Raw genomic sequence first — 57,671 nt, 5'->3', positions numbered from 1 at the left:
CCAGCTTTTATCAAACTGGGTCAATTTCTTGCAACACGTCCTGACATTGTTGGTCAAGAATTTTCGCAAGAGTTACAAAAACTACAAGATCAAATGCCTGCTTTTGATATATCTCAATCAAAAGAGGCATTGCGAAAAGAGTTGGGTGAAGAAAAATACCAACAGATCACTTACTTAAGCAAACCAATTGCTGCCGCTTCTATTGCTCAAGTTCATTTTGCGAAAATTATTAATAACGAGAAAAAAGAAATAAATGTTGCCATTAAAATATTAAGGCCCAATATAGAAAAAATTTTTCATAAAGAACTTGATGCTCTACGGTTTTTGGCATCGATTATTGAATTCAGTGTTAAAAAAAGTCGAAGATTGAAATTAGTAAAAATAATTGACCTTCTCAAAGAGATCACTAACATTGAAATGGATTTAAGGTATGAAGCAGCAGCTGCAAGCGAATTAAAAAAAAATACTAATCAAGATGAAGGTTTTAAAGTTCCTTCTATATTTTGGGATTTTACTGGACAAAGAGTTTTAACTATTGAAAAAGTGGATGGAATTTCAATTAAAGATAAAGAATTACTAATCAAAAATAAAATTGATCTTAAAAAAGTATCAAGATTATTAATACAAAATTTTTTACGCCAGGCTGTGGGTGATGGTTTTTTTCATGGTGATATGCACCAAGGCAATCTTTTTGTTGATAAAGACCAAAACATTGTGCCTGTTGACTTTGGAATTATGGGCAGGCTAGATCTTGCAAATAGAAAATATCTAGCAGAAATATTGTATGGTTTTATTAACCGAGACTATGAAAAAGTTGCAAAAGTGCACTTTATTGCTGGTTTGGTTCCAAATACGGAGTCTATAGATAACTTCACTCAAGCTCTAAGAACAATTGGGGAGCCGATTTTTGGCCAATCTGCAAAAAATATCTCTGCGGGTAAGTTATTAGCCAGACTTTTTGAAGTAACTGAAAAATTCAATATGACAACTCAACCTCAGCTTTTATTGTTACAAAAAACGATGGTTGTTGTCGAAGGAGTTGCGCGATCATTAGATGAAGATGCAAATATTTGGGAAATTTCCAAACCAGTACTTCAGGGTTGGTTAAATAATGAAATTGGTCCTAAAAATAGAATAGATAAAATATTAAAAACGACTACAGAGCTCTTAGATAAACTTCCAGAATTGCCTGAAATGATAAACCGAGCTAACAAAGCGATGGAACTTTTAAATTCATATGAATTTATAAAAAATCAAAACCAAAATAACGAATATCAAATTAATAAAGAATTTTTAAAATTTAAAAAGACTTATCTAATTATAGGTTTATTAATTATTGTAATTATATTGCTAATAGTATTCAAATAGCGCAATGCTAAATTCAATTGCGGATAAAAAAATTCTTATCATCATTGGTGGTGGAATAGCTGCTTATAAAGTTCTAGATGTTATTAGAGAACTTAGAAAAAATAACTGTGAAGTTAAAACTATTATAACCAATTCTGGAAAAGAATTTGTAACTCCGTTATCGATTTCTGCTCTTTCTAAAAATAAAGTTTTTGAGAATTTATTTGATCCAAATAATGAAACTGAAATGGACCATATTACACTTTCAAGATGGTGTGATTTAATACTGGTTGCGCCGACCACTGCTAATCTAATGGCTAATTTTGCACGCGGCGAAGCAAAAGACTTTGCGACAACAGTGATTATGGCCTCTAATAAACCTATTTTTCTTGCTCCAGCCATGAATGTTGAGATGTGGAATAATCCAGCAAACCAAGAAAATTATCAAAAACTTCTACAGTTTAAATATAAATTTATTGGTCCAGTTATTGGTGAAATGGCATGCGGTGAAGTCGGAGTTGGTAAAATGTCATCTCCTGAAGAAATTATATTAACAATTAAAAACTATTTTCTCTCAAAAAATTTATTTAATAGCAAAAATTTGAAAGCTTTAGTAACTGCTGGAGGCACTCGTGAATATATTGATCCGGTAAGATTTTTATCTAACGAATCTTCTGGAAAACAAGGTTTTGAAATTGCGATGTCACTTAATGAATTAGGTTTTAAAACAAAACTTGTGATTGGTCCAAATTCTTTAAATATTAAAAATCAAGATAATCTTGAGGTAATTAACGTTACAACTTCAAAACAAATGTTTGAAGCTTGCAAGGATAATTTGCCAGTAGATGTTGCTGTTTGCGCTGCTGCAGTGGCTGATTTTAAAGTTAAAAATTATAGTGAAGAAAAAATAAAAAAAGAAGGGTTAGAAGATTTTAATTTAGAGCTTGAAAAAAATATTGATATTTTGTCTTTCATTTCAAGCCAAAATATTAACAGACCACGACTAGTTGTTGGTTTTGCAGCAGAGACACAAAATATAATTGAAAATGCACAAAAGAAAATTCAAAATAAACGCTGTGATTGGATTGTAGCTAATAATGTAGCTGATAAATCGATTGGTTTTAATTCAGATTATAATGAGGTTTTTTTAATTTCTAAAAACAAAGAAGTCGAAAAATTTAATAAATCAACAAAATCAGAAATTGCTAAAAAACTATCTAATAAAATTCTTCATGCCCTTATTCAGTAATGGTTAAAATTTTAGTAAAAAAAATAAATTACAAACATAAAGATCTGCCTAAATATGAAACCTTGGGCTCTTCAGGTCTAGATTTAATTGCTAATATCGACAAAGAAATAATTATAAAGCCCAATGAAAGAGTTTTAATACCAACAGGGTTAGCTGTGGCTATCCCTGAAAGTTATGAAATACAAGTAAGGCCAAGATCTGGTCTTGCTGCAAAAAATGGTATTAGCGTTCTAAACACGCCCGGAACAATAGACGCTGATTATCGAGGTGAAATCAAGGTTATATTAATAAATTTAAGTTTAGAAAATTTTAAAATTGAACCAGGACAAAGAATTGCGCAGATGGTGCTATGTCCAGTTATAAAAGCTGAACTCCATGAAGTTGACGAACTTCCTGGGTCGGTTCGTGGAAGTGGTGGATTTGGTTCAACAGGCCGATAAATATTCATGAAACTTAGCTATGATGATGTCAAAAGGCACATTGCTCATATCAATTTAAAAAAAATTGGCAGCTTTGGTCAAAAAAAAATAATTGATACAAAAATTCTCATCGTTGGTATCGGCGGATTAGGCTCACCAGTTGCAACTTATCTTGCCTCATCTGGGGTTAGTAATATTGGAATTGTTGATCATGACAAAATAGATATTTCAAATTTACAAAGACAAATTTTATTCAATGAAGAGGATGTTAATAAATTTAAAGTTGATATCGCTGAAAAAAAGTTAAAAAAAATTAATTCTAAAATAAAAATTAAAAAATTTAAAACTAAAATTGATGACAATAATATAAATAAAATTGCAAAACAGTATGATCTCATCATTGATGGAACTGACAGTTTTAAAACAAAATTATTAATTAATGATTATTGCTATAAAAATAAAAAAATCTTAATTTGTGGTGCAATTAGTAAGTTTGATGGTCATGTCTTTGTTTTTAATTTTAAAAAGAAAAATTCTCCTTGTCTTCGATGTTTTATGCCAAATATTCCAAGTACTGATATGTTGGACTGTCAAAGCGAGGGTGTTTTGTCTACACTTGCAGGAATGGTAGGAGTAATTATGACTAATGAGACAATCCGCGAAATATTAAATTTTGAAAACTCTTTATGTGGAAATATCCTAATTATTAATGCTGAAAACTTTTTAATTAAAAAAATTAAATTAAAAAAAAATAAAGATTGTATTAAAAAAATAAAATGAAGTTTAAAGTAATAATTATTATTTTATTTTTTACCATTTTCATAAGTGCAGATCTGTTGGCGCAAAAAACTATCGCCAAAAAATATCTAAGTATTAGAACTAGTGTTGCTAATCTTAGGATTGGTCCTTCCTCAGCTCATCCTATAGCATTTGTATATGAGAAAAAAAATATGCCCGTTGAGGTAATTGATGAGTTTGAGGTTTGGAGAAAAGTTAAAGATTATCAAGGAGACATTGGTTGGATTCATTTAAGTCAGTTATCTAGAAAAAGAACTTTATTAACGACCAAGGATGGAATTGTTCTTTTTAAAGACTCAACCATCTATTCAAAGCCAATTATAAAAATTGGAAATTTAGAAGCAGCTGCTATTAAAAAATGTATTCCAAATTGGTGTTTAATTGAAATTCAGAAATATAAAGGATGGATACAAACAGATCACGTGTGGGGCTTAGAAAATAAAGAAATTATCAATTAAATTTGTCAAAACCTCTATTAAACTGTAAATTAATATCTAATAATCATTATTTTAAATTCTCTAATTTTTTCATGAAACAGAAAGACAAGTATACCTACCAAGATTTAATTGATTGTTCAGAGGGAAAATTATTTGGACCTGGAAATGCTAAATTACCTGCTCCACCCATGTTAATGTTTGATAGAATTACATCCATCACTTCTGAGGGTGGGTTATTTAATAAAGGTGAGATCCTAGCAGAATTAGATATCAAAGATAATTTGTGGTTTTTTGACTGTCATTTTAAAGGCGACCCTGTGATGCCTGGATGTCTGGGATTGGATGCCATGTGGCAACTATTAGGATTTTACCTTGGTTGGTTAGGTAACCCCGGTCATGGACGAGCGCTTGGAGTTAATGAAGTAAAATTTACTGGTGAGGTCATAAAACAAGTAAAACTTGTAAAATATTCAATTAATATCAAAAGATTATTAAGAAAAGGCGAAACTTGTGTTGGTTTAGCCGATGGTTTAGTCTTTGCGGATAATAAAGAAATATACAACGCTAAAAATCTTAAAGTTGGTTTATTTAAAAGTTAAGGAGAATTGATGCGAAGAGTTGTAGTCACAGGTTCTGGAATAGTATCTTGTATTGGTAACAATAAAAAAGAAGTCTTAGACTCTCTTCTTAATACTAAATCTGGAATAACTTTTTCTGAAGAATACAAAAAATATAATTTTAAAAGTCAAATCTGCGGCGTTCCAAATATTAAATACGAGGAATTAATTGATAGAAAAGTTTTAAGATTTATGGGTGATGGGTCTGCCTACGCTTATCTTTCAATGAAGGAGGCAATTGAAGAATCGGGGCTTACCGAAAAAGAAATTAGTAATGAAAAAACTGGAATTATTATTGGATCGGGTGGTCCTTCAATTAAAAATGTAATGTTTGCAATCGACTCAACTAGATCAGCAGGTCCTAAAAAAATGGGCCCATTTATTGTACCAAGAACGATGGCAAGTACATGTTCTGCAACTTTAGCAACTCCATTTAAAATTAAAGGAGTTAATTATTCAATTAGTTCTGCTTGCGCAACGAGTGCACATTGTATTGGTAATGCTATGGAACTTATTCAATTTGGAAAACAAGATATTGTTTTTGCTGGGGGTGGCGAAGAAATAGATTGGAGTCTTTCTGCAATGTTTGATGCAATGACGGCATTATCTTCAAAATATAATGATACGCCACAAACAGCTTCTAGACCTTACGACTCAAGCAGAGATGGTTTTGTAATCGCTGGAGGAGGCGGTGTTATCGTCTTAGAAGAATATGAGCACGCAAAAGCGAGAGGTGCTAAAATTCTTGCCGAAATAACCGGTTATGGAGCTACGTCTGATGGTTATGATATGGTTGCACCTTCTGGCGAAGGAGCTGTTAGATGTATGAAAATGTCCATGCAAAATTTAAGAAATTCAAAGGTAGATTATGTTAATACTCACGGAACTTCCACTCCTGTGGGCGATACAAAAGAAATTGAAGCTATGAAAGAGGTTTTTAAAGATAAAGTTCCTCCTTTTAGTTCAACAAAATCTATTACAGGACATTCACTTGGCGCAACATCAGTTCAAGAAGCTATTTACTGTCTATTAATGATGAAAAATAAATTTATAGCAGCATCAGCAAATGTGAAGAATTTAGATGAAAAAATAAAAGGATTACCAATTGTAACCGAAGTTAAAAAAAATATAGATTTAAATTGTGTAATGTCTAATAGCTTTGGTTTTGGTGGAACGAATGCAACTCTAGTATTTGAGAGTATCTAATATGAAATTAATGCAAGGTAAAAAAGGATTAATCATGGGTGTAGCGAATGATCGCTCAATTGCCTGGGGTATTGCAAAAAAATTAAATGAACATGGGGCTGAGCTTGCATTTACGTATGTAGGGGATGCTTTAAAGAAAAGAGTTATTCCTCTTGCAGAGTCTTTAGGCTCTAAATTTACATTAGATTGTAATGTAGAAAAAAAAGATGAAATTATTAAAACATTTTCTGAGATTAAAGATAAATGGAGTAATTTAGATTTTGTAGTTCACGCAATAGCCTTTTCGGATAAGTCAGAATTATCAGGTCAATACTTAAATACCTCTAGAGAGAATTTTTCAAACAGTATGCTAATTTCGTGTTTTTCTTTTACAGAGGTTTGTAGAGAAGCTTCTAAAATAATGAAACCAGGTTCAAGCTTTATCACTTTAACCTATTGTGCTGATAAAGTTATTCCAAATTATAATGTAATGGGAGTTTGTAAAGCTGCCCTTGAAACGAGTGTTAAATATTTATCCGTTGATCTTGGAGGAAACGGAATTAGAGTAAATGCAATTAGCGCAGGTCCGATTAAGACTTTAGCAGCTTCTGCGATAGGGGACGCTAAATTTTTATATAAATGGAATGAAAACCATTCTCCGCTAAAGAGAAATGTCGATATTAATGATGTAGGTGGCGCTGCAGTTTATTTATTAAGCGATCTTGCGGCTGGTGTTACGGGTGAAATTCACTATGTAGATGCTGGTTATAATATCGTTGGAATGCCTAATCCTAAAAATATGCAGGCTTAACTATCTAAGGCTTGTTTAATTGAAAGTTTAACTTTTCCCTTATCAAATCCTAAAACTTTAACTTTAACTTCATCACCCTCTTTTACAACGTCACTTACTTTTTCTACTCTTTTTGCTGCAAGTTCAGATATATGAACTAGACCGTCTTGTTTGCCTAAGAAGTTTACAAAAGCTCCAAATTCCATAATTTTAACAACTTTTCCTGTATAAATTTTTCCAACTTCTGCTTTTGCGATAATACTTTTTACCATTTCTAAAGCTTTGTTTCTTGAAATTTCATCAGGTGCAGCAATAGTTACAATTCCATCATCACTAATATCAACTTTAGCTCCTGATAACTCAACGATCTCTCTTATTGTCACTCCGCCTTTTCCAATAATGGCTGCGATATCTTTTTTATCAACGGTTACTTTTTCCATTTTTGGAGTATGTTTCGACAAGTCTTTTCTTGAAACTTTAAGGGCTTTGTTCATTTCACCTAAAATATGAATTCTACCATCTTTTGCTTGTGACAACGCTTTCTCCATAATCTCAAATGTAATTCCTGTAATTTTAATATCCATTTGTAATGAGGTAATTCCATCTTCTGTTCCCGCAACTTTAAAATCCATGTCTCCTAAATGATCTTCATCTCCCAAGATATCTGATAGCACTGAATAATCAGCTCCTTCTTTAATTAAACCCATTGCAATTCCTGCAACCGGCTTTTTAATTGGAACTCCAGCATCCATTAAAGCAAGCGACGATCCGCAAACAGTCGCCATTGATGATGAACCATTTGACTCAGTAATTTCAGAAACTAATCTAAAGGTATAAGGAAATTCCTCTTTTTTTGGTAAAATCGAATTAACTGCTCGCCAAGCTAATTTACCATGACCAATTTCACGTCTTCCTGTTCCAATTCTACCAACTTCCCCAACTGAAAATGGGGGAAAGTTATAGTGCAACATAAATCTAGATCTTTGTAATCCATCTAAACTTTCAATTCTTTGTTCATCCTCTGAAGTTCCAAGTGTTGTAACAACAATTGCTTGTGTTTCACCTCTTGTAAATAAAGCTGAACCATGGGCTCTTGGCAAAATACCTACCTCGCACTTAATTGGTCTAATATCTGCCAGTCCTCTCCCATCAATTCTTTTCTTTTCTTTTAAAATTTTAGTTCTAACAATTTCTTTTTCAATATTTTTAAACTGAGACTCAACATCCATTTCGGTAAATTGTTCTGAGTCTTTATAAAGAGCTAATGATTTTTCTTTTGCTAGATTAATTAGTTCGCCTCTTTTCTTTTTATCGGCTTCTGAAAACGCTGCTATTAAATCATTTTTAACATTTTTTAATAAATTGCTCTTAACTTCACTTAAATTTTTTTCTTCTACAATCCATTTCTCTTTTGAACATTCTGAAGAAAACTCATTAATCATTTTGATCACTACACCAAAATGTTCATGACCAAATTTAACTGCATCTAACATTATTTTTTCAGTTAAGCCTGAAGCTTCTGACTCGACCATTAAAACTGCATCTTTAGTTCCTGCAACAATAAGTTCCAATTGAGAGTCTTTTAATTGTTCTTTGGTTGGATTTAGAACAAAACTGCCATTAATGTAACCAACTTTAGAAGCTGCAACGGGCCCCATAAATGGAATACCTGAAATAGATAATGCCGCTGAAGCTGCAATCAAAGATAATATCTCTGGATCATTATCTTTCTCATATGACAACACAGTTGGTAGAACTTGAACTTCATTTCTAAAACCCTCTGGAAACAAAGGTCTAATGGGTCTATCAATTAATCGTGATATTAAAGTTTCGCTCTCTGTTGGTCTTGCCTCTCTTTTAAAATACCCACCTGGTATTTTTCCTGAAGCATAATATTTTTCTTGATAATTGACTGTAAGTGGAAAAAAATCTGTTTCAGGATTTGCTTTTTTTGCACCAACGACGGTTGCTAAAATAACCGTATCTCCTGAGGTTAGTATAACAGCTCCATCCGCTTGACGGGCAATTTTTCCAGTTTCAATAGATAGTTTTTTACCACCCCAAATAATCTCTTTCTTTACGATTTTAAACATTAAAATTTATTTTCTGATATTCAGCTTCTCTAAGATCTTTTTATAATTGGTTGAGTTTGTTTTGCTGAGATAATCTAATAGTTTTTTTCTTCTATTCACCAATGTCGTAAGTCCTGTGTATGAATGTTTATCTTTTTTATTTTTTGTAAAATGTTCTGTTAAATATCTAATTCTCTCGGTCAAAATTGCAATTTGAACTTCTGACGATCCAACATCTTTAGCATGTTGTTTTAAATCTTTATAAACGTTTTCTTTATTTAAAATTTTTTTTGTCATTTTTTAATTAAATACTCTTTTTGGATAAAAAAAACCGGACTTTAGGTATCCAAGAGCAAGCGGTTTATCTAAAGCCTCTGTGTAAATATTGTCTAAACTAACCTTTCCAAATTCATTAACCAAACTAACTTTCATTCCATTCTTTATTAAATTAATTCTTTCATCTTTTAATTTAATGCTAGGTATATGTATTAAAGCACTCTGAATATCAAGCACATATTTCAAAAAATGATCAGTACTTTCTTTTTCTATTAATTTTTCAAGGCTATTTGAGTTTTTAATTCTAAAACTTCCGTATCGAGTTCTAATTAATTGAGTAACATGAGAAAATCCATCTAAGGATCGCGCAATATCTCTTGCTAAGCTTCGAATATAAGTTCCAGTTCCACATTTTATATAAAAAAGACTTTTATTACTTTCATGTTTTAATAATCTAATATTTTTAATTAAAACTTTTCTTTCTTCCATTTCAAATTCTAAATTATTTCTTGCAAGTTCATAAGATCTTTTTCCATTAATTTTTACTGCAGAAAATTTTGGTGGTATTTGCATCTGCCAACCTATGAATTTTTTTAAGATATTTTGGACTTGATTTTTTTCTGGATAGATTTCGTTTTGATTTATAACTTTACCCTCTAAATCTAAGGTATCCGTCTCAGATCCCCACTTTATTTCAAATAAATAACTTTTTAATTGTAAGTGTATTAATGAAACAGTTTTGGTTGCTTCGCCTAGTGCGATTGGCAAAACACCCTCTGCTAATGGATCTAAAGTTCCAGCGTGTCCTATTTTTATTTTTTTAAATTTATTTTTTATAACATTTAAACAGTATGCAGAGCTGAAACCTTTGGGTTTATTTAAATTTATCCAACCATTAATCATTTTCGTGTGTCTTAATAATTAATTTTTCAATTTTTTCTGCATAGTCAAAAGACTCATCTAATACAAAATGAAGGTTCGGAAGAAATTTATTTTTCCAACTGCGTGACATTTGTTTTTTAATTAAGCCACTGTTATTAATTAAGGATTGTAAAACAAATTCAGAATTTTTACCTCCAAGGGGCATTACAAACACTTTAGCATGTTTTAAATCTGGACTCATTCTAACTTCTGAAACAGTAATTACTCTAGTGTTAATACTTGGAAGAGCTACTTCTTCTTTTAAAAATAAATTTCCAAGTAACTGTTTTAAAAGTTCGCCCACTCTTAATTGCCTTTGCGTAAAAGGCTGATCACTTAAATGAATGCTCATGATTAATTGATTGTTCTTGCGCTTTCAACGACTGAGAATACTTCTATGATATCTTTTTCTTTAAAGTCTAAGAAATCTTTAAATGCAACTCCACCTTCAATTCCTGCTTTAATTTCTTTTACTTCATTTTTTTCTCTATAGAGCGATGCAATTTTTCCTGTGTAAACAACGCTTCCGTCTCTCACAATTCTAACATCAGAATTGTTAATAATAGTTCCCTCAGTTACTTTGATACCTGCAACTTTTCCAGCCTTAGAAGATTTAAATACCTGCAAGATTTCGCATTGACCTAATACTTGTTCATTAATTTCTGGCGCTAATAGACCTGAGAGAGCTTTAGTAATATGCTCGATCGCTTCATAGATAATATTAAAGTATAAAACATTAACCCCTAATTTTGTTGCAAGATCTTTTGCTTCTTTATTAGGTTTAATATTAAAACCTATTAAAACTGCATTAGAGGCTTTTGCTAAAGAAACATCTGTTTCAGTGATAGCTCCAACGGATGATAAGACAATAACTGGTTTTACTTCATCGTGTTGAATTTTTAATATTGCATTAGACAATGCTTCTGCAGAGCCATGTACATCGCTTTTAATAATAATTGATAATTCTTTTTGTTTATTTACATCACCAAAAACATCATTTTTCTTAACCAGAGCACTGGTTTTTTTAGATTTTCCTTGTTCAATTCTATATTCATTTATTTCTTTTGCTTTTGACTCACTTTCTAAAACTAAAAAATCATCTCCCGCTTCAGACACGCCCGTTAAACCAATAATCTCTACTGGCATTGAAGGAGTTGCCTCGTTAACTAATTCTCCTCTAAAATTATTCATGGCTCTAATTTTTCCCCACTGCAAACCGCTTACAAAAAAATCTCCTCTTTTTAAAGTTCCTCTGGTGATTAAAATTGTAGATACCGGTCCTTTACCTTTGTCTAATTTTGACTCAACTACTATTCCTTGCGCTGGAGCATTTGGATTTGTTTTATGATTTAAAATTTCTGCTTGTAGAATAATTGCTTCTTTTAATTTATCTAAATTTGTTTTCTTTAAAGCAGATATTTCAACACATTGAATATCTCCGCCTAATTCTTCAACAACAAGCTCATGTTCTAATAATTGATTCCTAACTTTTTGTTTATCAACACCATGAATATCGCATTTATTAATTGCAACTATAATTGGCACTTTTGCAGCTTTAGCATGTTGGATGGCTTCAATAGTTTGTGGTTTAATTCCATCATTTGCAGCAACAACCAAAACAACGATATCCGTAATTTTAGATCCTCTTGCTCTCATTTCTGTAAAGGCTGCATGACCTGGGGTATCAATAAATGTCATCCATTTATTATTATCTGTAAAAACTTGATAAGCACCAATGTGTTGAGTAATTCCACCGTGCTCTGTTGCAACTACATTTGTTTCTCGCAGAGCATCTAGTAGTGAAGTTTTTCCATGATCGACGTGACCCATGACAGTTACTACTGGAGGTCTAGAATAAGTATCTTCATCCTCTTTAGCTTTTTTTAATTTTGATAATTCATCATCAATTTGATTATCTTTAACAACTTTATGTCCAAATGAACCAACAATGTACTCTGCAGTGTCTCTATCGATTGTATGATTAATTGTAACTTTTACATTTTTTTCAAATAAGAATTTAATAATAGAACTTGCTTTTTCTGCCATCCTATTTGCAAGCTCTTGAATAGTTATTAAATTAGGAACTGATATTTCTCTTGAAACCTTTTTAACCTCAGTTGATTCATTACTTTCTTGAACTAATTTTTTTTCTTTTTCTCTTGCTCTTCTGAAAGAAGCCAAACTTCTTTGCTTTTCATCTTCATCGGCATCCGTAAGGGCTTTTGATAAAGTAAGTTTATATTCTCTTTTTTTACCGTGAGTTTTTTTAATTAATTTTTTACTATTATCGATCTCAAGTTCTTCTTGAATTTTTTTTCTTGCCCATTCTTGTGCTGACTTTTGTGCTTTTGCAGTATCTTCTTTCGTTAAAATCTTTGGTTTTATAATGTCTTGGGGTGCCACAGAGGCTTTTGCCTTGTCTACTGAATAAGTTGCATCAATCGATCTATTTTTTTTCTTTTCAACTAAAACAGATTTATTACCAGTACCTTTTGCATAGCTTGAAACAGCTGCTGGTCCACCACTAAAATTTTTTAATGTGAGTTTTTTCTTTTTGTCTTTAACGTCCATGTTTTTTCTAAAAGCGAGTTTATTATTTATTAAAAACTTTTTCTCTAGCGCTCATTATTAAACGCTCAGCCTCAGCTCTTACGATATCAAAATTTTGTAGGATTCCCTCAAATTCTACTCTTTTTCCCTTTACCTCATCATAGCCGCCTAGAATTTCATCCGCAGATAAATCTGCAAAATCAGCTAGTGTTTTAATATTTTTCTCACCTAAAGTAAGTAGCATTCCAAGGGATAATCCTGGATGATTCATAAGATCTTCTTGGATGCCTAATTCTTTAACTCTATTAGATATTTCTTTAGACTCGGTTTCTAAATATTCTTTTGCTCTTTCTTTAAGTTCATTGGCTGTTTCCGCATCAAAGCCGTCAATTTTAGTTATTTCTTCCAAAGGAGCACCGTCTATTTCTTTTATAGAAGAAAATCCCTCTAATACTAATAACTGAGCCATCATTTCATCAATTTCTAAACTTTCAATAAATCGTTTTGTTTTAATTTTAAATTCGGATTGTCTTTTTTCAGTTTCTTCTTGATCTGTTAAAATATCAATTTCATAATTCATTAGTTTGGAAGCAAGTCGTACATTTTGTCCTCTTCTTCCAATTGCTTTGCTTAAATTATTTTCATCAATGACAACTTCTATTCTTTTGGAAGCTTCATCTAAAACTACTTTTTGTACTTCCGCAGGAGCTAAAGCATTTATCACCAGTGTTGCTGGATCCTCTGACCAATGAATAATATCAATTTTTTCTCCCTGTAATTCATTTACTACAGCTTGCACTCTGCTTCCTCTCATACCTACACAAGCGCCAACTGGATCTATGGATTTATCTTTTGAAGTAACACAAATTTTTGCTCTACTTCCAGGATCTCTTGCTACTGATTTAATTTCAATTGTTCCCTCATAAATTTCTGGCACTTCAAGCTTAAATAGCTTTGCCATAAATTGTGGATGAGCTCTTGATAAAAATATTTGCGGTCCTTTACTCTCTCTTTTAACGTCATAACAATAAGCTTTGACTCGATCACCAACTTTTATATTCTCTCTTGGAATTAATTCATCTCTTTTGATAATTGACTCAGCTTTTTGTAAATCAACAATAATATTTCCAAATTCAATTCTTTTTACAATTCCACTTAAAACTTCACCAATTTTATCTTTAAACTCATTATATTGTTTATCACGTTCCGCATCTCTTACTTTTTGAGTGATTACTTGTTTTGCAGCTTGGGCAGCAATTCTACCAAAATCGATGGGTGGTAATGGTTCTAAAATTTCTTGATCTAAAGCAATATCGCTTTTAATTTTTTTAGCATCTTTCAAGCTTATTTCGTTTTGACTATTAGCTGGATTTTCTACAACTTTTAATTTTCGACCTAATTCAATTTGTCCATTGGCTCTGTTAATAGAAACATAGATATTATTTTCTTGCCCATAGCGTGTTCGTGCAGCTTTCTCAATAGCTTCCTCCATAGAAGTAATGACAAGCTCTTTATCAATTGATTTCTCATTTGCTACAGCGTCAACTATCCTAATCAGTTCTACTGTATCAACTCTGTTATTTAACATTAATTTTGTTTCCTGTAAAAAAAAATGGGCCTAAGCCCATTCTGTACATTCAATAATTTCTTTCATTCTATGCTACATTTTTTTACTTATCAAGATTTAAAAAATAAATGTCTTTTTTTAATTTATTGGCTTTATTAGAGTATTTTGTATCCGCTATAGGATGTTTGTTACCCAAACTATATTTAAAAGTGTCTATTTTTTTTCTTAATAAAGAAACCTCCTTCATCACAAAATTAAAATAATCCTGATCATCTGTTGCAAATATTAGTGTCGATTTAGTTCTCATTTTTTTTAAAATTTTTTCTAAAAAAAAATGATTTAATAATCTTCTTTTTTTTTGCTTATTCTTCATCCATGGATCTGGGAATAAAACAAAAACTTTTGAAAAAAGATTATCTGAAAAGTTGTCTAAAACTTTTTGTACTGGTATATCTAAAATAGAAATATTGTTTAAGTTCAATTCTTTAGCTTTTTGAACTACGTTAGCAACCCCATTGATAAAAGGATCAATCCCAATAAAATAATTTTCTGGATGTTTAGTTGCTTGAAATAATAAATTTTCTCCTAAACCGAATCCTATTTCTAAGATAAAATTTTTGTCTTTGACTAATTTAATTTGTTCAAAATTTACTAAAAAATCATTTTTATGATTTAAATAAAAAAACTTTTTACTTTTGGATAAGGCTCTTGATTTTGATCTCCCAAAAAAAATCTTTCTCTTTTCTTCGATCAAATTATACTTTTGATTGAAAATATTTTATTAAATCTGTTTTTTCCCAACTAAATGAACCATCGTCTTCAGATTGTCTGCCAAAATGGCCATATGCTGCAGTTTTTTTATAGATTGGTTTATTAAGTTTTAATAACTCGCGAATACCTCTTGGACTTAAATTAAAATTTTTAGAAATAATTTCTTCAATTTTTTTTGACTTTTTATCCTGACCATCAAATAAATCGATGTAAATTGAAAGTGGTTGCGAAACTCCAATTGCATAAGATAATTGAATTAAACACTTCTCTGAGACGCCTGCGGCTACAATATTTTTTGCTAAATATCTTGCAACGTAAGCTGCTGATCTGTCTACCTTTGTTGGATCTTTACCTGAAAATGCTCCACCACCGTGTGGTGCTGCTCCGCCGTAAGTATCAACTATAATTTTTCGACCTGTTAATCCTGTATCCCCATCTGGTCCGCCAATAACAAATCTACCAGTTGGATTAACATAAAAATTGCTTTCATCGCACATCCAGCCTTTTGGGATGACTGACAAAACATAAGGACGCACAATTTCTTTAACTTTTTCTTGATCAACGCTTTCATCGTGTTGTGTCGAAACAACTATTGAGGAAATTCCCTTTGGTTTTCCCTTTTCATAAATAACTGAAAATTGACTTTTTGAGTCAGGTCTTAATAATTTTTCTTTTCCAGATTTTCTTGCCTCTGACATTAGTTGCAAAACTTTATGAGAATAACTTATGGGCGCTGGCATTAAATCTTTTGTTTCTGTACAAGCAAAACCAAACATAATTCCTTGATCACCAGCTCCTTCATCTTTATTGCCGGATGAGTCAACACCAACCGCTATGTCTTGTGATTGACTATGGAGATAATTTGTGAACTTTAAATTTTTCCAATGAAAACCCTCTTGTTCATAGCCAATATCTTTAACTCTATTTCTAATTAATTTTTCAATTTCATCGCTTTTTATTTCAGGCCCTCTTACTTCTCCAGCAATTACGACTGTGTTGGTAGTTACTAAGGTTTCGCAAGCAACCCTACTTTCAGGAAATTTGGATAAATATAAATCCAGGACTGAGTCTGATATAATATCACACACTTTATCAGGGTGCCCTTCTGATACTGACTCACTGGTAAATATATAATCTTGTTTAACCATTCTTATTTATCTTTCTAAGAGCAATAACGAATATAATACTTAAGAAGATTGTGAAATAAAAAATATAGTTTTCGAATGCAGAAAATAAGGTTTTTCCTTTTAAAAAAGACAATTTTAAATCAATAAATCCAGATTTGTTTAATTCTAAAGAATTTATAATTTTTCCATTAGGCGAAATAAAAGCAGAAACACCTGTATTAGTTGATCTTACAATTAGAACACCTTGCTCAACGGCCCTAAAAACTGCTTGCGCTAGATGTTGGTAGGGGCCAATTGAATCTCCAAACCAACCATCTTCCGAAATATTAATTATAAAATTATAATCTTTAGAATTGCGTTTAAGTTCTCCAGAATAAATTATTTCATAACAGAGTAAGGGCAAGAAAGATAAATTATTAAATACTTTAATCTCTTTTCTATCATTTCCAGAAGAGAAAGAACTATATCCAAAAGTAATTTTTTTTAATCCCCACTTTGTTAATAAATTCTCAAACGGAATAAATTCTCCAAATGGAACAAGTTTAATTTTATTATAAATACTAACAACTTCAGCATTATTGTTCAGCACAACTAAGGAATTATAAAAATTAATTTTATTACCTGTAATACTTGGATTAGTTACTCCAACAATAATCAAATGATTTTTAGAAAAATTTTTATTAAAATATTCTTTATATTTGTAGAGATCTTTAGGATTGGTTTGCTGAATCATACCTTCAGGCCATACAATTAAAGTTTTTTCATCTTTACTAACTTTACTGAGACTTAGTAATAAATTTAAATTTCTTTTTTCATTTTCAATTCCCCAGGTTTTGGCAATATTAATATTAGGCTGAACTATTTTAATTTTAACATCGTTATACTGAATGAACTCTGTGTTATTTATAATAATTTTTCCAAAAAAATAATTAAAAATCAGAATAAAAAATAAAAAAAAAGAATTTATTAATATTTTCTTAAACCGAACAGGCCAGAAAGAATTAAAATAAATTGAAAATATAAGAATGCTAAAAAAATTAAAAGTGTATGTACCAATAAATTTTAATATTTGAATATTCTCAAGTGAAAAACTCCATGAATAAGATATTAAATTCCAAGAAAAGCCTGTAAATAATATACCTCGTAAATATTCAAATACTGACAAAGAAATAGAAAATATTAATAAAAAAATATAACTTCTTTTTATAAAAGAATAAATAACAAGCACTGCAAGTCCATAAAAAACTGCAAGTAAAATAGGCAGGCCCAATATTGCGATTGGAATTAAAAAAGTTAACTGTCTATCAAAAGTTAATGAGTGTGAAACCCAATAAAGACTACTTGCAAAATATCCATATCCAAAAGTAAAACCTAAAAAAAAAAAATTAAATATTTTTAATTTTTTTTCTTTAAATAAAATTATTGAATACAAAAATAAAGAGTAAGTAATAAAATTTATAAAGATAAAGTTATAAGGCGGTAAAGAAAAGCTAGATAAAGAACCTAATAATAATAAAAAAATATAAATAAAAAAAATATTTTTTTTTGACATCTTTAGTTTTAAATATTTCTAATGATTTTTTTTTCTAGCAAACTCATTTTTTTATAATTTTTAAATGAATTATGTTCATAGCCAATTAAATGTAAAAGCCCATGGACTAACATCTTTTTAAAATAATCATCAAAACTTGTTTTCTGTTTTTTAGTAATAGCCTCAATGTATTGATAACTTAAAGCTATATCTCCAAGATATACTTTTTTTTTTGACTTAAGGTCCCTATCAAAAAAATCTTTTTCTTCAGCTGGGAATGACAAAATATCAGTATCTTTATTAATTTTTCTAAATTTTTTATTGAGATTCTTCATATTTTTTGATCCTGTTAGAAGGATGGATATTTCAAAATTAGTTTTATGAGATGAAAAAATAGATAATAAAATTTTTTTAATAATTTTTGTAAGAAATAAATTTAATTTAAGATATCTAAATTTCCATTTTTTATGATCAACAACTAAATTAACTTTTACCATTTGGCTCTTTTTTTTTATAATCATCGTAAGCCTTAACGATTTTAGAAACTAACGGATGTCGCATTACATCGTTATGATCAAAGTTTATAGTTTTAATTTCTTTAATGTCTTTAAGAATTTTAGTTGTCTCATAAAGCCCGGACTCTTTTGATTTTGCCAAATCTACTTGCGATGGATCTCCATTGATTACCATTGTTGAATTGTTTCCAAGTCGCGTTAAAAACATTTTTATTTGTGTGAAAGTTGCATTCTGAGCTTCATCTAATATTACAAATGAGTCTTTAAGTGTTCTTCCTCTCATGAAGGCCAAGGGGGCAATTTCTATTATACCCTCTTCTATTTTTCTTTGAATTTTTTCATAACCCAAAAGTTCATAAAGAGAATCATAAAGAGGAATAAGATAAGGATCAATTTTATCTTTCATATCACCTGGTAAAAAACCTAAATTTTCTCCAGCTTCTACCGCGGGCCTTGATAATATTATTTTTTTAACTTTATCTTCTAATAAAAAAGTAACCGCTACTGCAACCGCTAAGAATGTTTTTCCAGTTCCAGCGGGTCCTAAAGCCATTACAATTTTATGATTTTTTAATGCATCTACATAAATTTTTTGTTTTTCTGATCTTGGTAGAATAATTTTTTTAGCAGTCTTAATAGCATCATTATCTCCATAGATTGAATTAGGATTTTCCTCAGCTCTATTCATCTTGGTTACATCAAAGATAGTTTTTATATCTTCTTTTTCGATGCTATTAGTGTTTACAAATTTTGCTATAAGATTGTCCATAATTTGAACAACTGATTGTCTATTATTTAGATCACCTCTTACGATCATTAAATTTCCTCTTAAATTTATTTTTGTATTTGTAATATTTTCAATTTCTTTGAGATTGGAATCAAATTCACCAATAATTTTACTTAGAACTAAATTATTTTTTATATAAAAACTTAGATAATCATTATTTTTTTCAATAATCTCTATTTGTGAACTTGAGACTTTAGATATATTCATTAAACAAGCACTTCTTCTTTTTGTAAGATTCCAAATAGATTTTTACTATTGTAGGAAGTAATTTCGATATCAACTAAATCTCCTGGGTTAGAATTTTCAGAATTAAAGAAAATAGAATGCATAAATTTACTTCTACCAAAAAATTGACCTACAGTTTTAGTTTTATTTTCAACTAATACCTCAACTTTTTTTCCAATTAACTTTTTGCTATTGTTTATCTGAATATCCCCTAATAAAGTCTGCAACTTCATCAATCGATCTTTACATATATCTAGTAATATTTGATCTCGATCAACAGCTGGGGTGCCTGGTCTTTGACTATAAATAAATGAATAGGAGTTAATAAAGTTTACCTTGTTAATAATATCAAGCGTATCTTGAAAATCCTGTTCTTCCTCTCCTGGAAAACCAATTATAAAGTCACTGGAAAATTTAATTTCTGAATTTGCTTCTTTAAATCTAGCAATTAAATCCAAATAATATTCTCTAGTATGTTTTCTATTCATTAATTTTAAAATTTTATTTGAACCTGATTGAATAGGCAGATGTAATTGCGGCATTAATTTTTTTTGATATTTAAAGGCCTCGATCAATTCTTGATCCATGTCATTTGGATGAGAAGTGGTAAAACGAATTCGATAAATTGAATTAATTTTAGAAATTTCATCTATAAGATTTGCAAGTTTATAAGTTTTATTTCCATCAATAAATTTATAAGCACTAACATTTTGTCCGAGCAAAACAATTTCTCTAACTCCGTTATCGGATAATTTTTTTGCCTCATTAATAATGCTATTAAAAGACCTAGAAAATTCAGCGCCTCTTGTGTAAGGAACCACACAGAAAGAACAAAATTTATCACAACCTTCTTGAATTGTTAAAAATTCAGACGTTTTAGATTTTCTTGAAGATTTTAAATTATCTAACGTGTCAAATTTTTCTATTAACTCAAAATTAGTATCAGAAAAATTTTCTTTTCTTTCTGCAAAATTTTTAATCTGCTCTGGTAATCGGTGATAAGATTGTGGACCTACAACAATATCAACATAATTAGTTCTCTTAAAAATTTCCTCTCCCTGTGCTTGCGCTATACATCCTGCTAATACAAAAATAGGTTTTTTTTTGGAGCGATTTAGTTTTTTAATTTTTCCAATATCGGAATAAACTTTTTCTGTTGCTTTTTCTCTTATGTGGCAAGTATTAAATATTATACAATCAACATCCTCTAATGTTTCAGATCTTACAAAATTAACAGACTGCATTAAGTCAGATATTTTGTCAGAATCATATTCATTCATCTGACAACCAAAAGTTTTTATATAAAATTTTTTTAACAATTATTGTAATCTCAAAATATTAGATCTCTTAAGGGTATAAAAAAAAACAAAGAAATGAAATATATTTGTTAAATATTTTCATAAATTGGGAATATTTTACTATCAATAAAAAGTTTATTATCCAAAATATATTGAAGATTCTTTGATGTATATTTGGGCAATTTTGAAAATTTGACAATATTAGAACTGTTTTCCTCTAAAGAGTTTTGCACTGTAAAATTTGAATAAAATTCATCGCAATTTTTTAAATCTTTAATATAAAATCTATTATTTACCTCTAAGGCAATTTTTTCATAAGTTAAATTAATTATTGTAGTTTTTAAAATTTGAAAATTATTAAATCCTAATACTTTGGTTTTGTTAATTAAAGAAATACTTTTAATTGAAGCTAAAATATTTCTAAGCCCGACAAAACCACCAGGGCCTAAATTAACCATAAAAAAATTTAAATTTTCTAGTTTTAAATTGTTCTTTTTAAAAAAATCTAAAAAAGTAGTTATAAAATTTTCACTATTTGAGAATTTATCCTTAACTAAAACAAAGTCAGAATTGTTTTCCTTTACAATTAGTATTAAACTTCCGAGTGTAAAATCGATTGAACAAAAACTTGAATTTATGGTTTCATTCATAAAAAAAATTACTTTAATTACTTTTTTAATAATTGCTAATCTTTCTCAAATAAGTGCTCAAGAATATCAAAATGAAAAAGGAATTATTGGATTAATGTATCATCGTTTCGAGGAAAATAAATATCCATCAACTAACGTCAGAATGAAAGAGTTTAATTTGCAGCTCGAAATCATTAAACAAAATAATCTCGAATTTATCTCCATTGATGAATTAAGAAAAATTCTTATAGAGAATAAAAATTATGAAAATAAGAAAATTTTAATTACTGTTGATGATGCCTATAGATCTTTTTATGAAAATGGGTGGAAAGTATTAAAAGAAAAAAAAATACCATTCATTCTTTTTTTTAATACTAGAGAGGTTAATGCTAATAATCCAAACTACATGACATGGGACCAAATTAGGGAAATACATAATTCTAAAATTGGTGTCATAGGAGGCCATAGTTTTTCCCATGAATATTTAATAAACAAATCTGAAAGTGAAATAAAAGAGGATTTAGAAAAATCACATAAAGATTATCTTAGAGAATTAAATTTTAGACCAAAGTATTTCTCTTATCCCTTTGGAGAATATAGTTCTGCTTTTAAAAAAATTGTAAAAGAATTTAATTATGAATTAGCCTTTGGACAACACTCTGGCGTAATTGACAAATCAAAAGATTTGTTTGAACTTCCACGTTATCCAGTTAATGAAAGCTATGGAAAAGCAGAGAGATTTTTAACGTTATTAAATACAAAACCTTTTCCATTTAAATCCTTTAAACCTGAAAATAAATTCATTAGCAAATCAGATAATCCTCCAAAAATTGAAATAGAATTTTTTAAAGAGATGATTAACTTAGAAAAAATTAATTGTTTTGCTAATGATGGTGGTGAATGGAGTAAGAAAAAAATAACCTTTATTGAAAAAAATTGGCTTCGAATTAATTTAGATAAAAAATTTAAAGAAAGAACAGGTAGAATTAATTGCTCTCTACTAGATAATGATAAACAATTTAGATGGTTAGGATTTCAATTTGTGATTGATGGTAATTAAATTGATCCTGATTTTTTAACTAATAAATTTGCTTTATCAAAATCTTGTAGTGCATTTTGTTCAATAATTTTTTTTAAGCCAAGAACGTAATCATTTCCCCTTATGGAATATTTATGAACGTGTTCAATTAATTTCATTCCAGATATTGATCCACTTAATCGACCTGCTCTTTGCCTTGCTCTTTCTTTTCGAAATTCCTCATAAAAAGGGTGGGTATTTAAATTATTTTTATAAGCGCTAACTGCATATCTAATTTGATTAAATTTTGAGATTTCATGTTTTTCATCCTCGCCCCTATCTTCCGGAATCATCCCATTATTTTCCTTCCAACTCCATTGTCCAAATAAAGCATTCCCCTCTATTGCAAAACGTGAAGTGCCCCAACCACTTTCATAAGCTGCTTGCGCTATGGCAAGTGAAGGGGGAATTATATCCATTTTAAGTAATAATTCCTTAGGGTTATTATTTTTAACTTTATATTGCTGAAACTTTTCATTTAACCAGTCAGCGTCTTTTTTAAAACTTTTTCTATTAATAATCGTAACTAATTTTCTTCTATCTGTAATAATCTTTTCATTTTCAGATAGGACGATTGGTAATAATATTTGTATAAAAATTCTTTTCCTTTGTTCAATGCTATCTAATTCACTTATCCCCTGTGGAAATTTTGCTAAGAAAAAATTAGCGACAGGCTCTCCCTCTCTAACCTTTTCTAGATTATAGCCACTTTTTTCAAACAAATTAATAATGCTTATAACCTGCTGAAAATCTAAACCTAATTTTTTTGAGTCATTTGTTAAAAAACTTTTCTTTAACATCTGATCAATCGATGGATCGTTAGTAGAATACATGTCGGTTTGACTATTAATAATTTTTTTCTTTCCTGCTGACGATTTAAATATTTCCGGAACAAATGCTGTGAAAATAACCAAAGAAACAATAATAGTATAAGGCAATAATTTTTTTAGATTAATTTTTTCAATCATGAAAAAATAAATTTTATTTAGATTTTTTAAAATAAAAGATAAAAATTTAAAAGTGGGTGCAATTGTCTCTATAATGTATCTTGAAACACCATTTTCTAAAATTGCTTCTTTTATTTTTTTATAAAAATTAATAATTTTTTTATTTAAAATAATATTAATCATATTAATTTAGATTATAGACTTACAGCTCTTACGCTTTTTACCTCAGGCACATAATGAACAAGCATGCGTTCAACGCCTTGTTTTAATGTTAATGTAGATGAGGGGCAGCCAGCACAACTTCCTTGCAATTCTACCTCGGCCACACCATCAACAAAAGATCTTAAACTGATATTCCCTCCGTCCATGGCAACCGCTGGTCTTATTTTAAGCTCCAGCACCTCTTCAATTCTTTTAAAAATTTCATCTTTGTTATTACTTGTTTCTTTTTTTACTATGATAGCTTTAAAATCTTTTGGAAAATCATTTTTTATAATATCTTGAATCTTTTCTGAAATTTCATTCCACTGAGTTCCGCTATTTTTTTTAACAGATATAAAATTATTGCCAAAAAAGACTAATTCTGCCCCAAGTTGAAATATTTTTTGAACAAATGGATACTCATTAGCTTCTGCGGAGTTTTTAAACTCCATAGAACCATTTTGTACCAACTCTAAACTAAGCACAAACTTTATTGTGTCCGGATTTGGGGTCTGCTGCACATCAATATTCATAGTGTATATTTAGTTAGTATGATTTGTTGTTAAAGTAATTACTATTTAAAAAAAGATATAAAATTCAATAACTTATATTAAATTATCAAGTTCTTTTTCGGAGATAAGACCTGGAATTATCACTAAAGGCACGGGTAAATCATTCATCTTTTTTGATAAAGATTTAATAATAGGACCCGGGTTATCATTTTCAATAGAAGAGGCTAACACAAGGGATCGAATAGTCTTATCCTCTTTGAGGAATTTAATTATTTCATCCACTTTATCTCCCATTTTAATAATAATCTTCGGTTTAATCTTAAATTTTTCCTCAACCACAGCAGACCAAAGTCTACTAATTTTCTTTCCCTCACTTGTTTCTTCTTGTTCAATAAGATTGCCAACAGATGCCCATTCAGTATTAACAGCAGGTCTAACAACATAAAGCATTATAAGATCAGCATTATTAACTGCTGATCTTTTTGCCGCAAAATAAATTGCATTCTTTAACTCATCACTCTCGTCAATAATAACTAAGTAATTTTTTCTCATTAACTTAAAGATAATCCAATAATTTTATGTACTTCTTTTATAGTTTTTTGAGACTCAATGTTTGCTTTCTCGCTACCAATTTTTAATATTCTTTTTATTGCTTCTGTATCTTTTTTAAATTCTTTTATCTTTTTTCCAATTGGAACAATTTCTTTAATTAAAACATCACTAAGTTTATTTTTTAATTCAGAAAAATTTTTACCACTTAATTCCTTTAATGTTTTTTCAATTGTACTACCATTCAAGATTGAAAAGATATTAATTAAATTTCTAGCCTCTGGTCGGTCTACTAATTTAAATTCTGTGTCAGGAATTAAATCATTATCAGTTTTTGCTTTTTTAATTTTTTGCACAATATCATCTGCAGAATCTGTTAAATTAATTCTTGAAGCCTCTGCCTCATCAGATTTGCTCATTTTTTTAGTTCCATCTTTTAAACTCATAATTCTTGCAACTTCTTTTGTAATAATTGGCTCCGGTAATGTAAAAAAATCTTTACAATTAAAATCGTTATTAAATTTCATTGCAATATCTCTACACAATTCAAGATGTTGCTTTTGATCTTCACCCACGGGCACATGAGTTGCTTTATAAAGTAAAATATCTGCTGCCATTAAAGTTGGATAAGAATAAAGACCAACGCTTGCTTTTTCTTTATTCGACCCTGCTTTTTCCTTAAATTGAGTCATTCGGTTCAGCCAACCAATTCGTGCAACACAATTAAATATCCAGGCTAATTCTGAATGCCCAGTGACACTCGACTGACAAAAAATAACATTTTTTTTTGGATCTAATCCGCAGGCAAGAAAAACAGCTGCAGTTTCGATTATGTTTTCCCTTAATTGTTTTGGGTCTTGAAATACAGTAATTGAGTGAAGATCAGCCAACATAAAATAACACTCGTAATCCCTTTGTAATTTTACAAAATTTTTAATAGCTCCTAAATAGTTACCAAGATGGAGGTTTCCTGTTGGCTGGACTCCTGACAAAATTCTATTTTTAATCATTTAAAATTTAAACTTTTAAATCTTTAATACGAAATGCTTTTAAAAAATAGGCAGTTAAAAAGTACACAAAAGCCGAGAATAAAACTACAGATATTAAAATAATAGCTTTTATTGCTGACTTTGATTCTAATTCAATTGAAAAAAAATTTAATAAGAATGAAAGAATTAGCCCCATAAGTGCGGTACAGAGAATTGATTTTATAAATCTTATTATAAATAATTTATCAAAGGAATGGTTTCCAGATTTGATAAGATTAAATTGATAAACTAAAACCGTTAGCCAAGCTGAAATACTTGTTGCTAATGGAATAATTAAAAAACCATAATTTTTAAATAATGTAAGACTAATTGAAACGTTAAGAATTACTGAAAATAAAGACAAGTAAAATGGAAACTTGGTATTACCACGTGCAAAATAAAAGCTAGAATATATTTTAATTAAAGCAAATGCAGGTAGTCCAATTCCAAATAATAATAAAGCCGATGAGGTATTAACAACGCTTTCACTGTCAAAAAAACCATAGCCATATAAAGCAGATATAATTTGTTTTGCAGCAAGGAAAATTCCAATTGTCGCGGGTAGTGACAAAAATAAACATAATTCTAAAGAACGATTTTGTATAAAATTTACCTTTGTTAACTTAGATCTGAAAACTTCTTTTGATAAACTTGGTAAAATAACTGTTGCAATCGCAATACCGGTTAAAGCTAAGGGAAGCTGATAAATTCTATCTGCATAATATAAATAAGAGACTGCTCCGCTTTCAAATGAAGCAATAATAGTTCCTATTAATATGTTTATTTGGTTTACCCCTGAGGCAAAAACACTGGGTAATAGTTTACAAAAAAAAGATTTAACTTGTTTATTAATATTAATAATAAAACTAAAGTTAAGTTTGAAATATTTTTTTGCAAAAAAAAATAAAAAAATAACCTGAATAATTCCGGCAAGAGTTAAGGCATAGGATGAAGCGTAGGCTATTTCTATGTGAGAATCATGAAAAAGAACTAAGGATAATATTAATAAAATATTTAATATAATAGGTGCTGCAGCAGTGATTAAAAATTTTCCATTAGAATTTAAAATCGCAGATAAAAAAGATGAAATAGATATAAACAGTAAAAAAGGAAATGTAATTCTACTAAGGTCTACTGCAAGATCAAATTTTCCATCAATATCTTTAAAGCCAGGTGAAATTAGAAATAAAAATTCTACTGCAAAAATTTCGATAATAAAAATTATAAAAAGAATAAAAATTACTAATAAATTTAATATTTGGTTTGCAAAATAATTTTTTTTACCTCCCTTTTTCTTTGCATAAGCTGGAATAAATGCAGAATTAAAAGATCCCTCTGCAAATAAAGATCTAAACGTGTTTGGTATTCTAAAAGCAACAAAGAGGGCATCTGCAACAGCAGAGGTTCCAAGAAAGACTGCAATTAACGTATCTCTCAAATAACCAAGAATTCTACTTAAAAAAGTCGAAAAACCAAAATAAGAGATATTCTTTAAAATATTCATTTGATATTTAGTTTCAACTTTGTTTTAATTTAAAATCTAAGAACTTATATAAGAAAAATAACTTCTTCTTACAGTTTTATTTTTGTTAAAAACAATATTATGGAAAAGTTTACAGAAAAAGAAGCCCTAGATTATCATAGTCAGGGCAAGCCTGGAAAAATTGAAATTATCGCAAGTAAACCAATGTCTACCCAAAGAGACTTAGCACTTGCCTATTCTCCAGGTGTTGCCGTGCCCGTTGAGGCAATCGCAAAAGATCCATCTAAAGCTTACGACTACACCAGTAAAGGAAATACTGTTGCAGTAATATCAAATGGATCTGCAATTCTAGGGCTTGGAAATTTAGGTGCCCTTGCTTCAAAACCAGTAATGGAGGGAAAAGCTGTTTTATTTAAAAGATTTGCTGATATTGATTCAATTGATATCGAAGTTGATTCACAAAATGCAGATGAAATTATTAACTGTATTGCAAAAATTGGAAATAGTTTTGGAGGTATTAACTTAGAAGACATTGCATCTCCAGACTGTTTTATTATTGAACAAGAATTAAAAAATAAATTAAAAATTCCAGTATTTCACGATGACCAGCATGGAACTGCGATTATTACAGTAGCTGGAATTTTAAATGCATTAGAAATTGTAAAAAAATCAATAAAAAAAGTAAGAATTGTTGCAAATGGTGCAGGCGCTGCAGGCATTTCATGTATTTCATTGTTAAAGGCAATGGGCCTACCTGATGAAAATGTGGTCATGCTAGATAGAGATGGAGTTATCTACAAAGGCCGACCTAAAGTAGATCAATTTAAATCAACCCATGCCGTAGATACAAAACTTAGAACTTTAGAAGAGGCTATGAAAGGAGCGGATATATTTTTAGGTTTATCTGCAAAAAATGTAGTAACTCCAGCTATGGTAAAATCCATGGCAAAAGATCCAATTATTTTTGCCTGCGCAAATCCAGATCCTGAAATTCTTCCTGAATTAATCGAACAAACAAGAAGTGATGCAATTATTGCAACCGGAAGATCTGATTATCCAAACCAAGTAAATAATGTTTTAGGTTTTCCTTACATCTTTAGAGGAGCCCTAGATTGTAGAGCAAAAACAATTAATGAAGAGATGAAAATTGCAGCTGCAAAAGCCATAGCAGATCTTGCAAAAGAGGATGTTCCGGATGAAGTGGTTGCGGCATATGGTGGTGAACGACCAAAATTTGGAAAAAATTATATTATTCCATCTCCCTTTGATCCAAGATTAATTAGAAATGTCTCTGCAGCAGTTGCTGAAGCTGCTATGAAGAGTGGCGTTGCTCAAAAAAAGATTGAAGATTTCTCAGCTTATAAGGATAGTCTTGCTGCAAGATTAGATCCTTCCGTTGGTTTTTTACAAAATATCTATGCCCAAGTTAGAAAAAAACAAAAAAGAGTTATTTTTGCTGAAGGTGAAGAAGAGTCTATGTTAAGAGCTGCAATTGATTTTAAAAATAATGGTTTAGGTACACCAGTTTTAATTGGTAGTTCAGAAAAAATTGCACAACAACTTAAGGATCTTGGATTAACCTTAGATAAATCCATTGAAATTCACAATTCTAAAGATGAAAAACAAAGAGAAAGATATACCAATCATATTTATAAAAGATTACAAAGAAAAGGTTTTTTAAAAAGAGATTGCGACCGACTAATTAGAACTAATAGGATTGTTTTTGGATCTTGCATGGTTGATCTTGGTGATGCAGATGCAATGGTCACGGGTGTGACAAGAACTTTTAGCGATACTTTAGAAAATATTAAATATGTGGTTGATGAAAGACCTGGTGAAATTATTTTTGGTCTCACCATTGCTGTTACAAAAAAAGGAACTGTTTTTATTGCAGACACCAATGTTCATGAATATCCAACTGCAGAAAATTTAGCAGATATAGCAATCTCATCTGCTCGAGTTGCAAAAATTTTAGGCTTTACACCAAGAATTGCATTTTTGGCCCATTCAACATTTGGAAAACCCATGTCTGAAAGAAGCATTCACTTAAGAGAAGCAAGAGATATATTAGAAAATAGAAAAGTTGATTTTGAGTTTGAAGGTGAAATGCAACCAGATGTAGCTTTAAATCAAAAATTTAAAACTATTTATCCATTTTCAAAATTATCAGCTCCAGCAAACATTCTAATTATGCCAGCAATTCATAGTGCTGCAATTTCTACAAAGTTACTTAAAGAGCTTGGCGGCTGCACATTGATTGGTCCATTATTGATTGGGTTAAATAAACCAATTGAGATTGCAACGTTAAGATCAAAAGTTTCTGATATTTTCAATATGGCAGCCATCGCTGCTTTTTCATCGGACGTTATTAATTATAAGAAAAATTAAAGATAATTTTTTCTAGATAAATTATCAGCAAGAATAATGCTTGGAACAACTTCTACAACATCCGGAATTAATTTAGCTTCTTTAATAACCTCTTCCATTTCAGCTGTAGTTCTCGCCATTCCATAAATATAAATTTTTCCATTAATTGTCTCTAAATTATAATTTCGAGAATTAATTTTTTTATTAATTAGTAAAGCAGCACTAAGTTGTGATGATATTAAAATATCTTTTGCTCTTTGTTTAAAAGAAGTCTCATCTGCGATCACAATATCGTTTCTCACTGCTTTAATTCCTGCAGTTTCCCAAGCAAATTTTGTAAGTTTTAATTTATCTTCAGCATTTTCAACTCGACCACTTAATAAAGCTGTCCCATCAATAACTTTTACGTTTAGGAAAATTTGTTTGTAGTTATTTTGAATTATTTTTTTCATAATTAAAGTCTCTGCTAACTTGTCATCTAAATATAATCCGGGTGAACGTGGATCTAAATTTATATTAACGCCAATTCCAAAAACAGTTGATGTTAAATTTCCAATACAAGAAGTTAAAAATAGAGATATAAAAATGACTTTTAAAAATTTCATTATTTTTTATTGAAAATTAAAATTTTTTGATAAATTTCTTTTTTAGAAAATTTAAATTTTTTAGCTAAATATTTAGCAAGATCTGCAGTTTTCATTTTTTTTGATAAATCTAAAATTTCTTTATTAATATCAATATTTTGATCTTTATTTTTATTCGCCTCAGATGACAATACTATTGTCACCTCACCTTTTAGAACAACAGTTTTAATTTTATCTAAAATATTATCCAAGTTTCCTTTTATAATATTTTCATGAATTTTTGTAATTTCTTTAGCAATTGTAATCTGCCTATCCCCAAGAAATTCTTTCATTTCTTTAATAATTGAAACTAAATCTCTGGCTGGCAAGAAAATAATTATAGAACTTTCTAAATTTGAAAATTGTTCATAGACTTTTTTTCTCTCTCCCAATTTTTTAGGTAAGAATCCATAAAAATAATAATCATCACTATAACCTGCCAAACTAAAAGCGGCAGTGACAGCGGATGGTCCAGGAATTGAAATAATTTTTATATTATTTTTTTCAATCTCGTTAATTAATATTTTTCCAGGATCAGATATTAAAGGAGTGCCTGCATCACTAATAAGTGATACTATTTTATTTTTTTTAAAAATTTCTAATATTTTTTCAACAGACTCTTTTTCATTAAATTTATGATATGAAAATAATTGAACTTTAATATCATAATAATCTAATAATTTTTTTGAAACTCTTTTGTCTTCACATAAAATAATGTCTGATTTTTTTAAAATATTTAACGCACGAATGGTAATATCAGCTAAATTTCCAATAGGCGTTGAGACCAAGTAAAGACCCTTTTCTAAATTCTGATCAATAAACTTAATATTTTCCATAATTAATATTTAAAATATTTTTTTATTTTACTAAATGCTTTATAACGATGACTGATTTTATCTTTAAAATCAGCCTTCATCTCCCCAAAAGTTTTTTTATATCCCTTTGGAATAAATATAGGATCATAACCAAATCCGTTATTTCCCCTAGGTCTAGTTGAAATTTTGCCACTAACAGTCCCACTAAAAGTTTTATAATTTCCATTTGGAAAAGCGATAGCTAGGGAACAATAAAACCGAGCAGCGTTTAATTTCTTTAAATTGTTTTTTTTCTTTATTTTTATATAAACTTTTTTAATAGCTATTTTAAAATTTTTATTTTTGCCTGCCCAACGGGCTGAGTACACTCCAGGTTCTCCACTTAAACTTGAGATTTCAAGTCCAGAATCATCAGATAAAGATACTAATTTAGATTTTTGTGCACAATATTTTGCTTTTATTACTGCATTTCCTTCAAATGTTTTTGCATTCTCAATTGGTTCCAAAAGATTAAAATCTTTGGGACTATAAAAAGTAATATGCTTTGGTAATAATTTTTTTATTTCTAAGAGTTTTCCTTTGTTGTTGGTTGCTATCAACAAAGATTTAATATTTTTTAAACTACTTAACTTATTTTCCAAAACAAGACTTTTGCTGTTGTATTATTTCTTTAATTCCATTTTTTGAAATTCTCAGCATTTCATTTAAATCTTCATCTGAAAATGTTTTTCTCTCTCCTGTTGCCTGAATTTCAACAAGCTGCATATTTTCTGTTATAACAAAATTTGCATCAATTTCTGCCTTACTATCCTCTTCATAATTTAAATCTAATAGAATTTTACTATCTACTATTCCGCAGCTTATAGCTGCAATATATTGCTGTATTGGATTTGTTTTAATGTCCTTTTGTCTAAGCAAGTGATCAATACATAATTTTAATGCAACAAAACCACCCGTGATAGCAGCTGTTCTTGTTCCACCATCTGCAGTTAAAACATCACAATCAATGGTAATTAATTTTTCATTTAACAATCCTAAATTAACAACTGCTCTTAACGACCGTCCAATTAATCTTTGAATTTCAGATGTTCTACCCCCAATTTTGCCAACTGCTGCTTCCCTTCTCATCCTCTCATGGGTTGATCTTGGCAACATTCCATATTCTGCTGTAACCCACCCTTTTCCAGAACCAACAAGCCATCTTGGAACTTTTGTATCCACTGAAGCGGTACAAACCACTTGGGTTTCGCCAAATCTTACAAGGCAAGAACCTTCAGAATTTTTAATAAAATTTGGAATTATCTCAATTTTTCTCAAACTAAGATTGTCTCTGTTATCTTTTCTCATAATAAAGCTAGAAATTCAAAATATAGTACCTATATATGACAAAAAAATTATAAAGTATTGCTTTAAATATATAGTCTTATGAATAACAAAGAAGAAACTACTCCTATTAAAGATCAAGATACAAAAATTGATAGCCAAGAAAATAATGGGACTGAACTTAATTTTGAAAAAAATTTAGAAAATAATAATGAAGATAATCTAGAAAATAATCTTGAAAAAAAAATTGAAGAGTTAAATGACAAACTACTTCGCTCTTTAGCTGAAAACCAAAACCTTAGAAAAATTCATGAAAAAGAAAGGGAAGACTTAATAAAATATAGTTCCTCCTCCTTTGCAAGAGAGATTTTAAATCTTGCTGACAATTTAGAAAGAGCTTTTGGTTTATTTAAAGATAATCCTAAATTTAAATCAGATGAATTTAAAGATACAATGTTAGGCATAGAACTTATTGAAAAAGAATTAATTAATAGCTTTGATAAAAATGGTATTAAGTCCTTTGAATCTATTGGTAAAAAATTTGATCCTAATTTTCATCAAGCGTTAAACGAAGTTGAAAGCGAACAGGAAGATGGAATGGTGATTAATGAGATTCAAAAGGGTTATATGTTAAACGATCGTCTTTTAAGGCCAGCCCTTGTATCCATCTCGAAAAAAAAGGCCACTACCAACTCATAAGGCAATAAAGTCAAATAAATTAAGGGTTTTTAAGTTAAAAAAATTTAGCCTTAAAGGTTGTAATCTTTAAATTAAACACCACATAGGTTTAACAAATTAATAAAAAATAGAATTTTATGTCAAAAATAATTGGAATAGATCTTGGAACAACAAACTCATGTGTTGCCATTATGGATGGTGCGCAGCCAAAAGTATTAGAAAATGCTGAGGGAGTTCGAACAACACCATCAATTGTTGCATTCACAGAAGCTGGAGAAAAATTAGTTGGTCTTCCTGCAAAAAGACAGGCAGTTACAAATCCTGAAAATACTTTTTTTTCGGTCAAAAGATTAATTGGTAAAAGTTTTGATGATTCTAATTTAAAAAAAGATATCCAAGGACTTCCCTACAAAGTTATAAAATCCGATAACGGCACTGATGCCTGGGTTCAGTCTCGTGATAAAAAATATTCACCAAGTCAGATATCTGCATTTGTTTTAATGAAGATGAAAGAGTCTGCTGAAAAATATTTAGGCAGTGAAGTAAAGCAAGCTGTAATTACAGTTCCAGCTTATTTTAATGATGCACAAAGACAAGCAACTAAAGATGCTGGAAAAATTGCAGGTCTTGAAGTTTTAAGAATTATAAATGAACCAACTGCAGCAGCTCTTGCTTACGGACTTGATAAGAAAAAAGCAAAAACTATCGCTGTATATGATTTGGGTGGCGGAACCTTTGATATATCTGTTCTTGAGTTAGGCGATGGAGTTTTTGAAGTTAAATCTACAAATGGAAATACTTCTTTAGGTGGCGATGATTTTGATGCGGTTGTTACTGATTATATTATTGAAGAATTTAAAAAAGAAAGCGGCATTAATTTAAAAACTGATAAGTTAGCTTTGCAAAGAATTAGGGAAGCTGCTGAAAAAGCTAAAATTGAATTATCCTCTTCTGCACAGACAGAGGTAAATTTACCATTCATTACTGCAGACAAAACTGGTCCAAAACATGTTAACATGAAAATCACAAGAGCAAAATTAGAAGCTTTAACTGCAAAATTAATTGAAAAGACAATTGAGCCTTGCAAAATTGCACTAAAAGATTCCGGCTACACAGCATCTGAAATTAATGAGGTTATTCTTGTTGGTGGAATGACAAGAATGCCAAAAGTTGTTGAAACTGTAAAAAATTTCTTTGGCAAAGAACCAAATCAAAGTGTTAATCCTGACGAGGTTGTTGCCTTAGGTGCAGCTGTTCAAGCGGGAGTATTGCAAGGAGATGTAAAAGATGTGCTCCTTCTTGATGTCACTCCTTTATCCTTAGGTATTGAAACTTTAGGTGGAGTATTTACAAGATTAATTGATAAAAACACAACCATCCCAACTAAAAAAAGCCAAGTATTCTCAACTGCAGAAAATAATCAGCCAGCGGTGACCATTAGAGTTTTCCAAGGAGAAAGAGAAATGGCAAATGATAATAAATTACTTGGTAATTTTGAATTAACTGGAATTGCACCTGCTCCAAGGGGAGTTCCTCAAATTGAAGTAACCTTTGATATTGATGCAAACGGAATTGTAAACGTTTCAGCAAAAGACAAAGGAACTGGAAAAGAGCAAAAGATTCAAATTCAAGCATCGGGCGGATTAACCGATGAAGAAATTCAAAAAATGGTTAAAGAGGCAGAAGCTAATAAAGAAGCTGATAAAAAGAAAAGAGAAGAGGTAGATGCAAAAAATCACGCAGACTCTTTAATTGCCTCGACTGAACAAAGTTTAAAAGAACATGGAAGCAAAATTTCTGAAACAGATAAAAAAACAATTGAAAAAGATATGGAAGATTTAAAAGAAGCGATTAAAACTGACAAAACTGAAGATATTAAGACTAAAACTCAGCAACTCATGACTTCTTCTATGAAACTAGGTGAGGCAATTTATAAAGCTCAGCAAGAAAAACCTGAGGATAATAAAGGTGATGCTAAACCAGAGGACAAAAAAGATGTCGTTGATGCAGAGTTTGAAGAAGTAAAAGACGATAACAAAAAAACAGGCTAATCATTCATTAGCTTTTGAACCTGGTTTAATATGCCTAAAAAGGACTACTATGATATTCTTGGCATAAATAAAAAAGCATCTCCTGAAGAAATAAAAAAAGCATACAGAACTTTAGCAATGAAACATCACCCTGATCGAAATCAAGGTGATAAAACTGCAGAATCCAAATTTAAAGAGGCCTCCGAAGCTTATCAAGTACTATCGGATCCTAAAAAAAAATCTTCCTACGATCAGTTTGGCCATTCTGCCTTTGAAGGCGGGGGCGGAGGTACAGGTGGATTTGATTTTGGTGGATTTGAAACTGGGGGATTTTCTGACATCTTTGATGATTTTTTTGGAGACTTTATGGGCTCTGGTCGAGGCGGAGGGCGATCTAAAAAATCAAGATCTAATAGAGGATCAGATTTAAAAATTAATTTAGAGGTTAGTTTAGAAGAGGCTTATTTTGGAAAAAAACAAACCATAAATTTATCATCAAACGAAAAATGTGAAAAGTGTTCTGGTAGTGGAGCTGAACCTGGCTCAAAACCAAAAAAATGCTCAACTTGCGACGGCTATGGAAAAGTTAGAACACAGCAAGGCTTTTTTACACTTCAACAAACTTGTCCTGACTGCGGTGGAGATGGAGAAATGTTATCAAATCCTTGTAAAGATTGCAGAGGATCTGGCGCAGTTAAAACTAAAAAAAATCTATCCATTCAAATTCCAAAGGGAGTTGATGATGGCACACAAATGAGATTATCTGGAAAAGGTGATGCGGGTTACAGAGGGGGATCCAATGGAGATCTATATGTTTTAATTAATGTTCAAAAACATAAAATTTTTCAGAGATCAGAAGAAAATTTATACTATAAACTCCCTATTTCTATGACTGATGCGGCACTTGGTGCTGAAATTGAAGTTCCAACCATTGATGGTGGAAAATCAAAGGTTAAAATCCCAGAAGGAACTCAATCTGGAAAACAATTTAGATTAAAGGGCAAAGGAATGCCCATTTTAAGAGAAAATGATTTTGGCGATCTTTACCTTGAAACTAATGTGATAATTCCAGAGTCTTTAAGCAAAGAACAAAAAGACTTGCTCCTAAAATTTAAATCTTTAGAAGATTTAGATAATAACTCTGAAATAAAAAATTTTTTTAATAAAGCTAAAAAGTTTTGGAGTGGAGATTAATTTTTAAGACTGACATAATTGATTTATTGTCACTATTTAAAATTTTTTAAATTCAGACTATATTTAAATTATTTAATAATTAAAATTTACAAATCTATTTTACGTGTCGATATCTTATAAATTAGAAAAAGGTAAATCACTTCATTTAGGCGGAAAATTAAATGATGCAAAGAAAATATACCAAGATATTCTTTTAACAGATCCTGATAATTTTTTAGCAAATCATTTATTAGGAGCATTAGAAATTCAACTTCAAAATTACAATAATGCGGAAGGTTTCATAAGAAAAGCAATTAAACTTGACCCTAAAAGCCATTCTACCTTTAATAATCTAGGTGTTGTTTTGAGAGAGCTAAACAAGCATAAAGAATCTTTGGATGCCTATGATAAAGCTGTTGAGTTAAAACATGATTATGCTGAAGGGTACAATAATCTTGGCGTAGCTTATAGGAATTTAAAAGACTATGAAAAATCTATAGAAAACTATTGTAAAGCCTTAGAATTAAAATCTAATTATGCAGAAGCTTATAATAACAGAAGTATTGTATATCGTTTACGAAAAGAATTTAAAAGAGCTTACGATGATGCATGCGATGCAATTAAATTAAAATTAGACTACGCCGAAGCTTATTATAACAGAGGTTTGGTCTCATTTGAAACTAATCAATTTGAATTTGCTTTAAAGGATTTTAATTTATCAATTAATTATAAAAAAAATTTTGCAGACGCTTATAGCGCTCGTGGGGATTGTTTTTTTAAGTTAAAAAATTATTATGAAGCAGTAAGTAGCTATAAAATAGCTATGAAAACCGCTCAAAAATTTAAATTTAAATTTCTTATCGGTAATATTTATTTTTCTTTAAGTCAGGTTTGTGACTGGGATAATTTAAAAAAAATTAATAATCTTTTTGAAAAAACGATAGAAGAAAATATAACCATTGAACCATTATGGCTAATGTACTGGAATGATAATTTAGAACTACAACAAAAAAATCTTAATAATTATATAAAAACTAATAATTTCGATATTTCAACAAAACTAAAATTAAAAAAAAATGATAATAAAAAAATACATATAGGTTATTATACTGCTGATATTAGATTGCACGTAATGTACTTTTTAATTTCAGAAATCTTAAAATTTCATGATAAAAATAATTTTATAATTACAGTATTTTCGTTTAAAAGTTCTAAAGACCTAAATTATAGAAATAATATTAAAGAAAACTGTAATGATTTTATTGATGCTGAACAATTAAGTGATGAGCAAATAGTTCTACTATCAAGAGAGAGAAAAATTGATATTGCTATTGATCTTAATGGGTTTACTGAATTTAACCGGTCTAATTGTTTTTCAAAAAGACTCGCTCCAATACAAATTAGTTATTTAGGTTACCCTGGATCCTCAGGGATTAAAAATCTTGATTACATTATTGCAGATGAGTATTTAATTACTGATGAGTTTAATAAATTTTATTCAGAAAAAATACTAAATTTACCTGGATGCTATAGAACGCATTATGTTTCTAAACATAGTGAAAATAAGAATAAAATGACTAAAGAAATTTTTTTATTAAATGAAAATAAATTAATTTTTGGCTGCTTTAATCATCCTAGCAAAATTAATGAAAATATTTTTAATGTCTGGACGAAAATTTTAAAAAAAATTCCGAATAGCGTTTTATGGCTAATTGAACATAATCTAGAATTTAAAAATAATCTTTTAGCTAGCGCCTGTAAAGAAAATATTGATCCTTCAAGATTAGTATTTAGAAAAAAATTACCAATTGAAGAACATCTTAAAACTTACAAATTAATGGATATATTCCTTGATACTTTCCCTTATAATGGCCACACAACGCTCTGCGAAAGTTTATATGAAGGAACACCCGTGATAACATTAACTGGAAAATCTTTTGCAAGCAGGGTTGGCGGAAGCATTCTATATAATTTAAATATGAAGGAGATGATTACACACAATCTATTAGAGTACGAAGAAAAAATTCTTGAAGTTGCATCTAGCCCTGACATCTTAAAAAATATAAAAATTAATTTAAAAAATAATATTGATAAAAGTCATGTATTTAATCCTAAAATTTATGTGAAAAATCTTGAAAAAATTTATTATAAATTAATGCAAAGAGAAAATTTTTTAAATACTTAACCTTTAAATGAAAAAAATTAATGTCACCATTACTGGGGCTCTTGGACGCATGGGTCGGATATTAATTAATCGAATATCTAAAAATAAAAATTTTAAACTCATCAGTTTAACTGACTTAAAAGATGGAAAAAAAATTAAAGGCATCAAAATACAAAGTAATAACTTAGAAGCTTTTAAAGAAACTGATGTTATCATCGACTTTTCAAGACCAAAATCTTCAATTGAAATTTTAAATTTTGCTAAAAAATTAAAGAAAAAAGTTGTCATTGGTACAACGGGTTTTACAAAAAAAGATGAAAATATTATAAAAAACTACTCAAAAAAAATTGCTATATTTAAATCAGGCAATATGAGTTTAGGAATAAATTTACTTGAATATATAACAAAAATTTTATCAAAAAAAATCCCAAATAATTATCAAATCGGGATTTCAGATAATCATCATCAAGCAAAAATAGATTATCCATCGGGCACCGCTCTAATGCTAGCAAATGCTGTTGCAAAAGGTAAAGATAAAAATTTAGATAAATTAAAAGGGAAACTTTATTTAAATAAAAAAGGAGATCTTCAAAATAGTAAGGTTAATTTTTTTATTACACGAAAAGGCAAAACTGTTGGCAAACACTCAGTTATTTATAATAACAAAATTGAAAATATTGAGTTAAAACATACTGCTTTTTCAAGAGAGTTATTTGCCGATGGAGCATTAAATGCTGCTATATGGATAAGTAAAAAAAATAAAGGCTTATTTAATATGCAGGACATGTTTAATCTTAAATAAATACAATTCTTATCTTTTTTAATGGAGTTAAATAAATCACAGGCCTTAAAACTTATTAGATTTTTAAATCAATCTATTAAAAATCCTGAAACTTCACTTAAGTATAGAAATCAATTTACACTCTTAACTTCTGTTGTTCTCTCAGCTCAATGCACGGACACAAATGTTAATAATGTCACAAAAGATATTTATAAAAAATATTATACACCCAAGCATTTTGCTGATCTTGGAATTACAAAAATAAAAAGAATGATTAAAAGTATTGGGCTTTTTAATATGAAAGCTAAAAACTTATATAATCTTTCAAAAATCTTAGTTGAAAAATATCAAAGTAAAGTTCCAAATAATTTTGATGATTTAATAAATCTTCCCGGCGTTGGTAGAAAAACAGCAAATGTTGTATTAAACGCTGCTTTTAATAAACCGACCATAGCAGTGGACACACACGTATTTAGAGTGAGTAACAGAACGGGTTTAACAAATGGTAAAAGTCCAAATCAAGTAGAAGAACAGCTGTTAAAAATTTTACCAAACAAATTCCTAAAGAAGGCCCACCATTTAATCCTTTTGCATGGAAGATATGTCTGTAAATCCAGAAATCCAGTTTGTACAAAATGTGTAATTAATAAAATATGTCTATATAAAGATAAAAATGTCTAAAAAAATTCTTGGCATTGGCAATGCTATTGTAGATGTGTTTGTAAAAGTAGATGATGATTTTCTATTAAAAAGTAATCTCACCAAAGGTTCAATGAAACTTCTTGAAAAAAAAGAATTCGAGAATTTAAAAAGTGAAATTAAGATTGAAAAAATTGAAGCAGGCGGCTCTGTTGCAAATACTATGGCTGGCATCGCTTATCTTGGAGGAAATCCATCATTTATTGGTAAAATTAACTCTGACGAGTTTGGAAAAATTTATAAAAAAAGCCTTGAAAAAATAAAAGTAGATTTTCATTATATCGAAAAGAATGAAAATTTATCTACCGGTGCCTCTATAATTTTTATTACACCGGACTCTGAAAGAACTATGTGTACCTATCTTGGTATTTCATCGCAGCTGACAAAAGATGATATTATTGAAGATCACATTAAAGATCATGAAATTATTTTCTTAGAGGGCTATCTTTGGGATAAAGGAATGAGTGAAGAAATGTTTAAACACGTCATTAATATTGCCAAAAAAAATGATATTAAAATTGCAATGAGTTTATCTGATATTTTTTGCGTTACTAGACATAGGGAGGATTTTTTAAAATTGCTTAAAAATGATTTAAATATTCTAATTGGAAATGAAAATGAAATAAATGAATTAGTAGAAAAGAAGAGTTTATTAGATAGCATTGAAGTGCTTAAAAAAATTAATAAACTTATAGTTATAACAAGAAGTCAAAACGGCAGCCTAGCTATTTTAAACAATAAAATTATCAATTGTAAAAGTATTAACGTTAAGAAGGTTTTAGATGTAACTGGCGCCGGTGACTTATTCGCATCAGGATTTTTAAAGGAATACCTAGATCATTCAGACATAAAAAAATGTCTTGAGAGGGGCTCTGAAATTGCTGCAAAAATTATTCAAAAAGTAGGGGCAAGAATCTAACTATAAATAGTAAAGAGAATTTTTTTCAATTATAAAATTTTCATCCAAAAAATACTTACTAATTTTTTTTCTTAAACGATGCAGATGAGTTTCAAAAGCATGAGTGTCCAAACCAATATTATATTTCCATATACTTTTAAGCAAAAAAGACTTGCTTAAACCATTATTATTTTTTAATGCTAAAATTAACTCTAACTCTTTTTCAGTAAGCTTAATTTTTATTTTGTTTTTTTTTATTGACCTTTCATTAGAGTCAATTTCATATCCTTTTATAATTATTCTAGATTTTTTTAAAAAATTATATTTTGTTACTAAAATATTTAAGATCTCTTTAAACGACAAAATTTCAATAGGTAGCTCTAAACTAATTTGAAAATCAGTTAAAATTAAATTATTATTTTTAATATAACTTTTATCTTCTAATAATAAAACAACTGGATCGCTTTCTAATAAAAAATTTTTTACTTCTCTTATTTTTAAATTCTCAGCAAATAAAACTTTAACTGATATATTTTTATTTATATTAAAATTTTCTTGACCTATGGGATTTAACAAGTTTTCAAGCTCAAGCTCATTTAATATGTTAGAAAACGATTTTGATCCTAAAATACTAAGATGAATACTATTCATAAAATTATATATATTACATAAATCATGATTATTATAAATAAATCTGGAAACTTAAAATACAAATATCTAAAGTTCAAATGCACTTTAGGCAAATCTGGAATTGGTGAAAAAAAAAGAGAAGGTGATAATATAACTCCAAAAGGAGTTTATAAGATAACAAATGTTTTTTATAGGAAAGATCGAATTAGTAAAATAAATCCCAAATTGAGCCCAATAGTAATTAAGAAAAATATGGGCTGGTGTGATGATTTTAAAAGTAAAAGATATAATCAATTAGTCAAGTTACCAAATAAGTTTGGATATGAAAAACTTTACAGGAATGATAATTTATATGACATAATATTAGTGTTAAATTATAATACTAATCCAATTGTAAAAAAAAAAGGAAGTGCTATTTTTATTCACGTATCAAAAAATAATAACAAAACAAAAGGCTGCATTGCACTAAAAAAAAAGGATCTTTTATTATTATTGAATGTAATTAATAAAAATCAAAAGGTAAAAATTAGCTAAATTTTAACTCTCGGTCCAAAAATACCAGTTCCCACTCTTATAAAAGTAGAACCATATTTAATAGCTTGCATATAATCAGAGCTCATGCCCATGCTAAGATGGTTTAGATTATATTGAATAGAAATCTCATTTAATTTTTTAAAGTAAGTTTCAGGATTAGAATGGACTGGCGGGATGCACATTAAGCCAATAACATATAATTTTAAATCTTTAGTACATTTTGAGTAGAATGCGTCAAAGTCATTAAACAAAATTCCTGATTTTTGGGGTTCATTAGCTAAATTTAATTGTATGAAATACTTTATCTTTTTTTTTTGTAATATTTCTTCATTTGCAAGCTTTTCAGCTAACTTAATATTATCTAAGGAATGTATGTATGAAAAAACTTTAAATACATCTTTAACTTTATTAGACTGCAGTCTACCTATAAGATGAATTTTTAAACTTGTATTAGTCTTTAATACTTCTGCCCATTTATCGGTTGCCTCGTTAACCCGGTTTTCACCAAAATGAAGATGACCAAAATCAATTAGAGGTCTTATTTTATCTAAAGAAAAATTTTTACTTACAGCAATAATATCCGTTTTATCAGATATTAATTCTATTTCTTTTTTAATTTTGATAAAATTATTTACAACAATCATAAAGATATGAAATTTAATGAAATTAAAAAATTTTTTTTTTTAGAACACATTAATACTCAACTTATAAATAGCATACTTCAATTTAAAAACTTAAGTTTAATTTATTACCCTAAAAAAGACTATGATTATGAAAAATTGGTTGAAATTTGCAAATTTTCAAAAAAAAACAAGATTAACCTATATTTGAAAAACAATGTCCAGCTTGCAATTAAATTAGCATTAAAAGGTGTTTATATTTCAAGTGATAATAAAAAAGCAAATGTTAAAAGTTTTAACCATCGTAAAATTGAATTTATAGGTGTCGCTCATAACTTAAGAGAATTTTTTTTCAAGAAGAAGCAAAATTGCAATTTAATATTTTTGTCACCCCTTTTCTTTAATAATAAATTTTCTAAGAATAAAACACTAGGAATAAAAAAATTTATGCTATTGAAGACTAACTTGAACTATAATTTTGCAGCCCTTGGAGGAATACAAGAAAAGGATATAAATAAATTAAATCTAATGAAAGTTAGCAGTTTTGGATTTGTTTCTTTACTGTATAAAAAAAGCCCACTAACTTTTTTTAAAAGTTAGCGGGCTTTTATTTAAAACTTTTACTGTTTAAGATTAATTAGAACTTTGTTCCTAAATAAATTCCAGTAATCTCACCGTCGTTAGCAGCTGAGCCAGCAACGTTTTGAGCTATTTTATGTTGAGCCTGAACTGTAACAGGTCCTAGATTGTAACCCAATGCAACTAGCACTGTTTCTTCATCTTTTAAGCCTGGTCTTTTAGCTTCAGCATAAGTTAACCCAACAGATACATCTTTGTTAACCGCATAGGCAACACCATAACTTCTGCCGTCAGTATCACTTAAGTTAAGTGCTTTTTGCGTAACATCATCAATTGCAAATGTTAATGAGCCTAGGTTATATTTAGCAGCAAGTCTTTGTCCGCCAACTTTTCCACCTGCAGTTGGAGAATCAGCGCGTGCGTACCCCGCAAGAACTGTTAAACCCTTAACTCCAGCATCACCAATGTACGTTAATTCATAACCAGATGGGTTATCAATTGCAGCTGCTTTAGTTAGCGTATTTCCAATGTCTGTAGTTGCTGTGTTATTTGCATGAGGTGTGTAGTATAAACCAAATTGACCACCTGCTGCTTTTTGTGCAACTCCTATTCCCCAGCTACCATATAAAGATGCTCCAGATGTTGGGTAAATTGAAGCGGCATTATTTATACCATCAGCACCAACGTAACCAAAACCAACTAAGTTAGTATAATGGGCATCTGTGTTTTGAAAGTGATCTACACCAACTGAAAATGTTGTATTTCCACTTATGAAATCAATGTAAACGTTTTCTTGTTGTTGACCAACAGCTACGTTCTTAGTGATAGCTCCACCAGTTGTTGCGGCACTGTCTCCACCATCAAACTCTAAAGAAAAACCAGCAACGTAATCTAATCCGTTATTTAATTTTCCCTTATTTGAGATGTTAATTTGTGACTCTCTACCAAAAGTTCCAAGATCATTGGCTTTATTTTCGGTAGCATTTCCAACGCTAAAGTAAGAAATCCCTAAATTACCAGAAACTGTAGTTTGTGCACTAGCAGCACCAGCAAATAAAGATCCAACTAAAGCACTTGTTATCATTAGTTTTTTCATGTTTTTTATTTGTTAGTTGTTAAAAATTGTTTAGCGACTAAATTACTAAACAAACTTAAAGGTTTTTTACTATAAAACTAAGAGTGCCTTCAATGTTTTAAGAATTTTTTACGCATTTTCGAATATTATGTTGCATAAAAGACACATCATAAATTGTTGATATTATTGTAAATTTAATGAAATATGGTTTTTTATGAAAAAAATTACATATTTGTCGTTATTTATAGGCATTTTTTTAGTATCTTGTGCAAAAGTCGACCCTGTTACAGGAGAAAAAATTCTTATTGAAACCAATCCCCAAGCAAAAGCAAAAAAATTTAGTGAAGAACGAGGAGGGCTTTTTGGTGCTATTGGAGCAAAATCTTCAACGAATAATGTTGAATTTTCTAACTCCAATCCTTTGTGGAGAGCAACTCTTAAATCCTTAGACTTTTTACCTTTGCTTAATGCAGATTATAGCGGCGGAATTATAATTTATGATTGGTACTCTCAATCTAATAATCCTAAAGAACAAATAAAGATTTCGGTTCAATTCTTAAGTAATGAGTTGAGGTCGGACTCTATTAAAATATCAGCACATAAAAAAATTTGTGAAAGTATTGATCGCTGCTCCAACTCCACCCTTGATCAAAATTTTGCAAATTCTATAAAAGATAGCATTATTACCTCAGCTCGTACTATTAAGATCGAAGAAGCTAAAAAAGAAAAAAAATAATTTTTAAGGGATGGAAAAATATAATCCTTTAGTCGTTGAAAATAAATGGCAGTCTTTTTTCGAAAAAAATCAAATATTTAAAACTAAAAAAAATTTAGGTAAAAAATTTTATTGCCTTGAAATGTTTCCTTATCCATCAGGCAACATTCATATGGGACATGTTCGAAATTATACCTTAGGTGATGTAATTGCGAATTACAAAAGGCTTAAGGGTTATAATGTTCTTCATCCTATGGGCTGGGATGCCTTTGGTCTTCCTGCCGAAAATGCAGCCATTCAAAATAAATTACATCCTGTAGTTTGGACTAAAAAAAATATTGCAGTTATGAAAAGTCAATTGCAACGACTTGGTCTTTCCATTGATTGGGATAAAGAAGTTTCAACTTGTGATGAAAATTATTATAAACAACAACAATCATTATTTTCTTTTTTCTTTAAAAAAGGCCTAGTTTATAAAAAAGAAAGCTATGTAAATTGGGATCCCATCGATCAAACAGTACTTGCAAATGAGCAAGTTATTGATGGCAAAGGTTGGAGATCGGGAGCAATCGTTGAAAAAAAAAAATTAAGTCAGTGGTTTTTAAATATTACAAAATATTCAGATGAACTTTTAGAATCCCTTGAGAATTTAACGGGCTGGCCTGAAAAAGTTAAATTAATGCAAAAAAATTGGATTGGGAAATCCATTGGGTGCGAGATTGATTTTTTAACAAATAATAATGAAAAAATAAAAATTTTTACGACTCGACCTGATACAATTTTTGGAGCATCCTTTATTGCAATTGCTCCTGATCATCCTTTCACTCAATTTTTTGAAAGTGATGGAAATTTTTTAAAATTTAAAAAAGAAGCACTTAAAAATATCGCAATTGAATCTTCATTATCAAAAAATGAAAAATTAGGTTTTAAAACTCCTTACTTTGTTCATCACCCATTTATTAAAGATAAAAAATTGCCAATTTATGTGAGCAATTTCATACTTTTGGATTATGGCACAGGTGCAATTTATGGCTGCCCAGCCCATGATCAAAGAGATCTGGAGTTCGCATTAAAATATAAATTAGAGGTATTGCCTGTTGTATCACCTAATAAATCTCAAGATATAAAAATTAAAGATGAGGCTTATGTAGATGATGGTTTTATAATTAACTCTGATTTTTTAAACGATCTTAGCGTTAATGAAGCGAAGAGAAAAATAATTAAAATTGTTGAAGATAAAAAAATTGGAAATTCTAAAACAATTTATAGATTAAAAGATTGGGGAATATCAAGGCAAAGATATTGGGGTTGCCCTATCCCAATTCTTTACCGTGAGGATGGTAAAATAATTCCTGTTCCTGAAAAAGATTTACCCATTACACTTCCTGAGGACATTGATTTTAATAAACCTGGAAATCCTTTGGAAAACCATCCAACATGGAAATATACAAAGTGCCCAGAAACTGGCATGAAGGCTATTCGTGAAACAGATACCCTTGATACCTTTGTAGATTCCTCTTGGTATTTTTTAAGATTTTGTTCACCCAAAGAACAAAAGCTTCCATTTAATGAAGAGAATGTAAACTATTGGATGCCCGTTGATCAATATATTGGTGGAGTTGAACATGCAATTTTACATCTTTTATATTCAAGATTTTTTACCCTTGCTTTAAAAGATGAGTTTAAATTTAAATTTTCAGAACCATTTCAAAATCTTTTTACCCAAGGAATGGTTTGTCATCCAACCTTTAAAACTGAAAAAGGAGATTGGGTATTTCCAAAGGATGTAAAATTTGAAGATGGAAAATATTTTTTAAATAATAAGTTAAAAGTTTTAAAGGGTGACAGCCAAGCAATGTCAAAATCAAAGAAAAATATTGTAGATCCAGATGATATTATAAAAATTTATGGCTCCGATGCGGTAAGATGGTTTATATTATCTGATAGTCCTCCAGATCGTGACATTCAATGGAGCGATAGCGGTATTCAGGGAGCTTATAAATATGTTCAAAAAATTTTTCGGACATGTGAGAAAATATTAGATTACCAAAAGACAAATGAAAATTTTGATAAAAATTTTTTAATTAAAGTTGATATTTTAGTAAAAGAAATCTCAGACTGTGTTGAAAAATTTCAAATGAATGTTGCAGTTGCAAAATTATATACCTTTTTAAATCTTCTCAATGATGAAATTGAAAAATTAGGGGTTGGTAAAAAAAGTTTAATTGATGTTTTTAAAAAATATTTAATAATTATCTCAGCTTTTATTCCATATGTTGCAAATGAATGCTGGGAAAAAGTTACAAAAAAAACAGATCTTGCTATTCAAGAGTGGCCTAAATTTGATAATGAATCATTAAGAAAAGATGAATTTAATGTGGTTGTTCAAATAAATGGTAAAAAAAGAGCAATTATCAACGCTATCCACAATGAAACGGAGGAGAGTATTTTTAGTAAATCCTTAGCAATTAAAAATATAAAAGTTATATTGGAAAAAACTACTATAACAAAAAAAATTTTTGTAAAAAATAAATTGCTAAATATTGTCACCAATGAAAAATAAAATACTAATAACAATTTTACTTCTTGTCGTTATCTCAGGATGTGGATTTTCTCCTATTTATGTTGGAAATCAAAAGCAAGTCATTATTTCAAAATCAGAAATCGTAGGAGATAAAGATCTTGCATTTAATCTTGAACAAAAATTAAATTTTAAAAAAGATGAAAAAGATATGAATGCTTATATATTTAAAGCTCAAATTTATGATACCGCAGAAAGCTCTATAGTAGATAATAGAGGAATAGCCACTGAGGAAATTATAAAACTCACTGTTAGTTACCAGTTTCAAGATAAAAACGGAGTAGTGATCTACCAAGATGCTATCTCAAAAGATAAGCGAGTTGCAGTTACTGATAATTTATCAAATAATTCTATCATCAAAAATAATGAAAAAAGAATATTATTAGACTCTATAATTCAAAATATATTATTTAAATCTAAAGTCTCATTAAGATAGTTTTAATGATTGTAAAATCACAAGAAATCTCCTTAAAAAAAAAAGATTTCTTCCTTAATAAAATCATTGTCCTTTATGGAGAAAATCAAGATTTAATAAATGATTTGAATGATCAAATTCTATCTTTGTGTGAAGTTAAAAATCAAAATTCAAAAGTTATTTTTGAAGATGATATTTTAAAAAAACCAGATGATATTACTAATTACTATTTAAATGGATCATTATTTGAGGAAAATAAAAATATAAATATTATAAAAAATTGCTCTGATAAAATTTTAGAAATCATAAATTCTATTAAAAATAATATTCAAGATACTTTAATAATTATAAATTCTGAAATTTTGCAGAAAAATTCAAAGTTAAGACAATTTGGTGAATACGACAGGATCTCTATTTGCATACCTTGTTACCAAGAGACAAAATTTGATATAAAGAAATTTTTAATACAACAAGTTCAGATCCATAAATTAGAACTTAATGAAAACCAAATTGAGACTATTTTAAATTTTTCATCCCTTAAAAGATCTAAGATCAAAGAAGCGGTTGAGAAAATAAACATTTATAAAAATACCAAAAAAATTACTGATAAAATTATTGAGGAAATTTGCACCGAAAATGATCTAAAAAAAAATGACGAGATTATTGATATTTTATTGTCTAAAAATGAGAAAAACATCAATGATTTTATATCCAACATGTCTAATTATGAAAAAAATTTCATAGAAATTGTCATAATCTTAAGATTATTTATTATGAAAATTTTAGATATTCAAAAAATGGATAAAAAACTTTCAACCGATGAAAAGCTTGAAAAATATAAGCCACCCATCTTTTGGAAGGATAAAGACAGAATTAAGAATATCTTAAAAACTTGGAGTTCTAAAAATCTTGAAAAATTACTAATTAATTTAAATATTATCGAGACAAATTTTAAAAGAGATGAATTAGCCCAAGATACTCAGTTTTTTTATTTTTTAACTCAAAATTTATCTAAAATATCCTTTAAGAACACTAATAATTTTATTTAACTGTTCGAGATTTTTGTATGAAAACTTAATTTCACCTGAATTATTTTTTTTATTTTTAATATCTACTTTTATTCCCATACTAAGCTCAAGTTCATTTTCTAAAGATTTAATATTAGTATCTTTATTAAATGATTTAATTTTTTTTAGTGTTCCGAAAACTTGTTCCTTTTTAACTAAAAATTCAGCCTGCCGAACGGAAAGATTTTTATTAACGATTATTTTAGCAAGTTTAATATTATCTGGAACATTCACTAAACATCTAGCATGTCCAGATGTTAATAGTCCATCTGCAATCATTTTTTGTATCTCTTCAGGAAGTCCTGCAAGCCTTAATGTATTAGCAATATGACTTCTGCTTTTTCCTAAAATTTTAGATAAAGTTTCTTGTGAATAGCCAAATTTTTTAACTAAATTATCATAACCTAAAGCTTCCTCAATTCCATTTAAATCAGACCTTTGAATATTTTCTAAAATTGCAAACTCTAATGATTTTTTATCGTCAATATTTAAAACGATTGCAGGTACTTCATGAATTTTTGCAAGTTGGGCTGCACGCCATCTTCTCTCTCCTGCTACAATTTCAAAATTTTCCTCTGATTTTTTTCTAACTAATATAGGCTGTATTATACCTTGCTCTTTAATTGACTCTGATAGTTCATTTAATAAATTTTGATCAAAATTTTTTCTTGGTTGAGATGGATTTGGAAATATAAAATGAATAGGAATTTTTTCCGCTAGATTTTTTGTTTCAATATTTTCAGGCCCAACGTCACCCATCAATGCTGACAAACCTTTTCCTAAACCTTTAAATTTATTTCCAATCATTTATGCTACTTTTTTTTCCTGTAAATTTTCTCTAACCAAAAACTCTTCAACAAACTGATTATATGCAAGGGATCCTGCACAATATTTATCATATAGGATTACTGGCATCCCAAAGGAGGGAGCCTCGGAAATCCTTACATTTCGTGGTATATTTACGCTATAAACCTTATTTCCAAAGAAATTACGTCCTTCTTTTTCAACATCTGCACACAATTTATTACGCTTGTCATACATAGTTAAAACTATCCCTTGTATTTCTAAATTAGGATTTAAATTAATTTTTATACGATCAATGGTTTTTACTAATTGACTTAAGCCTTCCAGTGCAAAAAATTCAGCCTGTAATGGCACAACTAATGAATGCGAAATTACTAAAGACATAATTGTTAAAAGACTAAGAGATGGTGGACAATCAATTATAATATAAGAAAATTTTTCTTTTTCTAAAATATTTTCTGATCCATCAATAATATTTTTTAATAAAAAAGCTTTTTGAGAATTATTTGCAACTTCAGTTTCTAAACCAGACAATTCTGCATTTGCTGGAATGATGCTTAAATTTTCTATTTTTGTTTTTTTTATACATTCTGCAAAAGAATCTTTTTTTATTAATAAATCGTAAATAGATTTTTCTCTTTCACTTTGAGTTATTCCAACACCTGTAGAGGCATTACCTTGAGGATCTAAATCTATTAATAAAACTTTAAAATTTTTTAAGGCAAGGCCTGCTGCTAAATTAATTGCTGTTGTAGTTTTGCCAACACCACCTTTTTGATTTATGACAGAAATTATCCTAGGCATTTACAACTTTAAGTTGTATTAAGTTTAATGTTTCTGATTTTGATAATAGATGAATCATCCGATGTAATGCTTCTAAATTTTTCTAATTCAAAAGTATATTTTTTTTTAGCATTATCTATTTCCTGTTGATAAGTTTTCCCTTTTAACAAAACTAACTCTTTAATATTTTTTATGTTTCTATAAAGAATATTAATCGTATCTAAAGTAGATTTGAATGCCCTAGAAACTACAGTGCTAGTTTCTAAAAAATCATAAATCTCTAATCTTTTATTCTCAATTTTAACTTTTAAATCAAGTTTTATGCACAAATCTCTTAAAAAGTTCGATTTTTTTGAACTTTTTTCTATTAATATAATATTTCCTTTTAAATTTTCATTTTCCATAAGAATTTTTACGATAATTCCAGGGAATCCAGCTCCAGAACCTATATCTATTATATCTAATTTTTTATCTATTAAATCATATATCTGAGCTGAGTCTTTGAAATGCCTTGTAAATATTGATTTTTCTGTATTTTTACCAATTAAATTAAGTGTTTTATTTTTTTCTATTAAGAATTTATAATATATTTTTAATTTTTCTATTGTTTCACGTGAAACATTGAATTTTTTCTTAAAAAAATCAATATCTTCATCCATTAGATCAGGATGCTCTTTTAAAGTAATTTTTACAATAAATCATTAAAATGTTTATGGAAGCTGGTGTTACTCCATCTATTCTTAAAGCCTGTCCAAAAGTTTTTGGTCTAATATCGTTTAGTTTTCTTTTTATCTCATTGGAAAGACCTGAAATAGAATTATAATCAATATAATTTGGAATTAGAAGTTTTTCATCTTTTTCAAATATATTGATGTCTTTTTGTTGCTGCAAAATATAGCCGCTATAATGAGATTCCGTTTTTATTAAGTCTTCAATTTCATTATCGTATTTTGGAAGATCTAAAAAAATTTCTCTTAGCCTATCTAACGTAACATCTTTAAACTTTAAAACTTGAAGTAAGGATTTTTTTTTACCATCCTGTGATATTTTAATCCCGTTTTTCTTAAGAAAACTTGGAGAAACTATTTTTTCAGACAAGATTTGTTTAAACTCATCTAAACTATTGATTTTATTGACAAATTTAGTCTTTCGGGTTTCAGAAATAAATTTATGTTTAATAGCTAAAGGCGTTAATCGTAAATCTGCATTGTCCGCTCTTAGAGTTAACCTATACTCAGCTCTTGATGTAAACATTCTGTAAGGTTCACTTACACCTTTGGTAATTAAGTCATCAATCATAACTCCGATATAAGATTGAGATCTTTCAAATTTTATTGGCTCTAAATTTTTAACAGACATGGCAGCATTAAGACCTGCCACAATACCTTGGGCAGCAGCCTCCTCGTATCCTGTGGTGCCATTAATTTGACCAGCAAGATATAAATTTTCTATTTTTTTTGTTCTTAATGTAAAATCTAATTCGGTTGGAAAGACATAATCATACTCGATTGCGTAACCAGCCTTTATCATACGAACATTCTGTAAACCATTGATTTTAAACAATATTTCTTGCTGAATTTCCTTTGGAAGTGAAGTTGATATACCATTTGGATAAACTACATTCGTTGAAAGACTCTCCGGTTCTAAAAAAATTTGATGACGTTGTTTGTCTTTAAATTTTACAATCTTATCTTCAATTGAAGGACAATATCTAGGGCCAACACTTTTAATAGAGCCAGAATACATCGCACTCCGTTTTAAATTTTTTTCAATAATTTTATGAACCTTATCATTGGTATAGGTCATTCCACAGGAGACTTGTTTGGCATTAATTTTTTTTGTTAGATATGAAAAGAAAAAAGGATTTTCATCAGCAGACTGCATTTCTAAATTTTCATAATTAATAGTTGTTCCATCAAGTCTTGGCGGTGTTCCAGTTTTTAATCTCCCAATTTTAAAATCTAATTTTTTTAGTTGCTCACTTAATCCGAGGGTAGGTTTTTCATCTATTCTTCCTGCTGAAATTTTTTCATTACCAATATGAATTAGTCCATTTAAAAAAGTTCCAGTTGTTAAAATAAATTTTTTAGCTCTAAAAAAATTTCCAGACTGAGTTTCAACTGAAATGATTTTATTTTTGTTAAACTCAAATCTGCTAACAGGGTCATAAAAAAGGCTTAAATTACAATAGTTTAAGAGCATTTCTTGCATATATTTTTTGTAAAGCTCTCTATCTGACTGCGTTCTTGGTCCTCTAACGGCGTGACCTCTGCTGCTATTTAATAATCTAAATTGTATTCCAGATTGATCCGCAACCACACCCATAATGCCATCTAATGCATCAATTTCTCTTACTAAATGTCCTTTGCCAAGGCCGCCAATTGCAGGGTTACAAGACATTTCACCAATTGTTGATAATGAATTAGTAATAAGGGCTGTGTGGACCCCAGATCTAGCTGCTGCTGCTGCTGCCTCACAACCAGCGTGTCCTGCTCCGATTACGATTACATCAAAATCTTTTTCTAAATTCATAGGGAATTTATATATCCCATTAACTTAAAAGATAAGATATTTTTAATTTATTTTCCGATACAAAAATCTTTGAAGATTTTATCTAATAGTTCTTCAACGTTAACAAAGCCAACTATTTCACCAAGATTTCTTACAGCAAGCCTTAAGTCCTCAGCTGCCAGATCGATCTGATTTATAGAATTCTTTTTAAGACATTTTTCGATAAAAAAGACAGCATTTTCAAGGCTTTTAACATGTCGTTGTCTTGATATTATATTATCCTCATTTACTTTAAAATGATTAGCAATTTTTTTAGATATTTCATCTATCAGTTTTGAAATGCCAATATTTTTTTTTACTGAAATTTTTATAGGTTTATAAATTTTGTTATCTGAAAATTTTTTTGAAGTTTTTATATCAACTTTATTCAAAACCAATATAGATTTTTGATCAAATAATTTTAAAATTTTTTTATCTATTTTTTGTGTATGATCAAAAAGAAATAATTTTAAATCAGAAATTTTTAAATTTTCAGTAGTCAGCGAAATTCCTTTTTTTTCAATTAAGTTTTTAGAACGCCTCAAACCCGCTGTATCAAAAAATCTAACTAATTTTCCATCTAACATAATACTTGCTTCAATAAGATCTCTAGTTGTGCCTGGAATGTTTGAAACAATTGAAACTGGCCTTTTAGCCAAGCAATTTATCAAAGATGATTTGCCTGAGTTTGTCGGTCCTATGATGGAAACTTTAAATCCTTCTCTAATTTTTTCAGAATTTTGACTTCTTTGAATTATTTCTCTAATTTTATCATTTATTTTCAATAGTTTATCCCTATTATTAAAAAATACACTATCTCCTACTTCATCATCGGAAAAATCTATTACAGCCTCATAATCAGCTAATATTTTTATCAAATCAGTTCTTAAATTATTGTAAACTTTAGTGGTATCATCATTCATCACCCTTAGAGCCTGAGTTCTTTGCAATTCAGTTTCGGAATTAATAAGGTCAATTAAACTTTCAGCCTGAAGTAAATTAATTTTTTTATTAAGTAGAGCTGTTTTGGTGAATTCACCAGGTTTTGCTAATCTACAATTTTTAAACTTGGATAAAACTTCTAAAAAATATTTTACAACTGCATTGCTTCCATGAACATGAAATTCTACGACATCATCACCTGTGTAGCTGTTTGGTTTTGGAAAAAATATAAAAATTCCTTTATCAATAATTCTATTTTTACTGTCATAAAAAGTTGAAAAATTAGCAATCCTTGCCTTAATTTTTTTAAATTTTGTTATAGTTTTTGCAACTTTAAGTGCTTCTTTTCCGGAGACCCTTATAACCGCTAAACCAGAAATACCAGGGGCAGTAGCTAGTGCAAATATTGACATAAAAAATTGATATGATTTAGTTTTATTATAAATGTCAACTTGCCAATTATCTTTTGATACGAGTTTAGGATTTATCTCAATTATAGAAGATCAAGGACTTATTACACATATAAAATTTCAAAAATTAGATAATAAAGAACCTTCATTACAATTACTAAAAGCTAAAGACGAAATTAGGCAATTTTTAAATAAAAAAAGAAAAGAATTAACTTTTAAAACAAAGGTAACTGGATCAAAAAACCAATTAAAAGTATGGAAGCAAATTAAAAAGGTTCCTTATGGAAAATGTGTTTCCTATAAAAATATTTCTAAACAAACAAAAATACACCCTCGTTTAGTTGGAAAAATTTGTGGGGAAAACAGATTGCCCCTTTACATTCCATGTCACCGTATCATTAGATCAAATGGTTCGTTGGGTGGATATTCAGCAAGAGGAGGAATTAATCTTAAAAAAAAATTACTTAAAATTGAAAAATTAAATAAATAATCCTTTGTTTGCTAAATCAATTAAATTTTTTTTAATAAATCCGTTTTGATTGAGATTAACTAAAACATTTTTTCTTAAACTAGCGTAAGTAGTATTTTTAATATCAAAAATCCCTCTCACTCCATCAATTAATGATGAAAAAATAAAATTATTTGAATTAACTTCATTTAAGTATTTTTTAATAAAAATATCATTACCAATCTCAAAGCCTAAATTTTGGCTATGCTTAATAACTTTAATTAAAGAAAAAATATTTCTTAAAGTCATATTCCAACCTTGGCCTGCAATTGGATGAATTTTATTTGCAATATCTCCAAATAATAAAATTGTTTTAGAATCTATTAATTTATTAAAATTATAATTTAAATTGTACTTTTGAAGTTTAGAAATTAAGATTATTTCTTTAAATAGTTCTTTGAAATGAATATTAAAAAATTTTAATAAATCTTTCTTATTATTTACAATTTTTTCATTAACAGAATTATTTTTTATTGACCAGATAACTGAAGTTTCTGAATTTGAGACTGGAAGAAAGGCAAGAGGCCCATCTTTTAAAAAAAATTGCCTTGCTAACTTATTGTCGATTTTTTTATGAAATAAATTAAATACATACGCCTTTTCTTTATAAGGCTTATCTATAACTTTTCTTAGCTTAAATTTTGATAATAAAAATAAATTATTCATAGAAGCAAAAACAATAAGACTATAATTTTCTTTTGTTAGGTTCTTAAAAGTAACTTCGTTAAAAAAATTATTTTCGTTTATTGATAAAATATCTTTCCTTAAAATATTTATATTTCTTAAAAATTTTATTTTTTTAGTTATGTCTAAAAATAACGAGTTACTATCAATAATATATGCTAAAGCTTCTTTTTTTGGGGCTGAAAACTCTAGGTCATTCTTTAAACTAATAGATGAATATGAGTCATGTAAATGAATCTTGTTTACAACATTAGATTTTTTTTGAATATTTTTTAATCCAAAGCTACATAGTTGATCTAATGAATTTTGACTTAATGCTAATTTAGTTGGATTTATTTTTTTTTTATTTGAGACTTGTTCAACTATATCAATCCGTAACTTAAATTTTGATAACAAATATGCAATTGTTAAAGCTGTTAGGCCTGATCCAATAATACAAATTTTTTCAGAGTTAAGCATGATTGTGTTTTGCTTTGGAATTCTATCAACTGAATATTAATGATACAAAGGTTTTAATTGTGATTCGCCAATAAAATATGGAAAAAATAATAACATTTCTCAAACTTAAAATCATAGAACTTACTGGCATAATTACTATCATTTTAGGTCTTGCTTACTTTATATCTTTAACAACTTACTCAGCAAATACTATAAGCTATATTTTTCCTTCAGATAAAAATATTCATAATAAATTTTTATCCTTTTTTTACTATCTTTCTGACTTTTCTCTACAAGCCTTTGGTATTTTAGCTTTTTTAATTTTTTTTAATTTAATTATCTGGGGCGCATATTTATTAATAAAAAAAAAAATTGAAAATTTTTTTATAAAATTACTGTTTCTGGTTTTGTCTATAATTTTTGGAGCTTTATTTTTTTCAATTAATATAGACCAAAGTTTTTGGCTTCCGGATAATGGTTTTGGTGGCTTTGTTGCAAATTTTATATCTGAAAAATTAAATATCAAAAACACTTCTTTTGGGACTTATTTTTCAATTATCTTTTTATCAATCTCATTCTTATGCTTTTATTTAAGTGCAGGGTTAAATATTCAAGAGTGGAAATCTATTTTTGTAGTTATAAAAAATTTATTAATTTATTTTCCAAAATTAATATTTGAAACATATCTTAAAAAGCAGGATATTTTAAAAACTAATGATAGCGCTTTTATACAAGAAAATACTAACCAAAAAATTCAAGAAGAAGCTGTTATGCAAGAAATTTCTCCCCAACAGCAGCTTCCCCTAGAAAATGTCAAAGTCGAGAAATCTACAAGTTTTAAAATTCCTCCAATAAAACTTCTTGATGATCCTATTAAGATTGAAAATCAATTAGATGAGGAAAGTTACAAGACGCAGTCAAAATTTTTAGAAAATGTTCTTTTAGATTTTAGTATTTCAGGTGAGATTAAAAGAGTTAGCGCTGGGCCTGTTGTAACCTTATATGAATTTGAACCAATCGCTGGAATAAAAACATCAAAAATTATTAATCTATCTGAAGACATAGCACGGAACACTAGTTCTATATCTACAAGAGTTGCAACGGTTCCTGGCAAAAGTACCATTGGAATAGAGATACCTAATAAAGTCAGGGAAAACGTTGCTTTAAAAGAAATAATTTCCAGCAAAGAATTTAATAATAAAGATATTAAAATTCCAATAACACTTGGCAAAAGTATTTCTGGTTTTCCAATTGTAGGTGATTTAGTTTCAATGCCACATCTTTTAATTGCCGGAACAACAGGTTCCGGAAAATCTGTTTGTATCAACACGCTAATTTTATCAATTCTTTACAGACACAAGCCTGATGACTGTAAATTAATAATGATTGACCCAAAAATGTTAGAGCTTTCAATCTATCAAGGAATACCTCATTTATTAACGCCAGTTATCACTGAACCTAAAAAAGCAACAACAGCTTTAAAATGGGTAGTTAAAGAAATGGAAAAAAGATATCGAGAGATGACTGAAATTGGAGTTAGAAACATCTCAGGATTTAACGAAAAAGCTCCATCTGAAACTAAGAAAAAAATGCCATATATCGTTGTGATTGTTGATGAAATGGCTGATCTGATGATGATTGCAGGTAAAGAGATAGAAAACTACATTCAAAGACTTGCGCAAATGGCAAGAGCTGCAGGAATACACATCGTTATGGCAACACAAAGACCGAGCGTTGATGTGATCACAGGAACAATTAAAGCAAATTTTCCAACTCGAATTTCATTTCAGGTAACATCAAAAATAGACAGCAGAACAATTCTTGGAGAGCAGGGAGCTGAATTATTACTTGGAAACGGGGATATGCTTTTCATGTC

The 57,671-nt window shown here is 29.1% G+C and carries 56 protein-coding genes (2 of these 56 cut by a window edge); 25 read left to right on the top strand and 31 right to left on the bottom strand.

Features of this window, described 5'->3' with window-relative positions:
- The 8 genes from ubiB to CR143_RS06275 form a co-directional block, all read left to right on the top strand.
- A protein-coding gene (gene ubiB / locus CR143_RS06310) for a 2-polyprenylphenol 6-hydroxylase (protein WP_099340979.1) crosses the window boundary here: on the top strand, positions 1 to 1,368 show its 3' portion. Its footprint begins 201 nt before the window's first position; only the last 1,368 of its 1,569 coding nucleotides appear in the window; its start codon lies beyond the left edge, outside the window; the stop codon is at positions 1,366 to 1,368.
- Positions 1,369 to 1,372: 4 nt separating this feature from the next.
- Positions 1,373 to 2,596 carry a bifunctional phosphopantothenoylcysteine decarboxylase/phosphopantothenate--cysteine ligase CoaBC gene (gene coaBC, locus CR143_RS06305; protein WP_099340978.1) on the top strand — a complete coding sequence of 408 codons (1,224 nt, stop codon included), beginning with the start codon at positions 1,373 to 1,375 and terminating at the stop codon, positions 2,594 to 2,596.
- Positions 2,596 to 3,036, top strand: coding sequence for a dUTP diphosphatase (gene dut, locus CR143_RS06300; RefSeq protein ID WP_099340977.1), 441 nt, complete (start codon positions 2,596 to 2,598; stop codon positions 3,034 to 3,036). The genes coaBC and dut overlap by 1 nt, the downstream gene beginning before the upstream one ends.
- A gap of 6 nt (positions 3,037 to 3,042) precedes the next feature.
- Complete coding sequence (locus CR143_RS06295) at positions 3,043 to 3,795, top strand: HesA/MoeB/ThiF family protein (protein WP_099340976.1); 753 nt, start codon at positions 3,043 to 3,045, stop codon at positions 3,793 to 3,795.
- Positions 3,792 to 4,271 (top strand): SH3 domain-containing protein, encoded by a 480-nt coding sequence (locus tag CR143_RS06290; protein ID WP_099340975.1) that lies wholly within the window; start codon positions 3,792 to 3,794, stop codon positions 4,269 to 4,271. The genes CR143_RS06295 and CR143_RS06290 overlap by 4 nt, the downstream gene beginning before the upstream one ends.
- Positions 4,272 to 4,342: 71 nt before the next feature.
- Positions 4,343 to 4,849, top strand: a complete 507-nt coding sequence (gene fabA / locus CR143_RS06285; protein ID WP_099340974.1) for a bifunctional 3-hydroxydecanoyl-ACP dehydratase/trans-2-decenoyl-ACP isomerase — start codon at positions 4,343 to 4,345, stop codon at positions 4,847 to 4,849.
- A gap of 9 nt (positions 4,850 to 4,858) precedes the next feature.
- Positions 4,859 to 6,073, top strand: coding sequence for a beta-ketoacyl-ACP synthase I (fabB, locus tag CR143_RS06280; protein ID WP_099340973.1), 1,215 nt, complete (start codon positions 4,859 to 4,861; stop codon positions 6,071 to 6,073).
- Position 6,074: 1 nt separating this feature from the next.
- Positions 6,075 to 6,863, top strand: a complete 789-nt coding sequence (locus tag CR143_RS06275) for an enoyl-ACP reductase FabI (RefSeq protein WP_099340972.1) — start codon at positions 6,075 to 6,077, stop codon at positions 6,861 to 6,863.
- On the opposite strand, the gene pnp is transcribed toward CR143_RS06275, so the two are convergent.
- The 13 genes from pnp to CR143_RS06210 all read right to left on the bottom strand — a co-directional run bounded on the left by pnp (position 6,860) and on the right by CR143_RS06210 (position 21,132).
- Positions 6,860 to 8,935 carry a polyribonucleotide nucleotidyltransferase gene (pnp, locus tag CR143_RS06270; RefSeq protein ID WP_099340971.1) on the bottom strand — a complete coding sequence of 692 codons (2,076 nt, stop codon included), beginning with the start codon at positions 8,933 to 8,935 and terminating at the stop codon, positions 6,860 to 6,862. The genes CR143_RS06275 and pnp overlap by 4 nt on opposite strands.
- A 6-nt stretch (positions 8,936 to 8,941) precedes the next feature.
- Positions 8,942 to 9,211 carry a 30S ribosomal protein S15 gene (gene rpsO, locus CR143_RS06265; RefSeq protein ID WP_099340970.1) on the bottom strand — a complete coding sequence of 90 codons (270 nt, stop codon included), beginning with the start codon at positions 9,209 to 9,211 and terminating at the stop codon, positions 8,942 to 8,944.
- A gap of 3 nt (positions 9,212 to 9,214) precedes the next feature.
- Positions 9,215 to 10,093 carry a tRNA pseudouridine(55) synthase TruB gene (truB, locus tag CR143_RS06260; RefSeq protein ID WP_099340969.1) on the bottom strand — a complete coding sequence of 293 codons (879 nt, stop codon included), beginning with the start codon at positions 10,091 to 10,093 and terminating at the stop codon, positions 9,215 to 9,217.
- Complete coding sequence (rbfA, locus tag CR143_RS06255; RefSeq protein ID WP_099340968.1) at positions 10,086 to 10,463, bottom strand: 30S ribosome-binding factor RbfA; 378 nt, start codon at positions 10,461 to 10,463, stop codon at positions 10,086 to 10,088. Before rbfA ends, truB begins: the two co-directional genes overlap by 8 nt.
- 2 nt (positions 10,464 to 10,465) lie before the next feature.
- Entirely contained in the window at positions 10,466 to 12,682 is a 2,217-nt protein-coding gene (gene infB / locus CR143_RS06250; RefSeq protein ID WP_099340967.1) for a translation initiation factor IF-2, read from the bottom strand.
- Positions 12,683 to 12,704: 22 nt separating this feature from the next.
- A complete protein-coding gene (gene nusA / locus CR143_RS06245; RefSeq protein WP_099340966.1) occupies positions 12,705 to 14,249 on the bottom strand; it encodes a transcription termination factor NusA in 1,545 nt (514 codons plus the stop codon).
- Between the two features lie 82 nt (positions 14,250 to 14,331).
- Positions 14,332 to 14,982, bottom strand: a complete 651-nt coding sequence (gene trmB / locus CR143_RS06240) for a tRNA (guanosine(46)-N7)-methyltransferase TrmB (protein ID WP_099340965.1) — start codon at positions 14,980 to 14,982, stop codon at positions 14,332 to 14,334.
- 1 nt (position 14,983) lies between these two features.
- On the bottom strand, positions 14,984 to 16,147 hold the full coding sequence (metK, locus tag CR143_RS06235; RefSeq protein WP_099340964.1) for a methionine adenosyltransferase: 1,164 nt from the start codon (positions 16,145 to 16,147) through the stop codon (positions 14,984 to 14,986).
- Positions 16,140 to 17,678 (bottom strand): apolipoprotein N-acyltransferase, encoded by a 1,539-nt coding sequence (gene lnt, locus CR143_RS06230; protein ID WP_099340963.1) that lies wholly within the window; start codon positions 17,676 to 17,678, stop codon positions 16,140 to 16,142. The genes metK and lnt overlap by 8 nt, the downstream gene beginning before the upstream one ends.
- 8 nt (positions 17,679 to 17,686) lie before the next feature.
- Positions 17,687 to 18,154 carry an rRNA maturation RNase YbeY gene (ybeY, locus tag CR143_RS06225; protein WP_204524601.1) on the bottom strand — a complete coding sequence of 156 codons (468 nt, stop codon included), beginning with the start codon at positions 18,152 to 18,154 and terminating at the stop codon, positions 17,687 to 17,689.
- Entirely contained in the window at positions 18,141 to 19,166 is a 1,026-nt protein-coding gene (locus tag CR143_RS06220; protein ID WP_099340961.1) for a PhoH family protein, read from the bottom strand. The genes ybeY and CR143_RS06220 overlap by 14 nt, the downstream gene beginning before the upstream one ends.
- A complete protein-coding gene (gene miaB, locus CR143_RS06215) occupies positions 19,166 to 20,503 on the bottom strand; it encodes a tRNA (N6-isopentenyl adenosine(37)-C2)-methylthiotransferase MiaB (protein ID WP_099340960.1) in 1,338 nt (445 codons plus the stop codon). The genes CR143_RS06220 and miaB overlap by 1 nt, the downstream gene beginning before the upstream one ends.
- A 68-nt stretch (positions 20,504 to 20,571) precedes the next feature.
- The gene (locus CR143_RS06210; RefSeq protein ID WP_099340959.1) at positions 20,572 to 21,132 is read right to left on the bottom strand and encodes a hypothetical protein; all 561 of its coding nucleotides are present in this window, start codon (positions 21,130 to 21,132) and stop codon (positions 20,572 to 20,574) included.
- Between CR143_RS06210 and CR143_RS06205 the strand changes: the two genes are divergently transcribed.
- Entirely contained in the window at positions 21,119 to 22,171 is a 1,053-nt protein-coding gene (locus CR143_RS06205) for a polysaccharide deacetylase family protein (RefSeq protein WP_099340958.1), read from the top strand. The two genes, CR143_RS06210 and CR143_RS06205, sit on opposite strands and share 14 nt — an antisense overlap.
- Here the strand turns inward: CR143_RS06205 and CR143_RS06200 are convergent.
- The 5 genes from CR143_RS06200 to murJ all read right to left on the bottom strand — a co-directional run bounded on the left by CR143_RS06200 (position 22,168) and on the right by murJ (position 26,930).
- On the bottom strand, positions 22,168 to 23,319 hold the full coding sequence (locus tag CR143_RS06200) for a glucosaminidase domain-containing protein (protein ID WP_099340957.1): 1,152 nt from the start codon (positions 23,317 to 23,319) through the stop codon (positions 22,168 to 22,170). The two genes, CR143_RS06205 and CR143_RS06200, sit on opposite strands and share 4 nt — an antisense overlap.
- A gap of 11 nt (positions 23,320 to 23,330) precedes the next feature.
- Positions 23,331 to 23,870 carry a NifU family protein gene (locus tag CR143_RS06195; RefSeq protein WP_099340956.1) on the bottom strand — a complete coding sequence of 180 codons (540 nt, stop codon included), beginning with the start codon at positions 23,868 to 23,870 and terminating at the stop codon, positions 23,331 to 23,333.
- Positions 23,871 to 23,942: 72 nt separating this feature from the next.
- Positions 23,943 to 24,401 (bottom strand): universal stress protein, encoded by a 459-nt coding sequence (locus CR143_RS06190; RefSeq protein ID WP_099340955.1) that lies wholly within the window; start codon positions 24,399 to 24,401, stop codon positions 23,943 to 23,945.
- A complete protein-coding gene (gene trpS / locus CR143_RS06185) occupies positions 24,401 to 25,408 on the bottom strand; it encodes a tryptophan--tRNA ligase (protein ID WP_099340954.1) in 1,008 nt (335 codons plus the stop codon). Before trpS ends, CR143_RS06190 begins: the two co-directional genes overlap by 1 nt.
- 7 nt (positions 25,409 to 25,415) lie before the next feature.
- On the bottom strand, positions 25,416 to 26,930 hold the full coding sequence (gene murJ / locus CR143_RS06180) for a murein biosynthesis integral membrane protein MurJ (protein WP_099340953.1): 1,515 nt from the start codon (positions 26,928 to 26,930) through the stop codon (positions 25,416 to 25,418).
- A 99-nt stretch (positions 26,931 to 27,029) separates the two neighbouring features.
- Between murJ and CR143_RS06430 the strand changes: the two genes are divergently transcribed.
- Positions 27,030 to 29,297, top strand: a complete 2,268-nt coding sequence (locus CR143_RS06430; protein ID WP_099340952.1) for an NADP-dependent malic enzyme — start codon at positions 27,030 to 27,032, stop codon at positions 29,295 to 29,297.
- Here CR143_RS06430 and CR143_RS06170 read toward each other — a convergent pair.
- The 4 genes from CR143_RS06170 to rph are packed head-to-tail and all read right to left on the bottom strand — an operon-like array spanning position 29,294 to position 32,061.
- On the bottom strand, positions 29,294 to 29,881 hold the full coding sequence (locus tag CR143_RS06170) for a BON domain-containing protein (RefSeq protein WP_099340951.1): 588 nt from the start codon (positions 29,879 to 29,881) through the stop codon (positions 29,294 to 29,296). The two genes, CR143_RS06430 and CR143_RS06170, sit on opposite strands and share 4 nt — an antisense overlap.
- Positions 29,881 to 30,735 carry a 16S rRNA (cytidine(1402)-2'-O)-methyltransferase gene (gene rsmI, locus CR143_RS06165; protein ID WP_099340950.1) on the bottom strand — a complete coding sequence of 285 codons (855 nt, stop codon included), beginning with the start codon at positions 30,733 to 30,735 and terminating at the stop codon, positions 29,881 to 29,883. Before rsmI ends, CR143_RS06170 begins: the two co-directional genes overlap by 1 nt.
- A gap of 2 nt (positions 30,736 to 30,737) precedes the next feature.
- On the bottom strand, positions 30,738 to 31,355 hold the full coding sequence (rdgB, locus tag CR143_RS06160; RefSeq protein ID WP_099340949.1) for an RdgB/HAM1 family non-canonical purine NTP pyrophosphatase: 618 nt from the start codon (positions 31,353 to 31,355) through the stop codon (positions 30,738 to 30,740).
- Positions 31,345 to 32,061 (bottom strand): ribonuclease PH, encoded by a 717-nt coding sequence (gene rph, locus CR143_RS06155; RefSeq protein ID WP_099340948.1) that lies wholly within the window; start codon positions 32,059 to 32,061, stop codon positions 31,345 to 31,347. Before rph ends, rdgB begins: the two co-directional genes overlap by 11 nt.
- 78 nt (positions 32,062 to 32,139) lie before the next feature.
- Here rph and CR143_RS06150 point away from each other — a divergent pair, with 78 nt between their 5' ends.
- From CR143_RS06150 to CR143_RS06120, 7 genes are all read left to right on the top strand, one after another.
- A complete protein-coding gene (locus tag CR143_RS06150) occupies positions 32,140 to 32,736 on the top strand; it encodes a nucleotide exchange factor GrpE (RefSeq protein ID WP_099340947.1) in 597 nt (198 codons plus the stop codon).
- A 116-nt stretch (positions 32,737 to 32,852) separates the two neighbouring features.
- Positions 32,853 to 34,766: a molecular chaperone DnaK gene (gene dnaK / locus CR143_RS06145; RefSeq protein WP_099340946.1), complete on the top strand. Its 1,914-nt coding sequence runs from the start codon at positions 32,853 to 32,855 to the stop codon at positions 34,764 to 34,766.
- A 30-nt stretch (positions 34,767 to 34,796) separates the two neighbouring features.
- The gene (dnaJ, locus tag CR143_RS06140; protein ID WP_099340945.1) at positions 34,797 to 35,939 is read left to right on the top strand and encodes a molecular chaperone DnaJ; all 1,143 of its coding nucleotides are present in this window, start codon (positions 34,797 to 34,799) and stop codon (positions 35,937 to 35,939) included.
- 103 nt (positions 35,940 to 36,042) lie between these two features.
- Positions 36,043 to 38,103 (top strand): tetratricopeptide repeat protein, encoded by a 2,061-nt coding sequence (locus CR143_RS06135; protein WP_099340944.1) that lies wholly within the window; start codon positions 36,043 to 36,045, stop codon positions 38,101 to 38,103.
- A gap of 7 nt (positions 38,104 to 38,110) precedes the next feature.
- Positions 38,111 to 38,884 carry a 4-hydroxy-tetrahydrodipicolinate reductase gene (gene dapB / locus CR143_RS06130; protein ID WP_099340943.1) on the top strand — a complete coding sequence of 258 codons (774 nt, stop codon included), beginning with the start codon at positions 38,111 to 38,113 and terminating at the stop codon, positions 38,882 to 38,884.
- Positions 38,885 to 38,905: 21 nt separating this feature from the next.
- Positions 38,906 to 39,544: an endonuclease III gene (gene nth / locus CR143_RS06125; RefSeq protein WP_099340942.1), complete on the top strand. Its 639-nt coding sequence runs from the start codon at positions 38,906 to 38,908 to the stop codon at positions 39,542 to 39,544.
- Positions 39,537 to 40,481 carry an adenosine kinase gene (locus CR143_RS06120; RefSeq protein ID WP_099340941.1) on the top strand — a complete coding sequence of 315 codons (945 nt, stop codon included), beginning with the start codon at positions 39,537 to 39,539 and terminating at the stop codon, positions 40,479 to 40,481. The genes nth and CR143_RS06120 overlap by 8 nt, the downstream gene beginning before the upstream one ends.
- Here the strand turns inward: CR143_RS06120 and CR143_RS06115 are convergent, their stop codons facing one another.
- The gene (locus tag CR143_RS06115; RefSeq protein WP_099340940.1) at positions 40,482 to 41,111 is read right to left on the bottom strand and encodes a winged helix-turn-helix domain-containing protein; all 630 of its coding nucleotides are present in this window, start codon (positions 41,109 to 41,111) and stop codon (positions 40,482 to 40,484) included.
- Between the two features lie 24 nt (positions 41,112 to 41,135).
- On the opposite strand from CR143_RS06115, the gene CR143_RS06110 reads away from it, so the two are divergent.
- Positions 41,136 to 41,624 carry a L,D-transpeptidase family protein gene (locus tag CR143_RS06110; RefSeq protein ID WP_099340939.1) on the top strand — a complete coding sequence of 163 codons (489 nt, stop codon included), beginning with the start codon at positions 41,136 to 41,138 and terminating at the stop codon, positions 41,622 to 41,624.
- On the opposite strand, the gene CR143_RS06105 is transcribed toward CR143_RS06110, so the two are convergent.
- Positions 41,621 to 42,268 carry a YggS family pyridoxal phosphate-dependent enzyme gene (locus CR143_RS06105; protein WP_099340938.1) on the bottom strand — a complete coding sequence of 216 codons (648 nt, stop codon included), beginning with the start codon at positions 42,266 to 42,268 and terminating at the stop codon, positions 41,621 to 41,623. The genes CR143_RS06110 and CR143_RS06105 overlap by 4 nt on opposite strands.
- Before the next feature lie 6 nt (positions 42,269 to 42,274).
- On the opposite strand from CR143_RS06105, the gene CR143_RS06100 reads away from it, so the two are divergent.
- Complete coding sequence (locus CR143_RS06100; protein ID WP_099340937.1) at positions 42,275 to 42,844, top strand: thiamine phosphate synthase; 570 nt, start codon at positions 42,275 to 42,277, stop codon at positions 42,842 to 42,844.
- A gap of 37 nt (positions 42,845 to 42,881) precedes the next feature.
- On the opposite strand, the gene CR143_RS06095 is transcribed toward CR143_RS06100, so the two are convergent.
- Entirely contained in the window at positions 42,882 to 43,919 is a 1,038-nt protein-coding gene (locus CR143_RS06095) for a porin (protein ID WP_099340936.1), read from the bottom strand.
- Positions 43,920 to 44,112: 193 nt separating this feature from the next.
- Between CR143_RS06095 and CR143_RS06090 the strand changes: the two genes are divergently transcribed.
- The 4 genes from CR143_RS06090 to CR143_RS06075 are packed head-to-tail and all read left to right on the top strand — an operon-like array spanning position 44,113 to position 48,658.
- Positions 44,113 to 44,634 carry a DUF3576 domain-containing protein gene (locus CR143_RS06090; protein ID WP_099340935.1) on the top strand — a complete coding sequence of 174 codons (522 nt, stop codon included), beginning with the start codon at positions 44,113 to 44,115 and terminating at the stop codon, positions 44,632 to 44,634.
- A 10-nt stretch (positions 44,635 to 44,644) separates the two neighbouring features.
- Positions 44,645 to 47,176 carry a leucine--tRNA ligase gene (leuS, locus tag CR143_RS06085; protein ID WP_099340934.1) on the top strand — a complete coding sequence of 844 codons (2,532 nt, stop codon included), beginning with the start codon at positions 44,645 to 44,647 and terminating at the stop codon, positions 47,174 to 47,176.
- Positions 47,166 to 47,630 (top strand): hypothetical protein, encoded by a 465-nt coding sequence (locus CR143_RS06080; protein WP_099340933.1) that lies wholly within the window; start codon positions 47,166 to 47,168, stop codon positions 47,628 to 47,630. Before leuS ends, CR143_RS06080 begins: the two co-directional genes overlap by 11 nt.
- Positions 47,631 to 47,635: 5 nt before the next feature.
- Entirely contained in the window at positions 47,636 to 48,658 is a 1,023-nt protein-coding gene (locus tag CR143_RS06075) for a DNA polymerase III subunit delta (protein ID WP_099340932.1), read from the top strand.
- Here CR143_RS06075 and CR143_RS06070 read toward each other — a convergent pair.
- From CR143_RS06070 to mnmE, 5 genes are read right to left on the bottom strand one after another with little or no spacing between them, the layout of a single operon-like run.
- Positions 48,617 to 49,483, bottom strand: a complete 867-nt coding sequence (locus CR143_RS06070; RefSeq protein ID WP_099340931.1) for a ParB/RepB/Spo0J family partition protein — start codon at positions 49,481 to 49,483, stop codon at positions 48,617 to 48,619. The genes CR143_RS06075 and CR143_RS06070 overlap by 42 nt on opposite strands.
- Positions 49,484 to 50,284, bottom strand: a complete 801-nt coding sequence (locus CR143_RS06065; RefSeq protein ID WP_099340930.1) for a ParA family protein — start codon at positions 50,282 to 50,284, stop codon at positions 49,484 to 49,486.
- Positions 50,285 to 50,292: 8 nt separating this feature from the next.
- The gene (gene rsmG / locus CR143_RS06060) at positions 50,293 to 50,922 is read right to left on the bottom strand and encodes a 16S rRNA (guanine(527)-N(7))-methyltransferase RsmG (RefSeq protein WP_099340929.1); all 630 of its coding nucleotides are present in this window, start codon (positions 50,920 to 50,922) and stop codon (positions 50,293 to 50,295) included.
- 4 nt (positions 50,923 to 50,926) lie between these two features.
- A complete protein-coding gene (gene mnmG / locus CR143_RS06055; RefSeq protein WP_099340928.1) occupies positions 50,927 to 52,795 on the bottom strand; it encodes a tRNA uridine-5-carboxymethylaminomethyl(34) synthesis enzyme MnmG in 1,869 nt (622 codons plus the stop codon).
- Between the two features lie 47 nt (positions 52,796 to 52,842).
- A complete protein-coding gene (gene mnmE, locus CR143_RS06050; RefSeq protein ID WP_099340927.1) occupies positions 52,843 to 54,168 on the bottom strand; it encodes a tRNA uridine-5-carboxymethylaminomethyl(34) synthesis GTPase MnmE in 1,326 nt (441 codons plus the stop codon).
- Positions 54,169 to 54,199: 31 nt separating this feature from the next.
- On the opposite strand from mnmE, the gene CR143_RS06045 reads away from it, so the two are divergent.
- Positions 54,200 to 54,655 (top strand): methylated-DNA--[protein]-cysteine S-methyltransferase, encoded by a 456-nt coding sequence (locus CR143_RS06045; protein ID WP_099340926.1) that lies wholly within the window; start codon positions 54,200 to 54,202, stop codon positions 54,653 to 54,655.
- Here CR143_RS06045 and CR143_RS06040 read toward each other — a convergent pair.
- Positions 54,644 to 55,816, bottom strand: a complete 1,173-nt coding sequence (locus tag CR143_RS06040; RefSeq protein WP_099340925.1) for a Rossmann-fold NAD(P)-binding domain-containing protein — start codon at positions 55,814 to 55,816, stop codon at positions 54,644 to 54,646. The genes CR143_RS06045 and CR143_RS06040 overlap by 12 nt on opposite strands.
- Positions 55,817 to 55,893: 77 nt before the next feature.
- Here CR143_RS06040 and CR143_RS06035 point away from each other — a divergent pair, with 77 nt between their 5' ends.
- Positions 55,894 to 57,671, top strand: partial view of an FtsK/SpoIIIE family DNA translocase gene (locus CR143_RS06035; RefSeq protein WP_099340924.1) — the 5' portion only. The gene runs 343 nt beyond the window's last position; 1,778 of the gene's 2,121 nt are visible here — the first part of the coding sequence; the start codon lies at positions 55,894 to 55,896; its stop codon lies off the right edge, out of view.

The sequence above is a fragment of the Candidatus Fonsibacter ubiquis genome (assembly GCF_002688585.1).
GTDB lineage: Bacteria > Pseudomonadota > Alphaproteobacteria > Pelagibacterales > Pelagibacteraceae > Fontibacterium > Fontibacterium commune.
This window is presented reverse-complemented; position numbering and strand designations above follow the sequence as displayed.

What these genes read in the sequence shown, in the direction of transcription:
- coaBC (WP_099340978.1), top strand. Translation starts at nt 1,373, where the DNA reads ATGCTAAATTCAATTGCGGATAAAAAAATTCTTATCATCATTGGTGGT.
- dut (WP_099340977.1), top strand. Translation starts at nt 2,596, where the DNA reads ATGGTTAAAATTTTAGTAAAAAAAATAAATTACAAACATAAAGATCTG.
- CR143_RS06295 (WP_099340976.1), top strand. Translation starts at nt 3,043, where the DNA reads ATGAAACTTAGCTATGATGATGTCAAAAGGCACATTGCTCATATCAAT.
- CR143_RS06290 (WP_099340975.1), top strand. Translation starts at nt 3,792, where the DNA reads ATGAAGTTTAAAGTAATAATTATTATTTTATTTTTTACCATTTTCATA.
- fabA (WP_099340974.1), top strand. Translation starts at nt 4,343, where the DNA reads ATGAAACAGAAAGACAAGTATACCTACCAAGATTTAATTGATTGTTCA.
- fabB (WP_099340973.1), top strand. Translation starts at nt 4,859, where the DNA reads ATGCGAAGAGTTGTAGTCACAGGTTCTGGAATAGTATCTTGTATTGGT.
- CR143_RS06275 (WP_099340972.1), top strand. Translation starts at nt 6,075, where the DNA reads ATGAAATTAATGCAAGGTAAAAAAGGATTAATCATGGGTGTAGCGAAT.
- pnp (WP_099340971.1), bottom strand. Translation starts at nt 8,935, where the DNA reads ATGTTTAAAATCGTAAAGAAAGAGATTATTTGGGGTGGTAAAAAACTA.
- rpsO (WP_099340970.1), bottom strand. Translation starts at nt 9,211, where the DNA reads ATGACAAAAAAAATTTTAAATAAAGAAAACGTTTATAAAGATTTAAAA.
- truB (WP_099340969.1), bottom strand. Translation starts at nt 10,093, where the DNA reads ATGATTAATGGTTGGATAAATTTAAATAAACCCAAAGGTTTCAGCTCT.
- rbfA (WP_099340968.1), bottom strand. Translation starts at nt 10,463, where the DNA reads ATGAGCATTCATTTAAGTGATCAGCCTTTTACGCAAAGGCAATTAAGA.
- infB (WP_099340967.1), bottom strand. Translation starts at nt 12,682, where the DNA reads ATGGACGTTAAAGACAAAAAGAAAAAACTCACATTAAAAAATTTTAGT.
- nusA (WP_099340966.1), bottom strand. Translation starts at nt 14,249, where the DNA reads ATGTTAAATAACAGAGTTGATACAGTAGAACTGATTAGGATAGTTGAC.
- metK (WP_099340964.1), bottom strand. Translation starts at nt 16,147, where the DNA reads ATGGTTAAACAAGATTATATATTTACCAGTGAGTCAGTATCAGAAGGG.
- lnt (WP_099340963.1), bottom strand. Translation starts at nt 17,678, where the DNA reads ATGTCAAAAAAAAATATTTTTTTTATTTATATTTTTTTATTATTATTA.
- ybeY (WP_204524601.1), bottom strand. Translation starts at nt 18,154, where the DNA reads ATGGTAAAAGTTAATTTAGTTGTTGATCATAAAAAATGGAAATTTAGA.
- CR143_RS06220 (WP_099340961.1), bottom strand. Translation starts at nt 19,166, where the DNA reads ATGAATATATCTAAAGTCTCAAGTTCACAAATAGAGATTATTGAAAAA.
- CR143_RS06205 (WP_099340958.1), top strand. Translation starts at nt 21,119, where the DNA reads ATGGTTTCATTCATAAAAAAAATTACTTTAATTACTTTTTTAATAATT.
- CR143_RS06210 (WP_099340959.1), bottom strand. Translation starts at nt 21,132, where the DNA reads ATGAATGAAACCATAAATTCAAGTTTTTGTTCAATCGATTTTACACTC.
- CR143_RS06200 (WP_099340957.1), bottom strand. Translation starts at nt 23,319, where the DNA reads ATGATTAATATTATTTTAAATAAAAAAATTATTAATTTTTATAAAAAA.
- CR143_RS06195 (WP_099340956.1), bottom strand. Translation starts at nt 23,870, where the DNA reads ATGAATATTGATGTGCAGCAGACCCCAAATCCGGACACAATAAAGTTT.
- CR143_RS06190 (WP_099340955.1), bottom strand. Translation starts at nt 24,401, where the DNA reads ATGAGAAAAAATTACTTAGTTATTATTGACGAGAGTGATGAGTTAAAG.
- trpS (WP_099340954.1), bottom strand. Translation starts at nt 25,408, where the DNA reads ATGATTAAAAATAGAATTTTGTCAGGAGTCCAGCCAACAGGAAACCTC.
- murJ (WP_099340953.1), bottom strand. Translation starts at nt 26,930, where the DNA reads ATGAATATTTTAAAGAATATCTCTTATTTTGGTTTTTCGACTTTTTTA.
- CR143_RS06430 (WP_099340952.1), top strand. Translation starts at nt 27,030, where the DNA reads ATGGAAAAGTTTACAGAAAAAGAAGCCCTAGATTATCATAGTCAGGGC.
- CR143_RS06170 (WP_099340951.1), bottom strand. Translation starts at nt 29,881, where the DNA reads ATGAAATTTTTAAAAGTCATTTTTATATCTCTATTTTTAACTTCTTGT.
- rsmI (WP_099340950.1), bottom strand. Translation starts at nt 30,735, where the DNA reads ATGGAAAATATTAAGTTTATTGATCAGAATTTAGAAAAGGGTCTTTAC.
- rph (WP_099340948.1), bottom strand. Translation starts at nt 32,061, where the DNA reads ATGAGAAAAGATAACAGAGACAATCTTAGTTTGAGAAAAATTGAGATA.
- CR143_RS06150 (WP_099340947.1), top strand. Translation starts at nt 32,140, where the DNA reads ATGAATAACAAAGAAGAAACTACTCCTATTAAAGATCAAGATACAAAA.
- dnaK (WP_099340946.1), top strand. Translation starts at nt 32,853, where the DNA reads ATGTCAAAAATAATTGGAATAGATCTTGGAACAACAAACTCATGTGTT.
- dnaJ (WP_099340945.1), top strand. Translation starts at nt 34,797, where the DNA reads ATGCCTAAAAAGGACTACTATGATATTCTTGGCATAAATAAAAAAGCA.
- dapB (WP_099340943.1), top strand. Translation starts at nt 38,111, where the DNA reads ATGAAAAAAATTAATGTCACCATTACTGGGGCTCTTGGACGCATGGGT.
- nth (WP_099340942.1), top strand. Translation starts at nt 38,906, where the DNA reads ATGGAGTTAAATAAATCACAGGCCTTAAAACTTATTAGATTTTTAAAT.
- CR143_RS06120 (WP_099340941.1), top strand. Translation starts at nt 39,537, where the DNA reads ATGTCTAAAAAAATTCTTGGCATTGGCAATGCTATTGTAGATGTGTTT.
- CR143_RS06115 (WP_099340940.1), bottom strand. Translation starts at nt 41,111, where the DNA reads ATGAATAGTATTCATCTTAGTATTTTAGGATCAAAATCGTTTTCTAAC.
- CR143_RS06110 (WP_099340939.1), top strand. Translation starts at nt 41,136, where the DNA reads ATGATTATTATAAATAAATCTGGAAACTTAAAATACAAATATCTAAAG.
- CR143_RS06105 (WP_099340938.1), bottom strand. Translation starts at nt 42,268, where the DNA reads ATGATTGTTGTAAATAATTTTATCAAAATTAAAAAAGAAATAGAATTA.
- CR143_RS06100 (WP_099340937.1), top strand. Translation starts at nt 42,275, where the DNA reads ATGAAATTTAATGAAATTAAAAAATTTTTTTTTTTAGAACACATTAAT.
- CR143_RS06095 (WP_099340936.1), bottom strand. Translation starts at nt 43,919, where the DNA reads ATGAAAAAACTAATGATAACAAGTGCTTTAGTTGGATCTTTATTTGCT.
- CR143_RS06090 (WP_099340935.1), top strand. Translation starts at nt 44,113, where the DNA reads ATGAAAAAAATTACATATTTGTCGTTATTTATAGGCATTTTTTTAGTA.
- leuS (WP_099340934.1), top strand. Translation starts at nt 44,645, where the DNA reads ATGGAAAAATATAATCCTTTAGTCGTTGAAAATAAATGGCAGTCTTTT.
- CR143_RS06080 (WP_099340933.1), top strand. Translation starts at nt 47,166, where the DNA reads ATGAAAAATAAAATACTAATAACAATTTTACTTCTTGTCGTTATCTCA.
- CR143_RS06075 (WP_099340932.1), top strand. Translation starts at nt 47,636, where the DNA reads ATGATTGTAAAATCACAAGAAATCTCCTTAAAAAAAAAAGATTTCTTC.
- CR143_RS06070 (WP_099340931.1), bottom strand. Translation starts at nt 49,483, where the DNA reads ATGATTGGAAATAAATTTAAAGGTTTAGGAAAAGGTTTGTCAGCATTG.
- CR143_RS06065 (WP_099340930.1), bottom strand. Translation starts at nt 50,284, where the DNA reads ATGCCTAGGATAATTTCTGTCATAAATCAAAAAGGTGGTGTTGGCAAA.
- rsmG (WP_099340929.1), bottom strand. Translation starts at nt 50,922, where the DNA reads ATGGATGAAGATATTGATTTTTTTAAGAAAAAATTCAATGTTTCACGT.
- mnmG (WP_099340928.1), bottom strand. Translation starts at nt 52,795, where the DNA reads ATGAATTTAGAAAAAGATTTTGATGTAATCGTAATCGGAGCAGGACAC.
- mnmE (WP_099340927.1), bottom strand. Translation starts at nt 54,168, where the DNA reads ATGTCAATATTTGCACTAGCTACTGCCCCTGGTATTTCTGGTTTAGCG.
- CR143_RS06045 (WP_099340926.1), top strand. Translation starts at nt 54,200, where the DNA reads ATGTCAACTTGCCAATTATCTTTTGATACGAGTTTAGGATTTATCTCA.
- CR143_RS06040 (WP_099340925.1), bottom strand. Translation starts at nt 55,816, where the DNA reads ATGCTTAACTCTGAAAAAATTTGTATTATTGGATCAGGCCTAACAGCT.